Below are 57,671 nucleotides of genomic sequence, written 5' to 3' on the forward strand. Positions count from 1 at the left end.
CTCACTTTCGCCCTGATTTTGTTATTGCTTGGCACCTCATTAGCGCAACAATTTTTTGAAGGCTCAGTGCAGCGCTTGGTCCAATCTGCCACCATAGTGACATTATTAGTAGCGGTTTGGGGAGTTGACTCAAAAGACTTTGTACTGCGAAAAACCTTTATTTTCCCAATAGCTATATTGGTTTTTTCTGTTTTTGGTGCTTTGCTCGATAATAGCGGTTTTGATAAATTATATTTGCTACTGCTGTTGAGTTTTTTTATTTCTAGTGCGCTACGCACTGCAAAACAAGTGATGTTTACTGGTGATATTGATGGTAATAAAATTTTAGGTGCTATCTGTTTATATTTATTAATGGGCCTGATTTGGGCAGTACTATATACCCTAATACAACTGAGTTTTGCTAACTCTTTTACCAATATAAACAATAGTAATGAATGGTATACTTTGTTTCCTGATTTTATCTACTTCTCATTTGTCACTATTACTACTTTAGGTTTTGGTGATATTTCACCACTATTACCTATCTCACGATTTTTAGTCTATTTTGAAGCCATTGTTGGTCAGTTTTATTTAGCCATTTTAGTCGCTAGCCTAGTAGGTTCTCACATGAGTAATTTCGGGGCAAATCATACTCAATCTAAAAACATGTCATCTAAAAAATCCACTAAAAAAACATAATAATAAATAACTAACGTAAGGAAAACACCATGAAAAACCTACAAGAGTTAACCAGTGATCAGGCATTTAACCGCCGGATTATTGATATCACCATTAAACTGTCCGCCATGGCAATGATCATCCTATGGTGTTTTTCTATTATTAAGCCCTTTATCTTAATTACCATTTGGGCAGCTATTTTAGCGGTTGCTTTATATCCTTTGCATGAAAAACTCACCGCACTACTTAAAGGTAATAAAAAACTCGCATCAACCATTATTGCTCTTGTTGGGATATCTATTATTGCCATCCCATCAATTAACCTGTCTTCTTCTGCTATTGATTCTGCTCAACACGTTTATAATGGCATTGAAGATGGCACCTTAAAAATCCCAGCTGCTGACGAAAGCATTAAAGAATGGCCACTAGTCGGCGAAAAACTGTTTAACCTTTGGCTGGATGCTTCACAAGACATTCAAAAAGTTGCGGGGCAATATCCTGAACAATTAAAATCACTTTCCAGTACCTTATTATCAGCCGTTGCTGGTATTGGTGGTGGTATTTTGCAATTTATTGTCTCCTTAATTATTGCGGTAGTGTTTATGGCAAAATCAGCGTCATTGCATCAGGGTGTTAGTAAGTTAATGCGCCGCTTGATGAATGATTCTGGCGACAGAACAATTAGTACCACGATTGCCACTATTCGTAGTGTCGCTACTGGCGTACTTGGCGTTGCGGTTATTCAGTCACTATTATCTGGCGTTGGTTTAATGATTGCTGATATTCCTGGTGCTGGTATCTGGGCAATTGCCGTACTTATTTTAGCGATAGCACAATTGCCACCCATTTTAATTTTAGGCCCTGTTGCCGCCTATTACTTCTCTGTCGCAGATACTACACCGGCTATTGCCTTTTTAATTTTTAGTATCATTGTCAGTGCTAGTGATGCTTTTTTGAAGCCACTTTTCTTAGGTCGAGGCATGAGCATCCCAATGATAGTTATTTTACTTGGTGCTATTGGTGGCATGCTACTTTCAGGCATTATCGGGTTATTTGTTGGCGCTGTAGTATTGGCGTTAGGTTACGAATTAATGATGGATTGGTTAAGCCATACTCCAGACAGTAAAGAAAGTGATAGTGAAGTTCAACAGAGCTAATATGACTGATTAAGTTATATGCTTGTTCAGCTAATTATCAATCCGATGAGTTACTGAATTTCATTGCATAAGAAAATGGCATAACCCTTATTGGTTATGCCATTTTTATTTATCTTATTTTTGTTGATATATAAGCAGGCTAATTTTTCAAGGTGACAGGTAACGTCCCTAACGCCTTACTTTCATTAACAATAACCGCCATGCTGGCATTAAATCCAGGACTAATAGCTTGCTCACTAGCAGTAGAATAGATTCTATCGTCAAAATTTAACAATACCGCATCGGCAAGTTCACTGTATTCACTGATTAAAAATGGCGAACCTTTAGCAATAAGAATTGAAGGCGTTTTTAACTTAGCTGCTTGTATTAATTGCTGCTTTAATAACGTTGCGTAGGTTAATTTTTCTTGTTGCTGAGCGGCGCTACCATAACTTGGTGTTAAGTCATCCATACCGCCCAAATCAACTAAACTTGCGGTTTTAATATCAAGGGTAGCAATAACCACATCAGCTTTGCTTAACAGCGTATTAATATTGGTAGTAGACTCGACCTTATCAGCCACTAAGTGGCTAAAATTGATTTTTTCGACTTCACTTGCTGGCAAAATTTTTGCTAATACACGTTTTGTCGCATAAGTTAACGCGACCAATTCTTGTTGATTGGCCACGACAAAATGTAGCCGTTTTACGCCAACGACATTAAGCGGCAATACTTGCTTGTTTTTCAACAATGTTATAGCAGCACTGGCAAGGGCTTGTTCGGTAAGTAAATGCTCTTCATTGGCAATTACAACGTTAGCCAATTGCAGTTGTTGCGCTACAGACTCATTGGGTCGTGCAATATATTGCTTCTTATATCGGTTTATCCGAGCAATCGATTGTTCAAATTCAGCTAGCTGATAGTCACCTTGAACAATGCGTATTGTTAAGGCTTTAGCCACTTTTTTAATGAAGACGTAAAAATCAGTAATATCTTTTGGCGTTCTCACCTTAAACGGCATAACCGCCAGATCAGCACCGGCAACAAAGGTTTCAACAACCGCTTCAACATCAGTAAAAAAATGGGTAACGCCTGCCATATCGAGAGCATCGGTAGCAATAATGCCATCAAACTTCATCTCCTCTCTTAACAAGTCAGTTAAAATTTTACGAGACATGGTAGCTGGGCGAATAAGTTTATCACCACTTTTACTGACAAAAACACTGTCATCAAGTGCCGGATATTGAATATGAGCGGTCATGATCATGGCTGGCTGACTGTGCTTAATAGCCCAGGCAAAAGGAGCAAGATCAATTTTATCAATTGTCGCTCTATCATGATCAACTCGGGGTAAACCTAAGTGACTATCAACGTGCGTATCACCGTGACCAGGAAAATGCTTCAACGTTGCCATCACGCCTTCCGACTGAATGGCGTTAACTGCGCTAACGCCCAGCTCGGCGACCTGCACTGCTGACTCACCAAAAGATCGGGTATTAATCACTGGGTTATCCACATTGGTATTCACATCAACCACTGGAGCATAATTATTATTGATACCTAAGGCTTTTAACTCTTTAGCAATAATTGTATTAACTTGGGTGGCAAAGTCCGTTCCATTTTGAGCATAACTTGCACCAATAGCCATATTTCCAGCAAAGCCTGTCATTTTAGCAAAACGAGCGACTCGACCGCCCTCTTGATCCATCGAAATAATCAGGGGCTTAGCTTGTACCGATTTTATTGAGGCTTGTTGAATATCATCAGTTAGCTTAACGACTTGCGCGATCTCTTGCACATTTTCAGCAAACAATACGATGCCACCAACATTACTGGTGCTAATCATCTGGGCAAGCTCTTCGGGTAGCTCAGTAACCGCTTGTCGACAATGCTTTGATGATGGCACACTGGGCTTACCATTTATATCCGCACAAAAGTAACGTATATCGAGCGACATTTTTTCAGCAATTTGTTGCTCAAATTCAGTAAACACTGGGGTAATAGCAAGATTATTGGTCATATTTTTTTCTGTTGCCTGACTTTGACAAGCGCTAAGCGCAATGGAAACTATTATTATTAGCGCACTTGGCATTCGATTAATTCGCACTTTACTCGGTAAAGAGCTCGGTACATAGCTCGGTAAAGAGCTCAGTGAATAATTAACTAATGGCTTTGATAAATAGCGTAATAAAGAAGATGGGAAATTGCCGAGTAGATTATCCTTCACAGACAATACCTACTTACTAAGCGCAAGCACATATTTTACTAATTTATTGATACCTACTGCAGCCTCACTAATCGATTCAGCTAACATATAGGCTGGTGTAGTTACTATTTTATGTGCTTCATCAACCACTACATCAGTAACATCGCAATTAATATGCATTAAACCTTGAGCAGAAATTAATTTAGCCGTGGCATTATCTTTGCCAATAGTCCCTTTGACGCCAGCAGGATAAATCAGCGGTAATAATGCCGGTGCAATACACATAAAACCCGCTGGTTTTTCGACACTCGCAAAAGCTTTAGCAATCTTAAGTACCTGTTCATTTACACTATAATTATCATTATCTAAAGCGAAAGTACTCAAATTTTTGGCTGCACCAAAACCACCAACAAAAATGATGGCATCAAACTCTTTTTCATACAGTTCAGTTAAATCTTCTACATCACCACGACCAATACGGGCAGCCTCAACCAGTACATTTCGGCTTTCATCTTTACTCACTTCACCGGTAAGATGATTAATAACATGGTGTTGAGTTATATTTGGCGCAAAACAGCGATAAGTTGCACCCTGCTGGGCTATCGCTAACATTGTTAGTACGGCTTCTTGGATTTCACTACCGTCATAAACACCACAACCACTTAATATAACCGCTATATTTTTCATTATTTATCCTTAAATCTTTCATTATATTTTCATTTTAACCTGTTAATTGACCTTAACACGTTAAATTATGTCTTTGAATTTATTGTATTCAAATTACTCTTTATTGCGGAACCATACGAGTAACTGACAGCATAACACTACCAACACAGCGAAAAACATTAACAGGGCGAATGGCTTAGCACTGCCATCATAAAAGAACGCCAAAATAGGCCCAGCTAAAGCGCCGATGCCCCAACGAAGCGTGCCAATTACCGCCGTTACCGTACCTGAATGTTCAGGGAATTTAGTTAAAATTAATGCATCACTGTTCACTGCAATCATCGAAATACTACCCATTAATGGGAATATTGCAACCACAGTAAAAACTAACGGTAATTGTAAAATATTCACCAACATCAGTGACGTTGCAGCCAACGTCGCTAGCATTAGACCAAAACGTAACATTGTTCTTGACCCCTTACGCACGACCAAACGAGTATTGGTAAAATGCGCGATCATTAACGCGAATACATTTAATGCGAACAACAAACTAAAAGTGTACTCAGAGACAGTAAACACTTTTAAATACACATAAGGAATTGCCGTAATGTAGGCAAAAAAAGCTAGTGATATCATCATTGAAGTTAAAATATCTAACCTTGCTTCAGCATTGCTCAACACAATTTTATAGCGTTGAATAAAACTCAGTGTAACTTTTACCATAACAGGCGAATTTTCTCCTGTTGAATCAACTACTTTGGCTGCATCAGGCAAGTATTTCATCACTAACAACAACACAATAAAACTATAAGCCGCTAACGCATAAAATATCAGCTGCCAGCTATGAACAAGTAACAATACACTACCAATACTAGGCGCTATCATGGGTGCCAGCATCATGATCATACTGACATAAGAAAGTCCTTTCGCGGTATCTTTACCGTAATATTCACGGACTGCCCCAGGTACAACTACGGTTGCTGCACTACTGACAAAAGCTTGAAAGAATCTAACCGTAAGAAATTGCTCTATATTGCTAACAAAAGGTAACAGTAAACTGGCAATACAAAAACCACCTATGCCTATAAAAACAAGATTGCGACGGGAATATTTATCCGCCATGGGACCGAATAATATCAAGCCAAGTGCATAACCTAATAAATAGATACTTAAGCTATTTTGCACCATAGACATCGGCGTATTTAAGTACTCGGCCAAGGTTGGCATAGCAGATAAATACATGTCTACGGCTAAAGGGGATATAGCTAAAATAGAGGCTAGTAACGGTAATAGTAACTTCAAAGAGACCTTTAGCTGTTCGGGTTTATGTTCCCTATCTACTTGTTTGATTGATGAACCACTATTTTGTGCTTTCTCACGTGGCGTGTGATTACTTGCTTTATTACTGTTTGGATCTGTCATTGCTTTTCCATCAGTTGCGCTATTTTTTGTTTACTTGTGTATTCGTATACCAATTTACCTAAGACCTTAATTGCCGTTTCGATATTTGTGCCCCAGAGCACACCAAAGCTAACGCGCATATAGTTCTTATATCTACCTGAAGGTGAAAAAATCACGCCTGGCGCAAAACTAACCCCTTGCGCTAACGCTTGCTGAAAAAACTTACTGGTATTAACGTGCGACTGACAACGTAGCCACAGCACGCTGCCGCCTTGGGGTTTTGAAATACAGACTTCGGGGGGAAAATTATCGGCTATCAACGCCCGCATTCGCTCGCAATTATACTCGAGCTTCTTTCGTAACACACAAAGGTGTCGATCATAATCTCCACTAAGCAAGTACTCGTTTAATGTCCACTGCTGTAGCATAGGAGTAGAGCTTGATTGCGCCCGTTTTATTCGCTTGGCCTGCTCTTCAAATTTACCTGGCAATAGCCAACCAATACGATAGCCTGGTGCCGCTGTTTTGGAAAAGGAGGAACACGTCATTACCAAGCCCTTTTCAGAGTATAACTGTGCAGGTTTTGGTTTGTGATCGGTAAAGTAGATTTCGCTATACACCTCATCTTCAATGAGCGGAATATCGTGTTTCTCTAATAGCGTAACAATCGCTTGGCGTTGCTCATCAGTTTTCATTGATCCTAATGGATTGTTTATCGCTGTTGAAAACAAACAGGCGGTAATGTTATGTTGGTTAATAGCCTCAGCTAAATCTTCAACACAAACTCCATCTTCTGTGCAGGTATAAACTTCTAGCGCTTTCATGCCTAATGTTTCGATCAACTCAATAATGCCAAAAAAGCAGGGTGATTCAATCGCAATAACATCGCCACGTTTGGCAACACATTGTAGAGCAATGGACAGTGCTTCTTGTGCGCCATTAGTGATAACAATATCGTCTGGATTTATTTCAACACCCTGATCTTGATATCTAAATGCTAACTGCATGCGCAACTTAGCATCGCCAGTTACCGGACCATAGCTCACAGCCTTTTCTGATACTTTACTTAAAACAGAGCGCATTAATCTAGCAAGCGCTTTATCCGTTGGATGTGCCTGAATGGGGTTAGAGATACCTAAGGCGACGGTATCAGGTAAATGCACTGCTGCATGGACTTGTTCAATCATACTGCGACCTTGTACTTCGACAGGAGCACATTGCGCCCATTTCGCCGGTCGCGGTTTTAATGTTCTCGCTTGAACTGCTTTTAAGTAATAGCCAGATTGTGGCTTTGCGCAGACATGTCCTTGTCTTTCTAGCTCAATATATGCCTGCTTAACCGTTGGTACACTAATTTCAAATTGGCGACTTAATTTACGTAAGCTTGGTAACTTATCACCCGCCTGTAACGCACCTATCTTTTGTTGGTGTTCAATAAAGTCGATTACTTGCTGATATAAATAGGCTGAAGAGCTCTTATCTAATAATTTCATCTTTTTCTCACTTGGGTTCAAAGCATAAGTGCCTCAAGTACCAATCGAAACTGTATAGGTTACATTTTCAGTTTTTTGTACATGTTATTTAATCAAATTATCATTACAATGTCACCCTTATCTGGTTGGATCTGATTTATTGAGTGGTAAAGTTCATGAGTAATAGTTTTTTATATATAGTTACAGTCATTATTTGGGGTTCAACTTGGATTGCCATTAATTATCAATTAGGTGAAGTTGCTGCTGAAGTGTCTATTGTTTACCGCTTTGGTTTAGCTGCTTTATGTATGTTTGCCTACTGTCGCCTAAAAAAATTACCCCTGAAGTTTTCTGCTAAGCAGCATGTGCAACTCTTTGCCTTTGGTTTAACCTTATTCGGCTTTAATTATTATTTGCTTTATAACGCTCAAGCACATATTAACTCTGCTTTGACCAGTATTGCTTTTTCTACGTTAATGATGGTTAATATCATTAATGCTCGCCTTTGGTTTAAAACCCATATTTCTAGCCAAGTATATTATGGTGGTGCACTGGGTTTAATGGGTATTGTTACCTTGTTTTGGCCACAAATTAGTAATGTTCATTTTGGTGATAGTACGTTATTGGGCTTAGGTTTCTGCTTAATTGGTGTGTTGTTCGCTTCTACAGGTAATATGATTTCAATTAAAAATAAGCATAATAACATGCCAGTATTACCTGCTACCGCTTGGGGTATGCTCTATGGCAGTATATTTATGTTTGTGCTGGCTCTTGGTCAAGGTCAAACATTTAACTTTTCTTATACCTTTGAGTACATCAGCTCATTGTTATATTTATCAATATTCGGTTCAGTAATAGCCTTTGGTTGCTATTTAACCTTGCTTGATAGAATTGGCGCACATAAAGCGTCTTATGCGACCATTATGTTTCCCGCAGTCGCGGTAGTTATTTCAAGTTTCGTTGAAGGCTTTACTTGGGATAGCTTTACTTTCATTGGCTTAGGCTTAATGTTAGCAGGTAACTTGGTGGTGTTGGCTAAGCCTAGGAAACGTAAAAACATATCCTCTTTGGCCGAAGCGATTGAAACTTGATGTTAATCGTTCAGAGATATTAGATAACCTGAACTCTGGATAATGAGTGCTTGATATTTAAGCGAAGAGACTGATTTATCTTATAAAACAAAGGCATAACAAGGTCAAGGTTGCTATATCCACTATCAATGTTTCATTCTATTCTATTATCAAGGCAAAACGTTTATGAATAGCTGGCTATTTATCGACGTTTTAACGCTGAGAATGGGATAAAAGGGAATGTTGAGCAAGTGCTGCTTATCCAGAGTTCAGGTTAGATAGCTATTACGAGCTTAGATCCTAAGCTCGTAATAGCATGCAGTTAACATCCTCTAGCGGTTAGCCACCAATCGGTGAGCCTGGAGGCATTGATATTTTACTTGCTGGTGTAGCGCTTTTATTTTTCTCTAAGCTAAACTTAATTTGCTGCTCAAGTAAGATAAATTGCGCCGTTAATGCTGAATATCGACGACTATCATGATTATCATCCAGCCAATCACTTAATCCGGTTAAACTAGCAAGAACCTCACTACGCACCTCGGTGACTAAGTTTTTTTGATGCCATAATCCTAACAATTGTTCAACAACTTGCTGATTCACTCTTTGCTGGACTAACAAAGCTAATCCTGTTTCTGGGCTCTGCTTAATTGTGCTATTGAGTAATTGTGTTATCACTTGCTGTACTGAAAATATGGCATCAACTTGTTGACCACTGTTACCCTTTTTCTGATACCACGCCGCTTGTTGTTGCAAACGAGCTAAGCGTTCGTTGTTTAGTAAAAACGTTAAAGTATGTTTAGCACTTGCCTGTGCAGCACTAATAGGATCAAAGGTAAGTCCTGTCTGTGAAACGAAACTCTCTCTTGTGCGTGCATAACCATAAGCTTTAGGTGGAATAAGACTGATAATATCCTCTGACAAGGTTAAAAAATCACTATCTAAAGTTGATAAAAGTGCGGTTAATGCCTGTTGTTGCATTGCCGCTGAAACTGCTTGAACACGCTGTAGCTCTTCTTCAATATCACTGGCACCTTCATTTACGTCTTCATCATTATCAAGTTCATCTGCTCTATCATTAATTTTTACTGCATAGGCCTTTTTTACTTCATAAGCATAATCAACGCCGGCAATAAGCTTCGCCGTTGCTTCAACCTGATAACGATGAAAATTATAAATAGGTACTAACGCCTGCTCTAATTCTGATAGTGGCGTATTTGGCGCAATAGAGTTCAGGCCGAAGTTTTCTAAAGCTTTAGCGCGCACCGTCATGACTCGGCTTAATTCTTGGGCGGCATTACTGCCATTATCCCACAAATGACCGGTATTATGAGCGCCCGATGATGGACGAGCATCCGCATCTGACACATATAAAAAACCTTTAGCTTGTGTTTCTTTAACAAGCCTTGATAATTGTTGCTCTTCACTCGCACCCGCTGGTTTTGCATAATCGCCATATCCATAAGCGATAACATACTTATCCCACAGGCCAATATTTTCTTTATAGGCTTGTGACAAATCTATTTCGCCCTCTTCATCTAACGTAATATAGGGATGCGGATAATCCATTACCGAGGCACGGTCATTAACACTCGCGGCAAAGTTATGCGCAATCCCTAAAGTATGACCTACCTCATGTGCTGATAACTGTCGAATACGTGCTAATGCCATTGCTTTCATCGAACTAGTATCTGCCTTCTCCCCTGTATCATTTTCGGTAAAAGGTGAAGTCAAACCGAGCGCAATTAAGTAGTCTTGTCTAACCCGTAAAGACCCTAAAGTAACATGACCTTTGATTATCTCTCCTGTGCGGGGGTCGATGACAGAACTACCATAAGACCAGCCTCTGGTAGCCCTATGCACCCATTGAATAACGTTATAACGTACGTCCATTGGATCGGCATCTTCAGGTAATATTTTTACTTGAAAGGCATCTTGGTAACCAATATCACTAAAGGCTTGCTGCCACCACATAGCGCCATCAATTAGGGCAGTACGAATAGGCTCTGGCACACCCGCATCGAGATAATAAACAATGGGTTCAACGGCTACGCTGCTTAATGCTTTTGGATCTTGCTTGGTTAAGCGATGGCGGGGAATCAAACGTTTTATTAACGGCTCGTCGATAGCACTGGCATAATCAGCATAATCTATCGACCAATAACCACTGTAAGGATGAAACTGACGGGTTTGATAATTGCTATCGGGTAATTTTATTAATGAATGATGCAAGTTTACCGTGACAGCACTCGCATCAGGCGTTACCGCTTTTAAATACTTACCCGCATCTGTTCCTTTATAGGTTACCGTTGCTTCTAACTCGGTATTATCAGGAAAAGCTTTAGTGCGCTTATAATACAAACCACTGCGACTTTCATCTATTTTAAAGTTCCCTTGTTTACCCTTTTTTAAGGTCTGAGTAATATTATGAATGTCCGACAGTAAAAACGGTGTGTAATCAATTAAGACTTTACTCGCGCTCTTATCTTTCCTTTTATTACCCGCTTTACTGCTAGCAATAACTTTGAAGCCCCAAATAATTGAACTAGCAAAGGCCTCATTAACAGTCTCTTGCTCTAATGAGTTACTAGAATTTGCTCGGTAATAAGGATTCAACTGTCTTAAAAACACTTTATCCCCAACGCGTTCAAATTGCACTAAGCGGGTATCACCTAGTTGACCTCGGTCTAAACCAATATCATTAGAACCTATACCGTGGGGTAAACTTGACTGAAATAAAAACTGCTGATCGAACTGCTCTATTTGCAAATATACTTTGCCTTCGTCTTCATCATGATAAAAAGAAAAATAGCCCTGCTGTAAGGTTTTATCTTTTATAAAATCAGCAAAATTCGTCTTATTAAGATCAGCCGCGCTGGCGGTAAAAGCCAAGCAAATACATAAAAACATCAAGCAACGAACAAAATTCATATTATTTCCTTTAAATAGGGGGCAGTACAAAGTATCCGACAAATGATAACCTCGCTACATTTATCAATAAACACCAACGAAATAACGAGGAAACGCTACTAATATCAGCTATAAGCTTGCTATAATTATCGTGAATGTCATTTTGAATAGTTTCATGAAAACTTTCGGCCTTAATGATAAAACTATTATCGGCCATTATTATTGGCAAATTTTATAAAGTATACAATTAACTTTAAAGTAATTTAGGTAACCTAATGCAACGACTAGCACCAGCTTTACGTCAAGACAATGTACCTCTTGATTTAATTTCATTAATAAAAACAATTTTAGCTGCTACAAAAGAGATTTCATTTCGTGTTAGCCAAGGCCACTTAGGTGACGTGATGGGCTCAACCCTTGATGAAAACATTCAAGGCGAAGTTCAGAAACAATTAGATGTTGTTGCCAATGAATTATTCAAAGATATTTTACTTGAGTCTGGTTTTGTTAAAGCAATCTCATCAGAAGAAGAAGATCACTCCGTTGCTGGTGATGAAAACGGCAAATATATTGTTTCTTTTGATCCCCTTGATGGTAGCTCTAACATAGATATCAATTCCTTGATTGGTACTATCTTCTCGATTCATGAAGCACCTAAAGACATTGCTGCCGGTGATGATGACATGTTTAAACAAGCTGGTCACAAGCAAGTATGTGCTGGTTATGTGCTTTATGGTCCATCAACTATGTTAGTGATGACTACAGGTAGCGGCACGCACTTTTATGTATTAGATAGAACCCATGGTGGCTATTTATTAGTAGAGCGTAATGTACAAGTTCCTGCTGATACACAAGAATTTGCAGTTAATATGTCTAACCAACGTTTTTGGCAAGCGCCTATGCAAAATTACATTGATGATTTACTTGCCGGTGATACAGGCCCACGCGATAAAAACTTCAATATGCGTTGGATAGCTGCAATGGTAGGTGATATTCATCGTGTATTATGTCGCGGTGGTATTTTTACTTACCCGGCCGATAGCAAAAATCCTGAGCAACCATATAAACTACGGTTAATGTATGAAGCTAATCCAATGGCATTTTTACTTGAACAAGCTGGCGGTTTAGCCATGACGAGCCAAGGCCGTATTATGGATATAGAACCCGATAGTATCCATCAACGTGTTGAAGTTATTATGGGCTCTAAGAACGAAGTTGAGAAGTGTTTAAGCTATTACAAGTAAGCTTATAAAAATTTTTCTCAAAATAAGATTAACAAAAAAGGGGCTTATTGTTTAAAACAATAAGCCCCTTTTTTGTTCGTTAACTTATATCGGTTAAACTAATACCAATTTGATTAAATTTCTTCCCAACTCAGAGTTCTGCTCGATGTTCAATAACAAGGAAAATTTGTATCGGTTTAGTCATTCTAAATCAAATAAACTTAACGATGTTAGTGGACATCGAGAAAACTCCCAGAGGGCGAGTTTAAAAGGTTTACATGCTGCGTTATTGATTTTGACAAGGGAATAACCATTATCTTCAATCAATGCCTTGCCTCTAAGCCTTTTAATTCTCGCTGAGTGGGAAAGAACTTAATCAACTTGGTATAATACCAATAAGCCTTTTAAGGTTATAACTGAAACGCTTTACCATTAACGGTTAACTGGCTTTGTACATATTTAGCTTCAAAGCTAATTTTGTTATCTTGCTTGTTTAAGTAACCTTGTTCAACAAAGTTATCAACCATAGGTGCCACACCTAATTTAGTAAGAAATGCCATAGGCGCATTACCCTTAGCATCGGCCTCTAACGCCATAATCAAAGCCATTGTATTGACGTTGTTAACATCAAATAAATCTTTATTAATATTAAGAGTAAACTCACTAGCAATTTTACCTTCTTCAGTGATAACACTTAAATCCGTCACTTTCAAAACAGGGTCTTTAGCCAGCATTTTTTCAGCAACCACTGATAAAACTTTTAAAACTTCTGCAGAGTCATCTTCACCTGAATCATTCGAAGGCAAACTAGCTATAGCGGTGTTCAATTCTTGTAATGCATGGATATCAATATTGGCTAACACCACTTCTAAGTTCGGCTTTTCAAAACTTTGTCCTGAAGAGCTAACACCCTGAGCATGGTATTTTAACGTGAGTGCTAATAGGTCATTATCTAATGAAACAACCGTTGTTAACCCCGCATCATTTAGCGAAAAAACATGGTTACTCTGACTATACAAATCGATATTTGCTACATTGAAAGTAGCATCGCCAGTTAAAATTGCGGTGCCTTTTAAATAATCACCACTCACAACCTGCTGTTCTGTCGACATGGCAACGTTACCAATAATAAAACGCTCACCTAATTCTTCAAATTCAAGACCACCCCAAGTAAAACCGCCAATGATATATTCATTATTGATAAGGGTAAATTCTGCTGAAGCAGGAGCCGAGACAATAGACGTTTCTCCATCTTTATAGCGCATTTCATCTGTTTTAATAAAAGTGGTTACCTCTTTATTAAAACTAAGTAACGCACCTAGGTGAAGCTTTTCGTTGATCAGATCAATAATTTTTTCATCAACTTCAATCGCTGAAAGTTTAAACTTAATAGTTGAATAACCTAAAGCTAAATGCCAGCCTTGATCGGTAATAATTATCGGTCCGAATGAAAGATCTTCTTCTAACAATAATGTAATGTCAGCTAAGCCATCTTCTTCAAGCTCAATGGTTAATTCTGATGTCACATCTGCACCAAACCAACCACTGTTATATTGACTTGTGGTTAAGCTAATACCATCCGTTTCATTAAGCTCTGTTAGAACTTTTTCGCGTTCATCTTCAACCATAGCGCCTATGAATTTTGGCGCTATAAGTAAACTTGCGAGGATTAAAACCACAGCAACAGATAGATTTTTCATTAATAAACTTCCCTTTTTATAAATAATATTTTTAAAATCTTTACATTAAATTGAACGTTGACGTACCATTTCAAACAAACAAATACCCGTTGCCACTGATACATTTAAACTTGAAACAGTTCCGGCCATAGGAAGCTTCACTAGTTGATCACAATTTTCACGAGTTAATCGGCGCATGCCTTTTCCTTCGGCGCCCATCACAAGTGCCATAGGACCAGCGAGTTTCACATCATATAAACACGTGTCAGTCTCTCCTGCCGTACCAACAATCCATACACCTTGCTTTTGAAGTTGCTTCATCGTTCTTGATAAGTTAGTTACTTGCACTAAAGGCACACTTTCAACCGCTCCTACCGCAACTTTACGCACAGTAGGAGTAATTTGTGCCGCATTATCTTTTGGAACAATGATGGCTTGTACACCGGCTGCATCGGCGTTACGCAGGCAAGCACCTAAGTTATGAGGATCGGTGACACCGTCTAAAATAAGAAAGAATGGTGGAATACCTTTTTTTTCTGCGGCAAGAATAATGTCATCAATATCATTTTCTGTATAACTTTTACCAGGTCTTACACGGGCGATTACGCCTTGGTGTTGCTCACCTTCGCTTTTTTCATCAAGGGCTTTACGACTCGCCAATTGTGTACCGATACCGTATTTTCTTGATAAATTAATAATTGGCATTATGCGATCATCTTCACGACCTTTTAATAACCATATTTCAATAAAACGCTCAGGAGCTGCGTCCATTAAGGCATTAACTGCATGTATACCAAAAACTAACTCTTCATTTTTCGCCATGTTCTTTCTCTGTATTTAAATTATTTACTTGAGTGATAAACGCACTTGTCACTATTGTGTTGTGCCTTTACGCGCATTTTTTCCTGGGCGTTTTTTACGTGCACTGCGTTTTTTCGCTTTACTCTTTTCTTTTGGCTTCTCTTTAGAGCCTGCTTTAGACTTGCTTTTAGGCTTTTCTTTTTTGGCTGTAGCGGCTTGAGTACCACTCTTAACTTCTGACTTACTATCAGCTGACTTTGACGTTGAACGTCTAGTGCCTTTATCTTTAGATTTACTTTTAGATCTATCTTTGGAGTTTCCAGATTTTTCTTCTACCTCTGAGCCTTCCAATCGTAAATCTATTTTCTTTTCGTCAAGATTTACCGCAGCTACTTGAACTCGAATTTCATCACCTACACGGTACTTGTTACCACTATTTTCACCGGTCAGGCACATACGTACATCATCAAAATGATAGAAATCACGACCCAGCGAAGTGATATGAACTAAGCCTTCAATATGTAAATCTTGTAAACGAACAAACAGTCCAAAATTAGTAACGGTTGAAATAACACCAGTAAAGCTGTCACCAACATGGTCCTGCATAAATTCACATTTGAGCCAGTCAGAAACATCGCGAGTGGCTTCATCAGCACGTCGTTCTGTCATCGAACAATGCTCGCCCAATTCAATAACCTCCGGTAAAGCATAATCATAGCTACCTTCGTTAGCATCATTTTTAGCTTCTTTTTCTAGAATAGCTTTAATCACTCGATGCACCACTAAATCAGGATAGCGACGAATAGGTGAAGTAAAATGGCTGTAGGAAGGAAGCGCTAAACCAAAATGCCCTTCGTTGTCACTTTGATAGACAGCTTGGCGCATTGAGCGTAACAACATGGTTTGAATGAGTTCTTGATCAGGACGACCTGCTACTCGCGCTAAAATATCACCGTAATCTCGTGGCTCCGGTGCTTCTTTCGATGGTAGTGACAGACCAAGCTCATTTAAATAAGTAATAAAATTACGGTACTTATCTTCATTTGGCTTCTCATGGACGCGGAACAATCCTGGTTTTTCATGTTTTTCAATAAATTTGGCTGTAGCAACATTGGCCAAAATCATACATTCTTCAATGATTTTGTGGGCATCATTACGAATAAGCGCTTCGACACTGGCAATTTTTTTATCTTCATTAAAGATAAAGATAGACTCTTGTGTTTCAAACGCGATAGCACCACGCTTAAGGCGAGCATCTGTTAGCGTGTGATACATTTGCTCAAGATTTTTTAAATCAGGAACCAATGATTGGTATTCTTGGCAAAGCGCTTCATCACCCTCGAGGATGGCAGCCACTTTAGTGTAAGTAAAGCGAGCATGAGAACGCATCACTGCTGGATAAAATTTACTGCCGGTTAGTTTACCTGTCGCACTAACCGTCATTTCACAGACCATACATAAGCGATCTACATCAGGGTTTAGTGAACAAAGGCCGTTTGAAAGTTTCTCTGGCAGCATAGGGATAACTTGACTAGGAAAGTAGACAGAGTTACCACGTGATATAGCCTCATCATCTAAAGCTGTGCCGTGTTGAACATAATAACTCACATCAGCGATGGCAACCCATAAGCGCCAACCACCTGATTTTTTAGGTTCACAATAAACAGCATCATCAAAATCTCTCGCATCATCACCATCAATAGTAACAAGTGGTAGGTCGCGTAAATCTTTACGTGGTAACTTGGCTGACTCCTCGACTTCATCTGCAATACTAGCCACTTCAGCTTGCACCGTATGCGAAAACTGATGCGGTAAATCATGGGCACGCAGGGCTATTTCAATTTCCATGCCTGGCGCTAGGTGATCACCTAAGACTTCAATGACTTTACCAATGGCATGTGAACGTCGAGTGGGTCTTTGTACTAACTCAACCACGACCATTTGTCCGTGTCTAGCCCCCATTTTTGCTTGCGGGTCAATCAACACTTCTTGTTTAATTTTACTGTCTTCTGAAACCACAGAGCAAACATGATGATCAACATAAAATCGACCGACTATAGGTGCTTTTCTCGGTTCTATGACCTCAAGTATTTTGACTTCTTTACGACCTTTACGATCAGTACGGTCAACCAACATTGCTTGCACGATATCACCATGAAAAACGCGTTGCATTTCATGAGAAGAGATATAAAAATCTTTACCTCTTTTATCGGTAATCGATGCATCATCAGGAGAAAAGAAACCAAAACCGTCACGGTGGCCAATAACCTTGCCGGTCAGCAGGCTATTTTTTTCCGGCAGTGCATATTGCTTGAATTTATTGAAGAGCAACTGACCACTGTTTTCCATCGCACGTAAACGACGCTTCAAACCAATAAGTTGATATTCTTCGTCATACTTTAACGTTTTGACTAAGCTATTAAAACTTGGTGGTGGCGAGCATTTTTCGATGATTGATAGCAATAATTCGCGTGAGGCGACTGGCTTTTCATATTTTTTGGCTTCGCGTTTAGCGTGTGGATCGTTATAGGTCACTATAATGGGTCAATATTTAAGGATAACTACCTGCCAGTATACCATAAACTTTAAATGAACAGCTCTAACGCTTTTGCTTAATTTGTATAACTCGTTATTTTCGCTTGCTCTACGACTTTATTTGGCAACTTATTGGCTAGGGACGATAGTAAACCACTGATTTTTTTATGCAATACCTTATCATCTGTTATGGAGTGATGTAATTGAGAATATAATGCAGGGTAATCTAACGGACTGCCATAGCCTTGCTCGTATATTCCTGCCAGTCGCATTTGTGCCGCTAAGTTATCTAAACTTGCCGCTGTTTTTAAATAAATAATAGCGCGCTCAATATCGACCTGCATAAATTTTCCCTGATGATAATAACGCCCCAACTGCTCTAAGCCTTCAGCTAAACCCTGATCAGCGGCTAGATGCATGTAATGTAAGCCGAGGGGAATGTCTTTTTTGACACAAACACCATAAGCCAACATATCACCCCATAAATATTGGTACGAAGGCATATTGGCCTTATTCGCACGCGCTTCGATATCTTGTACTAACTGGCATTCATCTAATACCACTTGGCTCAAATGTTTGTTGTCTTTGATCAAATCGAGTAATTGATTATCGGTATAAATCTGCACTGCTTGCAAGTTTTTCTGCATGGCGAATGCTGAGGCACTCGCTAACAAAAACATAAGAAATAAAAGTAATATACGCATAAAAATCCTAACTAGGCTAAATCAGCTGACTTCCCTATATCGGCAAGCAAGCTAGATGTATGAAATTTATTTAAATAAAGTAACCATCATTAAAGCAATATTAACGCCAATATAACCGTTATCATTTAAAGTCCATTATTAATTTGAGCGACAAGTTTACTATAGTTACAATTATTTAGGTTATAGTGAAAACTAGCGTATAGTAAAAATGCTTACTAAAATCACCGACGTTACACATTATGTATTTTAATGAACTTTAAAATAAGAAATCCCTAATAATGGTCTTGAGCATGCTAACTGAAAAAGACATTTCTGAATTAACAATCGGCCATTATGTGGTAAAAATTATTCTGCAAGAGGGCAACTTTTCATTGACTGCGGCTGGACACATAAAAAGCAACGCTGTTATTAATCACCTTAAGAGTAAAAATGTTTACCGCGTTTTAATTGATAGTAGTAAAACACTTAAATCTAACAGCAAAAAAAGTTCTATTCCTCCTACAAAAACATCGATTATAAATAGCCAAAACCTTAAAGAAGCACAAGCAATATTTAATGAATCGAAAAATATACAAAAAAAATTATTTCATGATGCGCTAAGTGGCAGTACTTTAGATTTATCACCTGTTATTGAAGTTACCAATAAATCTATTGATGCAATATTTAATAGTCCCGACTCCTTAGCCTGTATGTTAAATATTCGAGAAAAAGATCTTTATTTGTTAGAGCACTCTGTTGCCGTTTCGGTTTACATTACCCTTTTCGCCCGTTATTTGGGTTTAGAAAGAGACATAATTGAGCAACTCTCTATCGGTGCATTCCTTCATGATATTGGTAAAATAAAAATACCTGATGAGATCCTTAATAAGCCAGGTAAATTAACTGATGATGAATTTACCATCATGAAAACCCATGCAAATCATTCCATCGATATAATTACCCAAACACCAGGCATTAGCGCGCTTAGTCTCGAAGTCGCAACGCTACACCATGAGAAGCTCAATGGTTGTGGCTACCCTTTCCAAGTAAAAGGTGAAGATATAAGTCGGTATGGTCGTATGATTTCCATTTGCGATATCTTTGATGCATTAACGGCTACACGGGTTTATAAAGAAGGCTTTACCCACAGTAAATCCTTTGCTATTTTACGAGAATTAGCGAAGCAAGATCAGCTTGACAGAACGTTAGTTGACCAATTTATTAAATGTGTCGGGATTTTTCCCGTTGGTTCGTTAGTGCAATTAGAATCAAACAAACTTGCCTTAGTGAAAGTGCGTAATGACACTGATCCTCTCAATCCACAAGTGCACTCTTTTTACCACGTTAAACAAAAACACTTTTTAGATAAACAAGAAATTGACTTATCTATTACCAAAGATTGTATTGTAAAAGGTGTTAGGGCGGAAGAGTTCAACCTTGATATGAAGCAAATCGTTGATATGTTATTGATGGAAGGCTAGACTTTTATCCAGCGATAAATGTCATATAACTCTTAAGTACAGATACAGAGAAAACTTAATTTCATTGTGCTAATGAATAGAGTTTAAAGAAATGACATGAGGTAGTATAAATAGAAATGCCGACTCACTGTCGGCATTTTTAGTGTTAGTAATAAACGCTCATAACAACAAAGCTTTGTGCGCGATATTGGAGTTAAGACGCTACCTAGTTAGCAGGCTAGATAGAAAAAGATGAACCACAACCACAAGTGCTACTAGCATTTGGGTTATTTACCACAAAACGACTACCTTCTAAACTTTCAAGGTAATCTACTTCACCATCAACAAGGTATTGTAAACTCATAGGGTCTATTACCATCATAACCCCTTGTTTCTCAATAGTCATATCACCATCATTCACTTTTTCATCAAAGGTAAAGCCATATTGAAAGCCTGAACAACCGCCACCAGTAACGTAGACACGTAGTTTAAGAGCCGGATTTTCTTCTTCTGTGATTAGCGAAAGGACTTTACTCGCGGCAGAGTCGGTAAATTTAATGGGTAATTCTAGGTCTGACATGGTGCTCTACTTAGTACAAAAAAGTACGAAAAAATACGCTATAAAGTGGGATGGATAACAACAAGGCTAATTATCTTAAACCTGACTATTTTAGTCAAGTATTATTCGTTGCCATATATACCCGTTCCACTTGAAGATGCTCGTTTCAACATATTCAAGTGGAACGGGTATATTAACGCTATTGGCTGACTTGCCATGACACGGTTTTGTCTTTCTTGGCATACTTTTGCCATCGAGACTTAGTCAAAATGGCTGATACTAAAACATTTTCAGGGGTAAAATTATCCGGTAGAGTGAATTCACCATTAATTATCTGAAAATATTGAAAGCTAAATTGTAAATCTTTTTTGTTTAAATCCGCTACTTCTTTCAGCTCAAGCTTTACTGTTTTATTACCTGAGCGACCTTCAAAGACTAATTCAATATAACCTTTACTATAACGACGCTTTAATTGTTGTTGCACCAAAGTGACTTGGAAGTGGTATTTATTTGGGGTTTTACTTGCTTGAATTTTGATATTTTCGACCAATAAACCTTCTGTTTGTTTTTCTGGTGCCATAACCTTTTCATAAAAGGCTAGCTGTTTTTTTACTTCAAACTGTTGTTCCGCTGCCGACTTAAGTAGGTCTTGCGCTTGCTGATTAGCCAATTGCTCTACCGCTAATTCAACTTCTAAAGTATGAATACGCGCTATATTATCTTCTTGTTGCTGATAAAGCTGGTCCAATCTAAGTTTTTGTAGTTCAAGATTAGTCACCTGAAAATGGTGATAATAGTTGCCTAAACGATAGCCGGTAAAAAGACAAAGGCTGATAACTGTTAATAAAAACAAAGCCGATTTAAAAGTACCTAAGCGCTCAATAACAACACCAAGATTTATTTTTGCTAACCATTTCATTTGTAAAGTATTATAATCCTGTAATGATGATATCAATCGCCGCAATAAGAAAACACTTAGCTTTGCCAAATACCACTTGGCAAATTTGCTTACTTGCCATTATTGGAGGCTGCGCTTCAGCGTTGTTAGTTGTGCTGTTTACCCTCACTATTGAAGGAATTCAGCAGTTATACCTAATCAAGCGCGATAACTATAACAGTTTAGACGAAGTAAGTCGTTTTGATTTACCCATCATCGGCGCACTTATCATTCTCTTAATTGCTTGGCTTACTGGTTATAAATATTTACGTACTGGCATTCCTTTTGTTCTTCACCGTTTGAAAGTAGCGCATGGTGTCATTCCCCTTAAAAATACCTTAAACCAATTCTGGGGGAGCGCAGTAGCGCTCGCTTCTGGTTTTTCTGTTGGTCGTGAAGGGCCAGCGGTACATCTTGGCGCCGCATGCAGCAGTTATTTAGGCAGCGTACTAAAGCTACCTTATAACAGTGTGCGTACTTTATGTGCTTGTGGTATAGCCGCAGGTATTGCCGCAACATTTAATACCCCAATAGCCGCCGTGATTTTTGTTATGGAAGTGATCATGCGCGAATACAAGGTTCATATTTTTGTCCCTGTGATGCTCGCTTCAATTGTAGGGTCTTTAATTACTCGTGGTGTTTTTGGTACCAGCCATAATTTTCAATACTTTCACACCATCGCCCTTGAGCAACACCATTACCTCTCCTTAATACTATTAGCGATAGTGTTAGGAGTTTTGGCCGCAGCATTTAATAAATACTTAGTACTCATCATTAAGCAAAGTGTGAAATACCACATAGTGCCGCGCTTATTACTTGCCGCGTTTATTACCGGCACGTTAGGTTATTTAGTTCCTGGTGCTATGGGCACAGGCACCAGTGCTATTGATATTTCATTAACGAGCAATGCGCAATTAGGTTTTTTGTTTAGCTTACTTGTTGCTAAATTATTAATGACAATGTTTGCGCTTGGCTTAGGTATACCTGGCGGTATTATTGGGCCTACACTCGGTATTGGTGCTATTGCAGGTGCTTGTGCTGGCGCTATTGTTATACAAGTATTGCCCGGAGAGCATTTAGGCAGCGATTTTATTTTAATGGGTATGGCTGGCTTTATGGCTGCCAGCTTAAATGCCCCGCTTGCAGCCCTGCTTGCGGTTGTTGAGCTATCAGGTCAATTAGAGTTAGTTGTTCCAGCCATGATCGTCATCACCATTGCAAGTATAGTGTCCCGGCAGCTTTGTAAAAATGAATCTATCTTTACTATGCAGTTAGATGCGCAAAACTTGCTCTATCGCAAACCTCCCATTGAAGAATCATTGCAAAATATTGGAGCCTTAGCGGTGATGAAAGATAACTTGTTGATTTTAGAGCAAGCAAGTACTCGTACTATTATTGGCGAACTCATTAATAGCCATGAGTCGCAATTAATCATTAACAAAGAAGCAGCGATCGGATCCAATAAGGTAGATAATTATTATTGGGCACAATTAGATGCTGATGTCGCTGACGATGACGATGACGCTGAGGATATTGAACATAACCTCGAGAAGAAATTAATACTGCACAAACTCATTCCTCTGAATCATCAGGCAACCTTGGCAGAGGCATATTTAGCCCTAGTAGAACAGCGTTCAGGCGCAGTATATATTTACCATAAAGATATTAATGACTGCATTGGGTTAGTCACTTTTGAACAACTTAGAATTTATTTAGTAGAAGGAAAACTCAATTAATGAGCTCGTTTTTAATCAACAATATTCTCTGGCTTAAAGCCTTTCATGTTATTTTTATGGTCGCTTGGTTTGCTGGTATTTTTTATTTACCACGTTTGTTTGTTAATCACGCAGAAACTGATTCAACTGCAGTGGCAGAGCAACTTAAAGGCATGGAAAAACGCTTACTGTATTTTGTCACGCCCTTTGCTATTTTTACGTTACTGCTGGGTTTAGCAATAATTTATGCTTATGGTCTAGACTGGTTTATTGCCGCTAAATGGCTACATATCAAATTAAGCTTAGTCACAGTGATCTATATTTATCATGGCTATTGCTTTAAATTAGTTAAAACCTTCGCCCTCGATAAAAATAACCGTTCAGGACGTTTCTATCGTATTTTCAATGAGGTCCCTGTGCTGATCTTATTTGCTATTATTATTTTAGCTTATGTAAAACCTATGTAATTTTCCTTTAGCATTAAATAATAAGGTTATTCATGCTGTATTTATACTTAGGCTATGTCGTCATTCAACTTTATGCAATTGTCGGTGTATTTTCTAAAAATACTGTTGCCGCAAGTGCTGTGTTTTTCTCCTTCGTTGTTTTTGTGATTTGGTCATTTATTCCTATTTTAGGTTACGCTTTTGCTAAAGCCATCGGTGCACGTGGTCATAGTAATAAGGTTACTTTACTAGTTTCAGGTATCCTTATTGCTTTAATCGAAAATGCTTTAACGTACTTTAATTTATTAACTCATAAACAATATAATATTGGCACCATCATAGTTTTTTTATTATTTTTCCTAGTCGCCTATTTACCGCGATACAAAGAAAAAACCTCAAGTGTGTTATCAAATCATGACAAAATTACATGAAGCTTCATTTTTCTAACATTGGGGTTATAATCAATACAAGATAACTCGCCAAAATGTTAATTACTCTAATTAAGAGTATTAGGGAATATTTTAATGAAGTACTTTTTATGCGCGATTTTAGCGTGCTCACTACTCTTACCATCAGCAAATGCAACTAACCAATCTAGCTTACTTTTAACAAAACCTAAAATTGTTGGTGGCGAGCTTGCTGCCCAAGGCGATTGGCCCTGGATGTCTGCATTGGTTTTTACTCAAAATGTAGTGAATACCTCGTTAGAGGTTGCTGGCATTCAATACGACAGTGAACATTTTTCAAATGGTGTATCAGGTCAAGCCAGTGCCACTATGGCCGATTGTGGTATCGGTGATGCTCTATGCACATTAGCTGAAAACAAAATATGCTTAATTGCCCGTGGTGAAATAGACTTTTCGGTAAAAGTTGATAATTGTCAAGCTAGCGGTGGCATTGGAGCAATTATCTTTAACAATACTTCAGGCGTTATCAGCGGCACCTTAGGCGAGGACTTTGTGGGTACTATTCCTGTAGTCGCTATCAGTAAAAGTGACGGAGTTATTTTACTTAACAAACTCGATAGCATTGCCATAATTGATATATCTGACCAACAAGCCCTTAGCCAAAGCGCAACTTGTGGCGCTAGCTTTATTGGCGAAAAGTGGGTATTAACAGCCTCTCATTGTGTAGAGAATGCCAATATTGAGTTTTTAAAAGTTAATATTGGTGAATATGACTTAAGTAATGGTGCCAGCAATGCTAAAGCCATTAAGCGTATATTTATGCACCCTGAGTATGATGAGGGCAGTTCTTTAAATAACGATATAGCTTTGATTGAGCTAGTAGAAACGGTTGACAGCCCTGCTTTAACGCTACTCGATTACGATACCAGCAAACAATTAGCCCTTGCCAACGGTTCTGCTACGGTTATAGGCTGGGGTAACATAAATGCTTATGGCCCAAATGATGAGTCCCCGCCAAATAGTCAACCTGATAAATTACGTCAAGTTGAGTTATCTCTATTAAGTAATGAGCAATGCAAAGATAAATTAGCGCAAGCCTATACTGACTTAGACGGCATTAACTATTCCCCAAATCAGGTTGGAATTACCGACAGCATGATCTGTGCTGAATTTTTAGGTGGCGGCAAAGGTTCATGCCAGGGTGATAGTGGCGGACCATTATTAGTCAATACGAACCAAGGCTGGCAACAAATAGGCGTAGTCAGCTATGGCGTCGGTTGTGCTGATGCTGCATTTCCAGATGTTTATGCTCGCGTAGGTAATTTTACCAGTTGGATCAAAAGTATCACTCAAGGCATAGCCGTTGAACCTAACTATGATTTCGCTATTACGGGGCAAAACATAGCACAAACAAAACAACTCACAGTGACCAATAATAGTGATATGACCGCAAACTTAACTTTCATGCTAGTAGCGGACAAAATTGGCAGTGCCGGTTTTAGTTTGAATGCCGATGATTGCAGTACCTTGGTAGCAAAGCAAAGCTGCAATATTCAAATTAGTTTCGATGCCAAGACTATTGGCCAGCATAAAATGCTGATTGTCATTAATAGTAATGATGAAAATATCCCGACAAGTCAGAGTTATATAAGTGCTGAAGCCATTGCTGAAAATAGTGCCATCAATACTCAGCTGTCAAATGGTACCTCAGAATCACTCTGGTTTAGTGGTGGTGACCGACCGTGGCTGATCGATAATACTCAAGCGGCAATAATGAGTGGTGATATTGGCGATAATCAACAAAGTGCTGTTTTACTGACTTTTTCTGGTGCTGGCTCCTTATCATTTGATTGGTCGGTTTCTTCTGAAGAGAACACAGATAACCCTGATAAACCTTTTGATGCCTTATACCTATTTATTGACGGTGAACAAATTAATTTTATTTCCGGTGAAGTTGCTTATACCAAGATAACCATAGATGATTTAACGACGGGGGAACATCAAATAACTTGGCTGTATAAGAAAGATGGTGGTACCAGTGAAGGAGAAGATAAGGGGTATTTAAAAAATGTTATTTTTACACCTATTGCTATTTCAATTCCACCAGAGCAAACGACTAGAAAGTCGAGTGGTGGCAGTGCCTATTTACTCTTGCTCATACTCACTTTGTTAACCCTTAATCGTCGACTAATTTAATAGCTAGTGACTAAATATAAAAAGGCAGTATTATCTGTCTTTTTTTATTTTTATCTTACTTTCTTAGACTGTTAATATCCTGTTTAACATTCACAAAGTGACGGTTTTATGCTATATTCTTGCAAATTTTCTCCCTTTCAATGTAACAAATCAAGATGATGAAATTCCAAGGCAACCATATTCTGTCGGTCTCACAATTTGACCGTGAAGCTATCGCTAATATTTTGCAAATTTCTGCGCAAATGGCGCCTTATGCGTCAAGACAAAAACGTTGTCATGTGCTCGATGGTGCAATATTAAGTAACTTATTTTTTGAACCGAGTACACGTACCCGTGTTAGTTTTGGTACCGCGTTTAATTTACTGGGTGGTTTTGTCCGTGAAACCGTTGGTCAAGAAAACTCATCGTTAAGTAAAGGTGAATCTTTATTTGATACTGCTCAAGTTATCAGTGGCTACTCCGATGTTATTGCCATGCGTCATCCACAAATGCATTCAGTGGAGCAATTTGCACAAGGCAGTTCAGTCCCTGTTATTAATGGTGGCGATGGTGCTAATGAACATCCAACTCAGGCTTTACTTGACCTCTTTACTATTCAGTCTGAAATGATGCACTTTAATAAAGGCTTAGATGATTTAAATATTGTGTTGATGGGCGACTTAAAACACGGCAGGACAGTGCATTCATTGTCAAAATTACTGAGCCTCTATGACAATGTCAAAGTAACCATGGTAGCACCAAAAGCCTTACAAATGCCTGACAGTGTTATCTCAACATTAAGTGATGCCGGCCATGAAGTCATTTTGACCGAAACTATGGCTGGTAACTTGTCTGCTGATGTAATCTATCAAACAAGAATTCAACAAGAACGTTTTGCCAGTAAAGATGAAGCAGAGTTATATCGTGGACATTTCAGTTTAAACAAGAGTGTTTATCAAAAATATTGCCGAGAAAACACGGTAATTATGCACCCATTACCACGTGACTCTCGTCCAGAAGCCAACGAACTTGATACCGATTTAAATGATTTGGATAACCTAGCCATTTTTAGACAAGCACAGAATGGTGTTTTAGTACGTATGGCTTTATTTGCCTTAACGTTAGGTGTTGAAGATCAATTAACCCATTACGAAAAACCGGTAAACTGGTTCACAAATAAAAATATTTAAGTAACATTATGGAGTTAGCCTACATATGGGCTCTTTCCTCGTATTAACCTTAGGTGTTGAAGATCAATTAACCCATTACGAAAAACCGGTAAACTGGTTCACAAATAAAAATATTTAATTAACATTATGGAGTTAGCCTGCATATGGGCTCTTTCCTCGTATTAACCTTAGGTGTTGAAGATCAATTAACCCATTACGAAAAACCGGTAAACTGGTTCACAAATAAAAACGCCTAATGGCAACACTCCTTATTAGTAACGATTTTAGAAGAAACAATTATGAATAAATCTGAACAGTTATTTGAACAAGCTCAAAAAATAATTCCCGGTGGCGTTAACTCTCCAGTACGTGCTTTTAATGGCGTTGGTGGTACTCCTTGTTTTATAAAACGTGCTCAAGGCGCTTATATCTATGATGCCGATGATAACGCCTATATTGATTATGTTGGTTCATGGGGACCGATGATCTTAGGACATAATCACCCCGCTATTCTTGAAGCTGTTATTAGTACCGCTAAAAATGGTTTAAGTTTTGGTGCGCCAACCGAACTTGAAATTACCATGGCTGAAAAGGTACGTGAGTTAGTACCATCAATGGAATCTTTACGCATGGTTAGCTCTGGTACAGAAGCGACTATGAGTGCTATCCGTTTAGCTCGAGGCTATACTGGCCGCGATAAGATATTAAAGTTTGAAGGTTGTTATCACGGTCATGCCGACGCTTTGTTAGTAAAAGCAGGCTCTGGTGCGCTAACAATGGGCGTACCAAATTCACCCGGTATTCCGGCAGATTTTGCTAAACATACCCTGACGGTTAGCTATAACAACATCGATGAAGTGAAAGAAATTTTCGCTAAATATGCTGATGAGATAGCCTGTATTATCGTGGAACCCGTTGCCGGTAATATGAACTGTATTCCTCCTGTAGAAGGTTTCCTTGAAGGTTTACGTGAGGTTTGTGATCAATACAGTAGCGTATTAATTTTTGATGAAGTGATGACTGGTTTTCGTGTTGCATTAGGTGGTGCTCAAGCACTCTATAACATTAAACCTGATTTAACTACCTTAGGTAAAGTTATTGGTGGCGGTATGCCTGTTGGCGCATTCGGTGGCAAACAAGAGATAATGGATTATATCGCGCCAGTTGGTCCCGTTTATCAGGCCGGTACCTTATCAGGTAATCCAATTGCCATGGCTGCAGGTTTAGCTTCACTAACTGAATTAGCCCAAGGTAACAAACATGAACAGCTTACTGCTGCTACAGAGAAGCTAGCGATGGGTTTAAAAGCCGCAGCTGAGCGCAATGGTGTGAGTTTAAGTGTTAATTATGTGGGTGCTATGTTTGGATTTTTCTTCACTGAAGATAATAATCCTATTACTACATATGAACAAGCCACCCAATGTGACGGAGAACTGTTTAAACGCTTCTTCCACCTGATGTTAGCTGAAGGGGTTTACTTAGCGCCGTCTGCTTATGAAACAGGCTTTTTATCAACGGCGCACAGCGATGACATTATTGAAAAGACGCTAGTTGCTGCCGATAAGTGTTTCGCTCAGCTATAACAAAATAACGATTAGCTATTAATTGATCATAAAAAACGCTGCCCGTAGAAATACTGGCAGCGTTTTTTATCGCTATTTTTAACTCATAGCAAAAAATTAGTTATTTGGTTTGTCACTATTGAGCTCATTTTGCAACCAATCTAAGCCATCCTGCCAACCTAAATTTAAGCCATCAAATACTTTCAAGTTCCAACCATCAAATTTACGTATCGCAGCAACTTTGTCTACCGATTTTTTGCTTTCATCATCATAAGTAACGACAGCAATCGCCGTTAAATTTTCATGTGACGCCATGCTTAGTTTAGCTTCAAATGAAAAATCATATTGATTAATTTTGTTCACCAAGATAGCAAAATTATTTGAAAATGCTTGAGTCATAAAATCATCATACTCTTCAGACATTTCTAAAGATATATTTACATTTTCACTAACAATAACTTCTGCAACATTATCATTTAATAGGTTAATTTTAGCAAAGCTGAGTTGGTGTGTAATCATAAAGTTCTACCCATTTTTTATTATATTTTAGAACAACTGTACTACATATGTTTTTTAATATAGCAGAGGTCTTTAAATTTCACTCAATACATTTATAGGAAATGATCAAATAGTTGCACGGTTACTTTTTCTCCTGCCGCTACTTTGCCCTGCTCACTTGGTAGAATAATAAAACAGTTAGCTCTCGCTAAGCTTGATAAGATACCTGAGCCTTGTGACCCTGTAGAAGTAACCACATTTTCACCTACGTCGTTAACAGCAAGTACACCGCGTTGAAAGTCCATCCTTCCCGGAGATTTACGCAATTCAGTACTACATTTCACCGTTAAATGCGTACGTTTTAAAGGCTGTGCATTTTGCATTTTAGTTAATGCAACTAACGCTAATTGGTGGAAAGTCACTAAGGCTGAAACGGGATTACCCGGCAAGCCAAAAAAAACGCTCTTAGGTAATTTGCCAAAAGCAAAGGGTTTACCTGGTTTCATCGCTATTTTCCAAAAGCCAATTTCGCCTAATTCATCTAACACTGTTTTAGTATAGTCCGCATCGCCTACCGAAACACCACCAGACGAAATAACCGCATCAGCCTGCTCATCGGCACTAACAAAGGCCGCTTTAATCGCTTCAAAGTCGTCGCTAATAATGCCAAAATCAATCACGTCAACATGTAGCGTGTTAAGCATAGCGGCTAAAACAAAACTGTTAGACTCATAGATATCACCTACTCGCAAAGCTTGCCCTGGTAATTTAAGTTCATCACCAGTGGCAATTAGCGCCACTTTTAATTTTCTATAAACAATAACCTCTGCTACGCCCAATGAAGCGAGTACACCAATATCAACCGCCGTTAATTTATGACCAGAATGCAGCACTTGCTGATCAAGCTGAATATCTTCGCCAGCATTCCTTACATGAGAGCCAAAAATCTTCTCCTGTAAGAAAGTAATTTGTTCGCCATCCGCGGTAACATTTTCTTGCATCTCAACAGAATCACAACAATCGGGCATTTTAGCGCCCGTCATAATTCGAATACACTCACCCGGCTGACATTCTCCTTGAAAAGGTGCTCCCGCCATAGAGCGTCCAACTAAGGTTAACGTTTTATTCACCAGCAAACTTTCTATAGCAAAAGCATAACCATCCATCGCCGAATTATCATGAGGAGGGACATTTAATGGGCTGGCAATATCTTGCGCTAAAACATAATACAATGCTTGCTCAATGGGCAAGGTTAGCGTTTCAGTGATAGGTGACACTTTCGATAACATATTAGCTAAAGCTTGTTCAAAAGGTAAAAGCCCTGGCGCTGAGCAACAATCAGACATAAAAAACTCACTTAAATACATAGTACAATTACTTGATACGATAAATTTCACGCTAGATTAGCGAAATTTTCAATAGTGCTTAGAGACATAATGACCAAATCAATATTGGTACCAATTACACTAACTAAGTTAGCATTTTCAAATGGCTTAAACATCCAAATGGTATGATAAATTCATTAACGTTAGTATCGCTTAAGTACCGATAAAATTAATAGTCATTTAACCGCACTTTTATTGATTGTGATCAACAATAAGGTTGGAAAAAAGCATTACCCTCTCGCGATAAGAACAGTATATACCTCAGCCTTATGAAAATGCAGCATTGGATATTGAAGTGTCGCGGGTATATACTAATTATTGAACAGAATTTTATTTATAACACCGAGCTATCACAGCTAACATTGCTTCATTTTTTGGCTAGTTCAAGCCAGTTTATTGCCAGTAATCATGTTGTGACACGCCGTAGCTAAGCCCATGGTTATCATGGTTTTTAGTTGCCAGGGTTAACAAGGAAACGCGTTAGCCTCCCTACATTTGGAAAGGTGACATGCTAACAGACAACTTTGGCCGTAGGTTCTCATACCTGCGCCTCTCGATTACTGACGTTTGCAATTTTAGTTGCAACTACTGCTTGCCTGATGGTTATCAGTGCGATCAACCACGTGATTTTTTATCACTATGTGAAATCAAACGTATAACAAAAGCTTTCGCCGAATTGGGAACTGAAAAGATCCGAATTACCGGTGGTGAGCCAGCATTGCGTAAAGACTTACCTGAAATCATTCGTATTTGTAAAGAAACACCTGGCATCAAAACAGTTGCCATTACAAGTAATGGTTTTAAATTACCAGAGCACCTCCCGCAATGGTTAGATGCTGGCATTGATGCAATCAATATCAGTATAGATAGCTTAGATCCGCGTCAATTTCACGCGATAACCGGCCACGATAAACTCAAAACCATCCTCACGGGTATTGATATGGCTTTGGCTGATGGTAGAGCGTCGGTTAAAGTTAATACAGTGCTAATGCGTGACCACAGCGGTAGAGAGATCCAAAGCTACCTTAACTGGCTAAAAGACACCCCTATTACTTTGCGTTTTATTGAGTTGATGCAAACAGGTGATAATCAAGAGTTTTTTGATGCGCAACATGTACAAGGCTCTCGTATTAAGCAAAACTTAATTCTCGATGGCTGGCTTCCTGTTCTTCAAAATAAATCAGCAGGTCCTGCACAAGAGTTTTACCACCTTGATTATCAAGGTAAAGTTGGCTTGATCATGCCTTACTCTAAAGATTTTTGCAGTAGCTGTAATCGCTTACGAATTAGCTCCAGTGGTAAGTTACATTTATGCTTATTTGGTGAAGAAGGTTTGTCATTACGTGAAGAATTACAAAGTGATGATATTGAGCCTTTACAAGCAAAAATTTTAGCGTTACTTGGTGATAAAAAAGCGACTCACTACTTGCATGAAAAACTAACCGGTGCGACTAAACACCTCGCTATGCTGGGAGGTTAATCATGACTCTTCAAGCAATAGATTGTTTAGGTGTAGTACTCGCTGGCGGTTTATCATCTCGCATGGGAGAAGATAAATCCCAGCTTATCCATCAAAAGCTCAGTCGTCAAAAACTTAGTCATCAAAATAAGTCAGTAAACTCATCAGTTAGATCAGAAATGTCCATGCTGGATTTTTCTAAGCAACTTTTATCTGATGCAGGTATAAAAAATATTGTTATTAGTGGTGATAACCATGAAATTCCAGACTGTGTGACACAAGCAGGACCTGTTGGCGGAATTTATAGTGTTTTAGCTCATTACCTTGCACATAGCCCTGAACACTTGCAACCCAAAGCCTTATTAATATTACCGGTTGATTTACCCTTAATGACTGCCTCAGCTTTAGCCCAATTGCGACTAAAAGGCGAACTTAGTAACAAAGCCACTTTTTTCAGCGATAGCCAAAATCAAAGGCACCATATCCCTTTATATTTGCCAAACAATGCCTTTTTGAGCATGTTTTTAACACAAGCATTTTGTGGTAAAAAAACACATACTAGTAGTAAAAATAGTAGTAAACATAGTAGTAAGAATGGCCCTTCCATTAGGAGCATGCTAGAAAACGTTCCTCATCAGGTGATTTCTAGTCAGAACAGTAAAATACTCATGAATACCAATACGCCTCAGCAGTGGCAACAAGCGCAGAAACAGTTTTAAGCCACACGTATGAAATACCAATACGCACAGATAACAGTGGCAATTAACGCAACAACAATTTTAATCTAAAGATTTAGTAAAGGATAAACCTATGTCAGCACATGGCGGCAAAACTTTCGTTCCCTTAAATATCGCCGTTTTAACGGTATCTGATACACGCTCTGAAGAAAACGACACCTCTGGTCAAGCACTAGTTGAACGTTTAACACAAGCAGGCCACAACTTAGCCGATAAAGCGATTGTCATTGATGATGTATATCAACTACGCGCCCAAGTATCAAAATGGATAGCAGATGACGCTATCCATGCCATTATTTCTACGGGGGGTACTGGTTTTACTGAGCGTGATAATACGCCCGAAGCCTTAACACCATTATTTGATAAAGCGGTTGAAGGTTTTGGCGAAGTATTTCGTCATGTCTCATTACTGGAAATTGGCACTTCTACTATACAATCACGCGCTTTTGGCGGCATTGCTAACAAAACGGTCGTACTGTGTGTACCAGGCTCAACCAACGCTTGTAAAACAGCATGGGATAAAGTGATTAAAGAGCAGTTAGATGCCAGTCATCGTCCGTGTAACTTTGTACCACACTTAAATATCAGTGCTGAGTCTTCAACCATTGAAATGTGTGAGACCCGCGGCTAATGACAACATATACTGATGATGCACCGGAACTAAGCCACCTAAACCAACAAGGTGAAGCGAATATGGTCGATGTCACCGAAAAGGCTATGACATCACGTACCGCTACAGCGCAAGGTTTTATCAAAATGAACCGAGCAACCTTTGAGTTAATCACCACAGGCAAACATAAAAAAGGTGATGTGTTTGCAGTTGCGAGAATTGCAGGTATCCAAGCGGCGAAAAAGTGTAGCGATTTAATTCCTTTATGCCATCCTCTAATGCTCAGCAAGGTTCAAGTAGATTTCACTCTTGATAGCGAAAACAGTCAAGTGCAAGTGAATAGTTTGTGTCGTTTAACAGGACAAACAGGCGTTGAGATGGAGGCATTGACAGCGGTTTCTATTGCTTGTTTAACCTTGTTTGATATGTGTAAAGCGGCAGACCCTGCGATGATAATCCACGGTATTGAAGTACTAACCAAAGAAGGCGGTAAGTCTGGTCATTGGCAAAGCCCTTCTGCTTAACTTAGCTAAAAGTAACTTAGCTTAACTAAACTAAACTAAACAAATTCTAAGAGAAAACCTTATGATTAAAATTGTTTTTTTTGCTGCGCTCAGAGAGCAACTTAACTGTGCTGAATTATCGCTAGCCGCTGATGATGCTAAAACAGTCAATGATATTAAACAGTTATTAAGTGATAAAAATGAACAATGGCAACAAACGTTCAGTAATACGTCACTATTATCTGCGGTAAATCATGACATGGTTGATGGTAGTCACTTAGTAAAGTCAGGTGATGAAGTCGCTTTCTTCCCTCCGGTTACTGGGGGATAAGGCATGTCCAATCAAAGTCATTTAAACGAAATAGCGATTCAGAAAGAAGACTTTAGCTTAGCTGAGGAAGTTTTTTTACTTGAAAAAGATAACGTAACCGATGGTGCAGTTGTTACTTTTACCGGCAGAGTTAGAAATAACAACAATGGTAATTCAGTCACCACGTTAACGCTTGAGCATTACCCAGGTATGACAGAGAAGTCACTCGCTAAGATTATTATACAAGCGAAAGAACGTTGGAATATTGGTCGGGTAAAAGTTATTCATCGGATTGGCGAACTCAGCATAGGTGATCAAATTGTCTTTGTTGGCGTAACCAGTAAACATCGACAAGATGCCTTTGCTGCCAATGAGTTCATCATGGACTATTTGAAAGTGAAAGCACCCTTTTGGAAAAAAGAAAAAATTAACGGCGCAGGAAAAACCTCAGAAAATTGGTTAGCTGCTAAAAATAGTGATACTAACAAAGCTGAGCTTTGGAGCTAGCGTGTTACGTCTGCTTTTAGTCTTGGCTTTGGTTATCTGTTTGCTCGGCATAAGCAGTAGCCAAGCGCAACAAAGTAACTTCACCGACAGTGCTATAGATGGTAACAGCAAACCACTACGTATTGCTGTTGCCGCTAATTTCACCCCGGTATTAAAAGCATTACTTAAAGACTTCATCCAACAAACAGGAATAAAAAGTCAAATAATCAGCGGTGCAAGTGGTGCCATTTTTTTGCAAATTAAACACGGCGCTCCCTTTGATATTTTTCTCAGTGCCGACAGCCGTCGTCCAAAAGAACTTGAGCAAGCAGGCTATGCCGTAAAAGATAGTCGTAAAACCTATGCTATCGGCCAGTTAGCATTATATTCGTCATCAATGAGTGTTGAGGGAAACGCCCTTGATCAGGTATCCATTGAACAGCTCTCTATTGAGTTATTAGCTCTTAATCAACTAGGGCAGCCACCCGCACGTTTTGCTATTGCCAATCCAGATATCGCTCCGTACGGAAAAGCCGCTAAAGAAGCACTGATCCATCTAGGATTGTGGCAAAGTTATCAGTCTCGATTGATCAAAGGTATTAATATCGGGCAAACATTTGCGCAATTGCGTAGTAAAGCAGTGACCACAGGTATAGTTGCTAATAGCCAATTAGTGTTAAACAACTTAACTGGGGTAATTATCCCCAGCAGCTATCATCAGCCCATTGAGCAACAGTTAATTATAATACGCACCAGTAAGGAGCAAGTTAACGCTCAAAAGTTAAGTGATTTTTTACTTTCGCCTCAGAGCCAAAAAAAAATTGTCAGCTATGGCTACGCGCAAGCCGAGCAAGTTAACAATGTAAATAACAAATTAAGCGAGTTAGCGGCTAGATGATAAATTCAGACTTACAAGCGCTCATAACCACCTTAGAAATGGCGGCATTAACCACCATAATATTATTGATCATTGGTACGCCACTCGCGTGGTATCTGGCCAAAATGACCAATCGCTTTAAGGTGATCATTGAAGCGATAGTGGCATTACCACTAGTTTTACCGCCAACCGTACTCGGCTTTTATTTGCTTATCGCTTTTTCACCCGAATATTTACCCGGTCAACTATGGCAACAAGCGACAGGCAAGCAGCTCGCTTTTAGTTTTTCAGCCATTGTTATTGGCTCTGTTTTATATTCACTACCCTTTGTCGTTCAGCCGTTACAAAAGGCTTTTGAACAATTGGGTGACTCTTTATTAGAAGCTGGTTCACTGCTTGGTGCTGGCCCTATCGACCGATTTTTTTCTATTGTACTGCCGCTAACAAAGGCGAGTTTTATTACGGCGGCAAGCTTAGGTTTTGCTCATACAGTAGGTGAATTTGGTATTATTTTGATGATTGGCGGTAATATTCCCGGTGAAACACGGGTACTTTCTATTGCCTTATTTGATCACGTTGAAGCCTTTGATTATGCTAGAGCGCACCTACTCGCCATCAGTTTGTTAATTGGCTCCATGATATTATTAGCAGCTATCTATTGGCTAAATTTACCGAAAAAAAACCGTCGACAACGGTTAGTTGTTAACACTGAACAAGTGGAGCCTAATAGTTATGAGTAATGTTCTTTTAGATAATACTCCGTTAACTAAAGATGCTGTGCATAAATCAGCGGTACATAAGTTAGCGCAACTCGACATAAATATTAGCGTCAGCTATCAGCAATTCAATTTAGATATAAAGCTGCCAATACCATTAAATGGTATCACAGGTATTTTTGGCCATTCAGCTTCAGGTAAATCAACCTTGCTTCGTGCCATTGCAGGTTTGGAAAAAAACCTTGTTGGTGAGATAAAATTAGCCAATGCTAACGTTGCTGATAAAGTTTTAGTTAACACAGAGAAAGGCAATTACCTTAAACCGGAAGAACGTCAAATAGGTTTAGTTTTTCAAAACAGTCGCTTGTTTGAACATTTATCGGTATTAGGCAACCTAGAATATGCTGTTAAGCGTTGTAAAAACAGACAACTAGACTTGAATAAAGTCATAGAACTGACCGAGTTAACAAGCTTGCTTGAGCACCAAGTAAATGAATTATCAGGCGGCCAACAACAAAGAGTTGCTTTAGCAAGAGCGATTCTGGCCGAGCCCAAATTATTACTACTCGATGAGCCATTAAGCGCGCTTGATCAACACAGTAAAACTCAACTATTAAAGATGATACTTACCATCCAAAAGAAGCTTGATTTACCTATGCTATATGTCAGTCACTCTTTAGATGAGTTACAACAAGTGTGCGATACCTTATTAGTACTAGCACAAGGTAAGGTCGTTAATTTTGGTAACATCCACAGAGTCATTCATCAGTTAAATAACTTTGGTGAAAATCCCCTTATTCATCAGCAAACCAGCTTGTCATTACCTATCAGGCAATTTAATAATGGTCATGGTTTAGCGGTATTAGCGTTAAACGCACAGCAAGACATTTACCTAACCAGTAATAAAGCCTTCGAAAATCAAACTCAGTTACGTTGTTTTATTTTGGCCAGTGACATTAGTATCGTCCTAACAGAGCCAAGTAATAGTTCTATTGTTAATCACCTCTTTGGCACCATAAAACAAATAAGTAATAAACAAAACAAGGTACTATTGACTATTAGTTGTGGCACTCAAGATTTTTTTGTCACTATCAGTGCTTTCTCTCAGCAAAAGTTATCACTAACTAGCAAACAACAAGTCTATTTACAGTTCAAAGCCAGTGCCGTGCGCACTTTTATTCATTAAATTAGCTAAAATAAACTAGGAATAACCGTGTTAAGCAATCAAGAGCAACTTAAATACTCCCGTCAAATCATGTTAGATAAAATTGGTACTCAAGGACAATTGGCATTGGGTAACGCTAAAATACTCATTTTAGGCGTTGGCGGTTTAGGTAATCCTGCAAGTTTATACTTAGCTGCTGCTGGCGTGGGTACACTCTATATCGCTGATGGTGATTTCATTGAGCTCAGTAACTTACCCAGACAAATTTTATTTAGTGAAAACAATATTAATGAAAATAAAGCGGATGCCGCGGCAGAAAAGTTGCAGCAACAATTTCCCGATGTGACTATTGAAGCTATCGATGAAATGCTCGATGAAGAGTTATGTAATTATTATCTTCCGCAAGTCGACTTAGTACTCGATTGCTCTGACAACATTCAAACTCGCTACTTGATCAATCAAGCATGTGTGCAACATAAAGTACCCCTGATAGTAGGTGCTGCGACTGGCTTTGATGGCCAACAACTGACTATAGACCCTCGTGATGAAACCAGTGCTTGTTATCATTGTCTTTTTCCTGCCAGTGAAAAAGCACCGACCAATAACTGTCAAACTATCGGAATTATTGGTCCGGTATTAGCCATGATTGCTGGTATGCAATGTTTGCAAGCAATCAAATTGTTAACGGGTAATAACGTACAAATTAACCAACTGAATTTACTTGATGGTTTAGCCAATCAATGGCAACAATTTACTATGAAAAAACAAAAAAGCTGCACTGTCTGTGGTGAAAATTAAGGCTTGTTCTCGCTAATGAACCTTAAAGCTTATTTAGCAACCATCTAAAAACATCTAAAATCGTCCTAAACTAAATTGACATTCGGCACTTGAAATTAACAATTCAGTGCCCGTATCCGTATCCATTTCCTGCGCTATATCGACCCATTGGTAATAGACATTACGATGTACTTTCGCCAGTAAGTTTCTGCGAACAGTCACATACAAGTCACCACTTTGTGTAACCATTAATGGATGTTCTGCATTGAGAATAAATTCATCATCCAAATTAGTGCTTACCTGCATTATTGTTTCTTCTTCATCTAGCCAACGCCACTGAGTCAGTACAAACGGCGCGTCATCCACTTTAATCTTCACTTTCTCAACGGGTGTCACTAAAAAGTACTCGATTACAGCACTGTTTATTTCTTTAATAAGCACAGAGGCAAATAATTTGACCAAAGGTAAACGCTTAAAGATACTGCCGTCGTAGAACCAATCACCATTCGCTTTTATCTGTATGTCAATCTCACCACAATAAGGCGGATTCCATGATTCCACTGGTGGTAATGATTTTTTATTGCCTGCTAGCTGAGAAGAAATTTTATCTAATGACATTGTTATAAAACCTAAAAGTAGCCCTGATGGCTGAAAAGCGACAAGTTAACACTATTAAGCGATAAGAGAATTTGATTATAACTATTATCATGCTAACTTAGTGCTCGAAACATTTTTTTAACATTTGTTGTGTTTTTCTGTATTCAAAGCATATCAATTTATAGTAAATATCATAAATTATTTAACAAGGAAAAGGACTTCTATGTCTCTAATTCTCTCAAAAACTAAGCTAAGCTTAATTGTCTCATCTGTCCTGCTTATTGCAGCATGCAGTAACCAACAAAATGAAGCAACTAATACTATGGCCGATTTAACAGCCCCTATCGCTAAAAAAGTTCCACATAAAATGGTTATTCATAACCATACCCGTGTCGATGATTATTACTGGATGCGCGATGATACTCGTACCAATCCAGAGATATTAGCGCATTTAGACGCAGAAAATAACTATACAACGGCACAACTAAAACATACCGAAGCGATGCAAGAGCAGATCTTCCAAGAAATCAAAGATCGCATTGAAAAAGACGATAATTCGGTACCGGTCAAATCAGGTGATTTCTATTATTCCAGCCAAATGCAGGGGGAAAATGAATACCCCATCCATGTTAGATCATCAGATTTTACTGGCAGTAACCTAGAAGTTTTACTCGATATTAATGAGTTAGCTAAGGCTCATGACTACTACCAAGTCAGTGGCTTGAACGCCAGCCCAAATGGTAAGTTATTAGCTTATGGTGAAGATACTGTTAGCCGTCGTATTTATACCATTCTATTTAAAGATATTTCTGGAAATACTCTTCTAGATGACAAACTTGAAGGCACAAATGGTCGTGTCGTTTGGGGTAATGACAACAAGACTGTTTATTACATTAAAAAAGACCCACAAACCCTACTAGGTTACCAAGTATTCCGTCATACATTAGGTTCAGCACAAGCTAATGATGAAATGGTCTATGAAGAAAATAATAAAGCTTATTATACTAGTATTAGTAAATCAAAAGATGACAGCAGTGTATTTATTTGGCATGGCAGTACTGAGGCTAAAGGTGTATCGGTGATTGATGCTAATAACGCTAAAGCACTACCTAAAAAGTTTATTGAGCGTGAGGAAGGTCATGAATATTCAATATCTAAAGCAAATGATTGGTATTATATAAAAACCAACTGGAAAGCCAATAACTTCCGTTTGATGAAAGTACATAAAAAGCATTTTGGTGATAAAACACAATGGCAAGATGTTATTGCTGCAAATGATGCAGTTAAACTTGAGAATTATGAATTGTTTACCGACCACCTTGTTTATCAGCAGCGTGAAAATGGTATTAGCCGCGTAACTATTCAACAACTATCGACAGGTAAAAAGCAGCAGCTTAGTTTTAATGACACCGCGTACAGCTTGAATATGTATGGTAATAATGAATTAGACACTCCATCTTTACGTCTTTATTACGCCAGTTTTACTACGCCAGGTACACATTACGATGTTGATTTAACTAGCTTCAAAAAAACACAATTAAAGCAAACTAAAGTATTGGGTGACTTTAACAGCAACAATTATGCCTCTGAGCGTATTTTTGTAAAAGCCCGTGATGGTAAAAAAGTACCGGTATCTTTGGTTTATCGTAAAGACAAGTTCAAAAAAGATGGTACTAACCCATTATATCAATATGCTTACGGCTCTTATGGTTCAACGATAGACCCTTACTTTTCGGTCAGTCGTTTAAGTCTTTTAGACCGAGGTTTCGTCTATGCCATTGCTCATATCCGTGGTTCAGAAATGCTAGGCCGTCCTTGGTATGAAGACGGTAAAAAATTAACAAAAATGAATACCTTCACTGACTTTATTGATGTCACTAAAAATTTAACCGCGCAAGGTTATGGTGATAAAAACAAAGTATTCGCTGCAGGTGGTAGTGCTGGTGGCTTATTAATGGGCGCGGTTGTTAATATGGCACCTGAACTCTACAAAGGCATTGCTGCAGCAGTACCATTTGTTGATGTAGTAACCACTATGCTTGATGAAAGCATTCCACTGACCACTAATGAGTTTAAAGAATGGGGTAACCCAAAAGAAAAAGCCTATTATGACTATATGTTGTCCTATTCGCCTTATGATCAAGTTAAAGTGCAAAACTACCCTAGCATCCTAGTTACTACGGGATTGCATGACTCGCAAGTACAATACTTTGAGCCAATGAAATGGGTTGCTAAATTGCGTGATTATAAAACAGATGACAATGTATTATTGTTTAAAACCGATATGGAAGCGGGACATGGCGGTGCATCTGGACGCTTTAAGCGCATTCATGAAACAGCGCTTGAATATAGCTTCTTCATTGACTTGCTTAATAAGAGTTAATTAGTACAAATTAATTACTTCCGTTAGATTATCTTCACCTTAGCCGCATCTGGGTGAAGATAGTTTCAGTCATATATGATTAATTTCTTAATAATTACAGCAGTTCCAATTGTTCTATATTTCGAAAAACCAAACACAATATTAAGTGAACATTAATAAAATTTTCTCGTCTTATTTTATTTAATTAATCCGCCATGTAAACTTTTGTAAAACTGGTATCCCCACGAAGCATCTTTGATTACACTACTGGCAAGAGTTATTTTTAACATGAGTTAATCGCTTTATGACACGTCGATTCCGACAACTACTCCCCCTGTTTTTAAGCCTATTTCTATTGGCTTGTAGCAGCACTTCACAAGTAGATGAAAAACTAAAAGACTTGCCACTTCCTCAAAACTGGCAAGACAGCAAACAAGCCTTAGCTGTTGAGCATAACTGGTTATCTCAACTTGATAACCCACAAGTTCAACAGTTAGTGATAAAAGCTTTAGCGGCTAACCACCAATTTGCCATACAAGCTTACTCATTAGAAATTGCAGAGCAGCAACTCATTGTTTCAGGTAGCCAGCTTTGGCCTGAGCTAGATTTGGCATTTCGCAGTGGTCGTAATAAAGACAATCAAACAGACAGTTATGCCAACAGTAATTCAGTTAACTTAAATCTAAGTTATGAAGTAGATATTTGGGGTAAGTTATCTGACGCTGATCGCATGAGTAATTATAACTATCTTGCGCAAAAAGCAACGTTTGAGCAATACAAACAACTGCTCGTTGTCAACGTACTCACCACCTGGTTTCGCGTGATTGAAGCCGAAAAATTACTCTCGCTTTATCGCAGTAGAGTGGTCAATTCTCAACAGAATTTAGCTATTATTGAAGCGGGTTATAACTCAGGATTAACCGCCGCCCTTGATGTCTATTTAACACGTAATGATTTAAATAATGAGTTAACCCGAGTCTCTGAACAAGAAACTCAAAAGACCAAATTAATACGACAGCTTGAACGCCTTATTGGTGAATATCCTAAAGGCGAATTACTCGTTAACGCTAACTTACCACTACTTACCAATGACATTCCTGTTGGTTTACCGTCAGAATTAATCAGCCGAAAGCCCGAATTAAAAGCCAGTTGGTATCAATTATTGTCGCAAGACTCTGGTTTAGCTTATGCACACAAACAACGTTTTCCTAGCATTGTATTGTCAGGCTCTGTAGGTGATTCTACCGCAGACATTGGTGACTTACTTTCAGGTTCTTCGCTAGCATGGTCATTACTAGGTAGTATTTCAGCCCCTATTTTTAATGCCGGACGTCTTAAAGCGAATGAAGAAAAAGCCCGTATCGAGCTTAAACAAGGTGAACAGTTATATCTTGATACTTTATACAATGCATTTAGCGACGTTGAGAATGCTATCACCACGGAAAAGAATTTAAAGAACAGTTATTACACCATGTTGGCTGCGCAAGAAAATGCAAAAATCGCCGCCACGTTATCTTTCGAACAATACCAAAGTGGTTTAGTTACCTACACCACGGTGCTTGATGCGCAAAACCGTTCTTTTGATGCACAAACAACGTTAATAAAAATTAAAAATCAGCTGATTGCCAATAGAATCAATTTACATCTTTCCTTGGGTGGCGACTTCACCACACCGTCACTTGCGCCATCACCTAAACCAAAGGCCAAATAACCATGTCTAAAAATCTCACCTCGCCTAACTATAAAAAAATGTTCTTGCCGGTCATTATTATCATTGCCACTATCGCGTTAATGATGGTTATTTTCAAAAACCCACCAACCGGTAATCGAGCTAAACCTTCAAAAGCACCACAAATGACGGTAGTAACAACCACGCTGACTCCTCAAACCTATCAGGTGATGGTACGCAGTTTTGGCACGGTTAAACCAAGAACTCAAAGCGTACTTTTTGCTCAAGTGTCAGGGCAAATCAATTATGTCAGTAAGCAATTTAGAGCCGGTGGATTTTTCGAGCAAGGCGATATTTTAATTCAACTTGATGATAGAGATCACCGCGCTGAAGTTAAAATTGCCCAAGCAAGTTTAATGTCAACCAAGCAGAGTCTGCAAGAAGAAGACGCACGAGTAAAACAAGCCAAAGCTGACTGGAAAAGGCTTGGTAATGGTAATGCGCCCAATGCATTAGTCTTACGTCAACCACAATATGAAGCAGCAAAAGCGCAAGTACTGTCCGCAGAAGCGCAACTCGATAAAATGAAATTATCACTCGAGCGAACAAAAATTGTCGCGCCTTACGCTGGCCGTATCTTAAAGAAAAATGTTGATATTGGTCAGGTGATTTCAAGTAATACTCAGTTAGCCGATATTTTTGCTGTAGATTATGTAGAGATCCGCCTACCGATTAAAAACAAAGATTTACCACTCATGAAATTGCCTGAAGAATATCGCAATGCCCATGAGAAATCTGAATCCAGTGATATTAATAACGACGATGCCAGCGACAACTCACTGATCAGTAATGTGGTGATTTCATCTGACCTGATGGGTGACCAAGTATGGCAAGGCAAGATCGTTCGTACCGAAAGTGCTATCGATACAATATCGCAACAACTGTATGTCGTGGCGCAAATTATTCGCCCTTACGATGGTGAATATAATCAAGGTGCCCAAATAAAAATGGGCCAATATGTTACCGCACAAATTACCGGACGAGAAGTTGAAAACGCCTTAGTGATTCCAAGTAGTGCAATTTATCAAGGCAGCTACGTTTATATCGTTGAAAATGGCCTATTGATGCGTAAAGAGATCACCTTAGGTTGGCAAAATGGTACTGAATCTATTGTCACGCAAGGCTTAATCGCTGGTGATGAATTGGTATTAACCTCATTAGGGCAAGTAAGCTCCGGCACACCGGTTGCTATTGCAGGTCAAACCCCTAGCAAAAATAAGTCAAACAGCCCTAAAGAGCCCCGACAAAAACCAGGGCAAGTAGCTAAACAAGCGAATACAACACCTATTGCTAAGGTGAATAACTAATGATTGCTTGGTTTGCACGAAATCATGTTGCCGCCAACTTACTATTAATTACTATTTTAATAGCGGGTTTATTTAGTTTATCTAATCGTATTCCCCTCGAAGTATTCCCCTCTTTTGCCACTGACCGTATTAACGTTAACGTGTCATTACGCGGCGCGACCCCAGAAGATGTAGAAAAGAGTATCTCTATTCGCATTGAAGAAGCCGTACAAGATTTGGAAGGCGTTAAGCAAATTGCCAGCCGTTCATCTGAAGGCTCTTCTGCTGTCAATATTGAAGTTGAGTCAGGCTATGATCCGCGCGAGATGCTCGCTGATATAAAAAGCCGCGTAGATGAAATAAATACTTTTCCTGCTGATGCAGAAAAACCCGTAGTCTCTTTAGCAACACGTAAACGGGAAGTCATCGCCGTAACTATTGCCAGTATTTATAGCGAAAAAGAAACGCGTGAATTCGCTGAGAAAGTCAGAGATGATTTATTAAAAATTCCCGCCATTACTCAAGTTGAACTTAGCGGTGTGCGTGACTATGAAGTGTCTATTGAAGTGCCCCAAGACAAATTGCGCCAATATGATTTAACCATAGCGAAAATATCATCAGCCATTTCAGACTCCAGTACTGATATTTCTGCCGGTAATTTAAAAACCAAAGGGGGTGACATATTATTACGTTCAAAAGGCCAAGCCTATCGCAAAAATGAGTTTGAAAAAATAGCGATAAAAACTAATGTAGATGGATCTATCATTCGTTTGAGTGATATAGCACTCATCAAAGATGACTTCGAAGAAACCCCTGTACGCACTCGATTTAATGGTAAACAAGCCGCTTTTATTGACGTTTATCGAATCGGACAACAAAGCGCAATTGACGTTGCCGATGCGGTGAGAACTTACATTGATGACCAACAAAGCAGCTTACCTGTTGGCGTTGAATTAAGTTTTTGGGATGACGATTCTCAAATTGTTAAAAACCGTATTTCCACGCTAACCACCAGTGCCTTACAAGGTGGCATATTAGTGTTGGCGTTATTAACCTTATTCCTCAGACCCTCCATTGCCTTTTGGGTATTTATTGGTATTCCCATTTCTTTTATGGGCGCCTTTATTATGATGCCGGTCTTTGGTGTTACGTTAAATATCATGAGCTTATTTGGCTTTATCTTAGTGCTGGGTATCGTGGTAGACGATGCCATTGTCACCGGTGAGAATATTTACACGCACCTAAAAACAGCTGAATCAGGTGAAATGGCCGCCATTCGTGGCACCCAAGAAGTAGCCACACCAGTGACCTTTGGTGTGCTCACAACCGTCGCAGCATTTCTGCCACTTGCCTTTATTGACGGCGCACGTGGCGCTTTATTCGCCCAAATTCCAGTCATCGTTATTCCGGTACTGATATTTTCTTTAATAGAATCAAAGTTCGTATTACCCTCTCACTTAAAACATTTGAAACTACGTTCAGAAAAAGAAAAACAATCAAAATTTAGTAAACTGCAACAAGGGTTTGCTGATGGTTTTGAGCGAGCAATAATCCGATTTTATCAACCACTATTAAAACGTGCCATTATAAATAAGACCGCAACTTTAGTCGGTTTTGTTGGTGTTTTCTTAGTTATTCTTGCCCTCATCATGAGCGGCTGGACAAAGTTTATTTTCTTCCCACGGATCCCAAGTGAAACAGTAAGAGCTTCGCTAACCTTACCCGCAGGTACGCCTTTTGAAGTGACCAATAAATATGTCCTTAAAATGGCTGAAAAGGCCGATGAACTGAAACAAAAGTATATTGAGCCATCAACCAATGGCAGTGTCATTATCAATATATTAGCGACTACAGGTAGTCGCGGTGGTGCTTCAAATCAAGGCAGTGTACGTTTTGAAATTACCCCGCCTGAATCACGCGAACTAGCAATTACCTCAAGCGAGCTGGTACGTGAGTGGCGTAAATTAATTGGCCCTATTCCTGGTGCTGAAAGTATTACCTTTAGAGCAGAAATAGGTCGTTCATCAGACCCTATTCATGTGCAATTCAAAGCAAGTTCACTAGAGACGTTAAAGGAAGTGACCGATAAAGTTAAAGTACGATTAGCCACCTACCCGACAGTATTTGATATTGCTGATAGCTTGTCTAATGGTAAAGAAGAGCTGCAAATTGAATTAACAGAACAAGGCAAAGCCTTAGGATTAACCCGTGTCAGTATTTCAAACCAAGTAAGACGTTCTTTCTTTGGTTCACAAGTACAACGTATTCAACGCGGTAGAGATGATGTGCGAGTAATGGTACGTCTACCATTAGATGAACGCCGAACTATGGCTGACTTAGAAGACATTCTTGTTGTCACTCCTTCTGGTGGCGCAGTACCACTGTCTCATGTGGCTAAGCTTATCCCTGGGAAAAGCCCATCAACTATCTCGAGAATTGATCGCTACCGTACGGCCAATGTTAGTGCTGATGTTGAGAAATCAAATACCAATATGACAGTGCTACAAGCTGATCTAAAAGCGTATTTAGATGAGTTAATTATGCAATATCCTGGGGTAAGTCACTCGCTAGAAGGTGAAGCAAAAGAACAGCGTGAGTCTTTTGGCTCACTTGGTTGGGCGCTTGTATTTGTCTTTTTTATTATTTACGCGCTATTGGCCATCCCCTTTAAATCTTATATTCAACCGATCATAGTGATGAGTATTATCCCTTTTGGCATGATTGGCGCCGTTATTGGTCACTGGATAATGGGCATGGAATTGACCATCATGAGCTTACTCGGCATGTTGGCGTTAATTGGTGTAGTGGTAAATGACTCACTAGTGCTGGTCGATTTTATCAATAAAAAGCGCAGTGAAGGCGGCGAGTTGATGGAAGCCGTGTTAACCGCAGGTGCTGCGCGATTCAGACCAGTAATGCTAACCAGTTTAACCACGTTTATTGGTTTAATGCCGTTATTGTTTGAACAATCTACTCAAGCGCAGTTTTTAATTCCTATGGCGGTATCATTAGGTTTTGGTATTTTATTCGCCACCTTTATTACCTTGATATTAGTGCCGGTAAATTATTTAATTGTTGAGCGTTTAAAAGACTTATTTTCATCACAGTCATCTAGTGACCAACAAAACTTAGCGGCTCAAACTTAGCTGACTTTACCTGCTCTGCAATTATTGTTGAGCAGTATTAAGCAAACGTTGCTAAGTAAACACGCTAAAATTGTGCGTTCGTTAGGCAATTTATGATTTTGGAAAATATTTATTAATAAAATAGCATAAAAAGCATTTTTTTCTTGTCAACTAGAGGTGAAATGCAATACAATCGCCGCGCTGTTAAGTAGCAGCATACATATTTCTATAATATGTATCAGTACACCTCAGTGGTGGCTATAGCTCAGTTGGTAGAGCCCCGGATTGTGATTCCGGTTGTCGAGGGTTCAAGTCCCTTTAGCCACCCCATTTTTCTTACCCCATAAGTTAAAATGTAAAACTACGAAAAAATAATCGGTGATTAGCGCAGCTTGGTAGCGCACTTGGTTTGGGTCCAAGGGGTCGCAAGTTCGAATCTTGCATCACCGACCACTTTTGAGTTAACTCCCCCGTAAATATTCATAAGAAAAACACACAACAAATTACCAACTCATAAACTACTCCGGTGCATACCCTGTACTCATGTAAATCTATAACGATTTTATTTGATTTAGAATGACTAAACCGAAACAAATTTGCCTTGTTATTGAACAACGAGCAGAGCTCTGAGTTGGGAAGAAATTTAATCAAATTGGTATTATACCAATTACATTAATTAAGTGACCTATTTTATACGTAGGAAAAAGTGATAAGTTCAAGGCATTTATTTAACTAACTAGTTGTTCTAATTATTAAATAAATAACGCAGTAATTATTACTTTTAACAAGTAGAAATGATCACTTAGTTTGTGTGATTGGTATTACTACCAACTATTGCACAAAAGCAGCGTATTTCATTAGCATAGCTTGGCTGATTAAACACTACCAATTTGAATTGCTATTGTCTGACTACAATACTGTTTGTCCGTTTTCGTCTGGTAGGCGATTACTTATGCATTCATTTAGATAGCTGTTGTTAGCAATATAGGAGTTAATCAAAAAGTATTTTTGGTTAACTTTATTTATCGTGGATACATTAAGATTAAAGTTTTTGATATGTTTCTGATGAATTGTTCGTACATGTTAGGGTTTCCCTATGGGTCTATTATGTAGAGTTCCTGCAGTCATTATGGGCGCTTGGCTATAGTGTAAATGCTAAGTGGGCTTGGTAAAGTCGTTTATACTAAATAACTTATGCCATAAAAAATCAACGCTACGCCTAATATTTTACTTAGCCTTTCCCCATTAGGTGCTAGCTTTTCAACTAAAACGACCAAGGTTAAAATTAAAATCCAGGTTAGATTCATTACCCCTGCAATGAAAAGTAGTGCCATTAAAAACCAGCAACAACCTAAGCAATAACTACCATGTTTTATACCTAAAGAAAGCGCACCTAAAATACCTTCACGCCATTCACTAGCAATGAGTGATAGAGGTGAACGACATAAATGTAAACAATGCTGCTTATATGATGAAAATTGATAGCTGCCCGCGATAATGAGTAAACTAGCACTGAAGATATTATTGTTACTTATCATCATCTGATTAAGTAATTCAAGATGGTGTAAGGCGAACTGTAAAAGAGCAATGATTAAACTATAAAAACACCAAGTGATTAAGTAACCAAGAGCAAAAAACAACGTTGGTGTATAACTAAATCCATTGGCTTGGCGTTTCTTATTAATACTTTCTACTAGCATAATAATTGGGAGCGCTGATGGTAACATCATACCTGCCATCATAATGGCCCACATAATAATAAGTAGCGATATATCAGATGTTGACCAAGTAGCTACAGGAGCCATATTCATGGTCATATCAAAGAGCATATAATACCAGCTAGCAAATATTACCAGTAATATGGTGCCAGAAATGGCTGCGCGTTCTATGCGAGCAGTAAAACGAGTGCCTGCTCGGGAATTTTTTGGCGTTTTATCAGGCATTAGGCCAGTTTGATATAGCTTTGGCTGCAAAAGTATCTTGATAATCAAAAGCCAAGCTACCTCTGTTAATTTTCAACGCCGAGGTTTTTCCAATAAAACCATCATTCCACATAAATCCACCTTCAGGGTAGCTGATATGAACGCGGTTTTCTTCACCCGTTACAGGGTTAATCAAGGGAGCTTGTCCCATCTCTAAGATTCCGGCAATAGAAACAGTTGAAGTGTGATCTTGTGGATCCATCTCTATATCACACAAGATAGGCCCTTCAAATTCTGTAAACGTTGCTGCTATGGCTTCAACAGGCATGCCCCCTGCTTGTCCAGACATTATGGTAGCGAGTGCAGTTACTTGAGCTTCATTTGCCGCATTGTCTATAAACAAGGCGCCCTTACCATTACCTTGGTGAATCGCTTTTGGCCACATGGCGACAAAAACCATTTTTAAACCAGTAAGATCTAAATCTTGATAATGACCTTTAATTATCTTAAAGCCGAGAATAGCTTCACAACTGCCATCTTTGCTATCAGGAAAGCCCGAAAATTGACAACCACACCCGTGACTACAATTGCAGCTTTCTATCTGATGCATTGACAAAGCCCAAGGATATTCATTAGACATGATCTGCTCCTCATTTTTAAAAATAACGATGAACTAAGTATAGTTGAAGGCTAGGGCGTTAATATTAGTCTGTTATAATTTTTACTGATAAGCCCTGCTTAATAATTTGATGATAGCTATATCTACAAAATAGAAATGCTCTGCATGAAAGGGTTGACCGTAGGGTCTGAATATACCTGGAGCTTTATCATTTGAGGTTGTAGCCCATTGATACAAACAGTTCTTATGTAGCAGTTTTTGAGTTATGACGAAATGTCCGCCCTTTACCCAGCCTGTAGAACCATCTCCCCTTCTCTCGCGCCTAACATAATTTCAAGCACAGATTAAATTATTAGAAACCACTAAGGAATTAATTATGCCTTAACGGAAGCTGCTTATTGGTCATATAAAGAGATGGCACACGGTTAGTTACACGGTACAAATTTCATTGCGGAATAAATTTAGCGGCAACTTATTGCCCGGTAAATTTACATTTCTATTAGACCATTTCCATGACTAAAAATTGTATCCTAGCCTTATATAGTAAGTCCCGCCCGCATTTCCCATCGGGCTATTTTCAGGATACTTTGCTCCCGTCAAACCGCTATAAGGATTAGTATCAGGAAAGTTATTAAACAAGTTTTCAGCGCCTACCACAAAACTATATTGGTCATTATGACCAAAGCTGTAGGCAATTTCTGCATCCAAGGTCAGTTCCGCGGAAGGTTCAAGTGTCAGATTACTATCGCCAACGTGAGCCAGCCAATAATCACTAAAGTAGTTGCCCCGTAATAATACTCGCCACGAACCCTGTATATGACGCCATGAAAGGTTGCCACGTTGGTTTGGCATACTGTCTTCTATCTGACGAATACGTACATCATCGAGGGTCACAGGATTAAAGTAAGTCACTTCAGTGGTATTATAGTTATAGATCAAACTCAGTTCGCTTTGGCCTCCCGCCATTGAGAATGGATAGCTAGCAACAATATCAACACCTTGGGTAGTCGTATTGAAATCATTCACATAAAAGCGGAATGAGCGCAATCCAGAGGCTCCACTAAAACCTGAATCCTCAAGCGCTTGAGCTTGCTGAGCAGTAAGTTGAATATCTGCCGACTGGGTAATTCTATCTTCAAAATCTATTTGGTAGGCATCAATGAATAATTGCAAACGATCCATTGTTATAACTGCACCAACATTGTAATTTTTAGATTTTTCAGGTGTAAGTGCTTCGCCACCGTAGAGCATAGCAATCGCGTTGGTAGGCGGAATGGTACCTCGGTCTATCAATATGCCATTGTCCAGTAACGTTGTAATGTTGCTGATGTTCGATTGACCGGGTGTTGGTGCGCGAAACCCCGTTGAGTGAGTGGCTCGCAGAGCAACAACTTCATTTATTTTCCAACCGGCAGATAATTTATAATTGGTGGTAGCGCTAAAGGTATCGTAATTTTCCCAACGTATAGCAGCCCCTAATAATAGTTCATTGGTGACTTGCGCTTCATAATCAGCATAGAGTGAAATGTTAGACTGATCCCACTTACCTGTAACATTAGGACTGAAGCCAGAAAAACCGTTAGAGCCAATACTAAAACCTTGATCAACGAATACCCCTGGTTGCCAAGAAGCGTCCTCACCAGCTTGTACCTCAAATTGTTCTTTGTGCCACTCAAAGCCAGCAGCTATGTGCTGTTCAATATCGGTGTTGAGCATGTAAGTGAAGTCAGCGTTAATATTCTGCTCTTGTTGAATATAGGTTCCCGGCCGAAATTTTGTTGGACTATCGGGGCCCATCGATGCATTAACGGTGTTATTAATATAAAAATCTGCCTCATTGCGACCAAAGCCAACACTCACATCCCAAGTCATATCATTACCCAATATTCCGCGAATACCGGTTACCAGTGAAGAATCGTTGAGATCACTCCCGAACAGAGGTGTAAAACCACCGGGGAACATATCGTTATAAACAAAACAATTTGTATCTGCAATAACTGTAGCAAGTCCTTCGGTATCATAAATATCGACTCCGCCATTATTGTTGACATCTGTTTGCGGGCAATTTCCTGATGTACCATCAGGGGTTACATCTGCGACAAGGCGGTCGTAACGTTGTATCCATCCTTGCTCATCTAAGTCAGTCCGAATAAAACCATTATCATCAACTATTTGCTCTCTAGTTATGGTGTTGTTATCAATATCAACTAGAAATGGAATTGAATTACCATTGGCATCAACGTCTGCCCCCGCTAAATTCAACGCAGAGCCAAATACACCCCCTCTTGTGTTTGGGTTACGAAAGCTAAAGCCTGTTTCCACTTTACGTTCAGCATAATTGCCAAAGGCATACCATTCTTTGTTGTTCTTTAGATCAAGGCCCATGTTAATAAATGTTTTAACGTCATTAAGCACATCGGCGGATCCCCACGTTTGAGCCGGATTTGCAACGGCGTTGTTACCATTGGCGATTAATTCAGCGGCATCATCTTTCTGTACTGAACGACTAAAGGGTTGTACTTGGCGGTATTCAAGACTGGTATTGATAAAACCATTCGCAGTTAAAGGCATTCCTATGTTACCGGCAAGCTGATAAAAATCACCATCCCCTTCAAACGTTTTACCCAATTTGACATCAAAAGAGCCTCCGTCAGGGGCCTGTTTAAGCATAAAATTCATTACCCCTGCAACCGCATCAGCACCATATTGCGCAGATGCACCGTCTCGTAGAATATCGAGTCGTTTGATTGCAATAGCAGGAATTACCGAGATATCGGGCCCCTGTGAACCATCTGAAACACCTCCACCAATGAAGGATATAACGGATGAACGATGTCGACGCTTGCCATTTACTAGAACCAAAGTAGCATCTGAGGGTAAACCCCGAAGACTTACCGGCCTTACCAGACTGGCTGCATCACCGGTAGCCCTTACATTATAAGAGGGGACAATTTTGCTGATCAAATCTGACATATCACTACCCGCTTGCTCTACTACATCGACAGCAGAAATAATATCAACAGGCCCCAGTGAATCAGTGACTGAGCGACCGGATATGCGAGTACCAATAATAATAATTTTTTCTAGCTCTGCATCTGTAGCCGCTTTAACATGCACATCATTATCGTCATCAGCTTGTGCATGTACCTCTGACAAACTCAAATTATTGAATATTGTTATAATAAACAGCAATAATATCTTTTTTTTCAAAATATATATTCTCTTAGTAAACGTTATTAATGCCGCCTCAGATAAATTTTATTGCTAATATAAACAATAATTAATCAGAAGATACGCTGTAGGCTACACTATAGTCGTGTTATCAATAAATTGCGTCGAACAACTAATAAGCACTATTTTCAGTTTACTAATGGATAGTCATGATTTAAAAAGTTAGAGTTTACGTATTGATGACCTATTTATAGATATTTAATCCCCCTTTCGATTGGCAAGAGATTAAAAACTTTGATATACCGGAGATTTTTGTGAAAGCATATTTGGCGCTACTAGCATTATTATATTTACCTTCATCTTATTGCTCCGCCGTTGAAAGTAATATTCCATTATTAGCCATTGAAGGGGTTAACTGGACGCGCGAAGAAGTTGCCTATATTAAAGCGATGAATCAAAAGGGCAGTATTACCATTGCGACAAAAATTAGTACCGCAGTATATGTCCCCCATGAAGATGGTTCACATTCGGGTTTTCATTATAACGTACTTGAAGAATTTGCAAATCTTGTAGGGATAAAAATTGAAAGTAAAATAGTGACTTGGAACGATTATTTTTATAAACAAGGTGAAGATTTAGCAAGAGTTAAGGTAGATTCCAATTACGCTTATGTGCCTGCGCTCATCGAAGAAGTTGATCTTTATATCGATGGCATAACCGCGCTAGCTTGGCGTGAAAAAATGTTTGATATTGTTAAATATGTCCCTTCTCGTCAAATGCTTATTGCTAGAGTTGATAATAAACCTGAGCAGATTTCAGCGTTGAATAATAAGTCTTGTGTGATGGTAAGTAATACCTCGATGGAGCGGAATCTTGAAAAGATTAAAAAACGGAATAATATCGATTTCAACTGCATTACCACAGATAACTTTGACCGAATGGATAAAATGGTTTCACAAGGCCAAGTAGATTTTACGGTATATGATAGTGATAGAGCCTTTGCTGCTTTGAAAAATTTCAACAACTTAACCATTTTATGGCCAATCAGTGACGTGCAATTTATGGGCTGGGCAATCAACAAGAAAAATAAAATACTTAAAGGCATTCTAGAAAAATATATTAAATATGCACAAGAAAACGCTATCCTAGATAAATATTGGCAACTTTCTTATGGCGTAACATTCGTCGAATATATGAAGGTATTAAATTTGGGAGTCTCAAAAAATTAAATTTAAAAACAAACTGATTTTTTTAATCATTCCTTTAATTGTGGTGCCTACAACATTAATGATGGCAGCACATTTTTTAATAACAGCAGATAAAATCTATGATTTGGAACATGAATTATTAAGCAATAATGTCAATAACATTATCTTAAATAGTGATTCTGCCTATAAAACAATCAGTGCATTAGGCATGGAGAATGTTGCGTTTTATAGAGATGCCACCAAAAAAGGCGTAATACAAAATATTGAAAAAAACCAGACTCCTGGTACATCCGTAGTAATTTTTGATTCAAAATTAAATAAAATTGTATCTTTGGTTGGCAATAAAGAATTGGGACGGTTGATGACCGTTGAGCATATCAATAATATTACAGCACTAAAAAATGATTCATCTGAACACGATTTTGAATTATTGTCGGGCGAAATAATCAGCACCTTGGTGGCGTTTGGAGAATATGCTAACTGGGACTGGGTCATTGTCAGTTTTGTAGATAAAGAACAACTGTTAAGGTATTCCAATGAGGCGATAGCGTTATCATTTGTCATGGTAGGGATATTGTTAATCGTTATATTTTTTATTGTTTACAACTTATCCAACAGAGTGAGTCGGGCAATTATTACATTGGAAGATGGTGCTCATCAGCTTTCAACCCATAATGAGGATGTAAAAATTGAGATATCAGGTAATGATGAATTTACTAGTCTAGCTTCTAGCTTTAATCTTATGTCTACCGCAATAAAAAGTACAGAAACTAAGCTTCGCCAAGCTATCTCTGACGAGAAAAACACTAACCTATCCCTGCTTGATAGTCGAAAACAATATCATGATTTAATTGAAGGCATGCCGGATATCATCACGAGAGTGGGTGTTGATGGATCTTTATTATTTGTGAATAAAGCCGCTACCATTATGTTTGGACTATCGGCTAAAGCTTGTATTGGTAAGTCGGCTTTTGATTTTATACACCCCGATGATAAATTGGTAACACAACAATTTTTTTCTCTTTGGTTAGAAAATAAAAAGAAGGTGTTATTACATGAAAATCGTCAAGTCAGTAGCGATGGTCAAATATTCTATGTGTCTTGGTCACTTCGTCGAGAGCATGACGAATTTGATAATTTAATAGGGTTTGTAAGTACCGGACGTGATATCACTGAGCATAAAAAAAACCTTGAGGAAAAGGCTAAACTTGAAAGTCAACTCATGCAAGCTCAGAAAATGGAAGCCGTGGGTCTGTTAGCCGGTGGCATTGCCCATGACTTTAATAATATGCTAGGTGTTATTATTGGTCATGCCGAACTTGCCCTGCTTAAATCAGAGGGTTCAAGCTCACTCAATTCAAATCTTCAAAGTATAATTGTTGCTGGCCATCGTTCTGCCGATTTAACAAAACAGCTATTAACCTATGCCCGCAAGCAAAGCATAGAACCCAAAATTATCAATCTAAATGATTCAATAGCTTCGATGCTAACAATGCTACGCAGACTTATCGATAAGAATATTGAACTCATCTTTGAACAAGGTACTAATCTAGGATTAATTAAGATAGATCCCTCTCAAATGGATCAGATGCTTGCTAACTTCTGCATTAATGCGTCCGATGCAATAGACAATATTGGTAAAATAATCATAAAAACTGAGAATTTCAGTATCAGTGCCAATTCAAGAAGTAATGAGTTACCTAAAAATAACCTAGTCCTTCCCGCAGGAAACTATGTAAAGTTATCCGTGTCTGATAATGGCTCAGGAATAGACAAAGAGGTTATAAAACATGTCTTTGAGCCATTTTACACTACGAAAAAAGTAGGTGAAGGAACGGGGTTAGGCTTATCAAGCATTTTGGGAGCGGTCAAACAAAACAAAGGCTACATCGAAGTAATAAGCGAATTAAATATAGGAACGACGTTCAACCTATATTTTCGCAGTGAAGAGAAGATGTTAACAGACAAGAATGAAACTAAGCCTGAAATAGACTATTTTGGTAAAGGCACAGTGTTAGTCGTAGAAGACGATGAGATGTTATTAGACATACAAACGATCACACTTGAAAAATATGGCTATAAAGTATTGTCCGCCAATACAAGCAGCCTTGCTGAAGCACTAGCTCGTGAGAACGTTGGGCAGATTGATCTACTCTTGACTGATGTCATTATGCCGGTGATGAATGGCAAGGAACTCGCTGATAAATTAAGTACTTTTTGTCCTCAAATGAAAATTTTATACATGTCAGGATATACAGCAGATATTATCGCCAATAAAGGTGTTATTTATGATAATACAAATTTTATTCAAAAACCTTTTGGCAGTGAAACACTAGCAGCTAAAGTTAAAGAGGTTTTGATGAGACTGTCAACTTAGCTATTATAGCTAGATTGATCTAAGTAAAAGTGCTTTACCCTCATAATTATCAACACAGTGATCCATGATTATCCCTTAAAGGAAGAGTATCGTAAAATCGAAACTGTTTTTCTTTTAGCCAATGAATGTGATGTCTTAGTTAGATGATATCCCTATCGAGTATTGTGTCGAAACTCGCGACAGAAAATGGAATCACATCCATTTACGACTATACTATTTAATAAAGGTATGATTTAAATATACGCATAGCTAACATTTAATAGGAACAAGTAATTGAATACTTTTAACTCAAAGTTAATTATACCTCAATCAATAGTCTATTTATTAGATGATGAACCTCAAGTAATTGAAATTTTAGGACAAGTAGTTGAATTAACAGGTCTAAAGCCTCTCGGTTTTACCCGAGCAAACCAGTTCTTCGAGCAAATTTCTACCTTTGAACAAACGTCAATTTTAGTGCTTGATTTGAATATGCCTGAAATGGATGGCATAGAAGTTATGCGACGCTTATCTTCTATGGATTCACCACCCGCTCTAATATTAATGAGTGGCCATGATACTAGTGTACTTCGTGCAGCAGAAAAATTGGGCCATGCTCATAATTTAGAAATTATTGCTTCGTTAAGTAAACCTATATCACTTGATAAATTTCAGGAAATTATTGAGCATAATATACCTAAGATTAAAAAATATGAGCAACGTGAAACTGCGCGTATTGATAACGACATTAGTAGTGTTGAACTTCAACAAGCGATAAAAAACAATAACATGGTACTTCATTACCAACCTCAAATTGACATCAAATCAGGGGAGCTTTTGGGAGTTGAAGCTCTCGTTCGTTGGCTTCACCCACAACATGGCTTGATAAGTCCTGATCGCTTTATTG

General features: G+C 38.7%; 45 protein-coding genes, 2 tRNA genes and 1 riboswitch (2 of these 48 only partly in view). Of the genes, 30 read left to right on the forward strand and 17 right to left on the reverse strand.

All coding sequences use genetic code 11. The features are described 5' to 3' along the window. On the forward strand, positions 1-678 hold the 3' portion of the coding sequence (locus CXF71_RS21095; RefSeq protein WP_101234876.1) for a potassium channel family protein. It extends 27 nt beyond the left edge of the window; the window shows 678 of its 705 coding nt (coding positions 28-705); its start codon lies off the left edge, out of view; its stop codon occupies positions 676-678. A gap of 29 nt (positions 679-707) precedes the next feature. Next, on the forward strand, positions 708-1,814 hold the full coding sequence (locus CXF71_RS21100; RefSeq protein ID WP_101234877.1) for an AI-2E family transporter: 1,107 nt from the start codon (positions 708-710) through the stop codon (positions 1,812-1,814). 139 nt (positions 1,815-1,953) lie between these two features. Here CXF71_RS21100 and CXF71_RS21105 read toward each other — a convergent pair whose 3' ends face one another. From CXF71_RS21105 to CXF71_RS21120, 4 genes are all read right to left on the reverse strand, one after another. Further along, entirely contained in the window at positions 1,954-4,020 is a 2,067-nt protein-coding gene (locus CXF71_RS21105) for a glycoside hydrolase family 3 protein (protein ID WP_232771569.1), read from the reverse strand. A gap of 9 nt (positions 4,021-4,029) precedes the next feature. Beyond that, a complete protein-coding gene (gene elbB, locus CXF71_RS21110) occupies positions 4,030-4,686 on the reverse strand; it encodes an isoprenoid biosynthesis glyoxalase ElbB (RefSeq protein WP_101234878.1) in 657 nt (218 codons plus the stop codon). A 93-nt stretch (positions 4,687-4,779) separates the two neighbouring features. Continuing rightward, complete coding sequence (locus CXF71_RS21115) at positions 4,780-6,087, reverse strand: multidrug effflux MFS transporter (RefSeq protein WP_101234879.1); 1,308 nt, start codon at positions 6,085-6,087, stop codon at positions 4,780-4,782. Continuing rightward, on the reverse strand, positions 6,084-7,559 hold the full coding sequence (locus CXF71_RS21120; RefSeq protein WP_101234880.1) for an aminotransferase-like domain-containing protein: 1,476 nt from the start codon (positions 7,557-7,559) through the stop codon (positions 6,084-6,086). Before CXF71_RS21120 ends, CXF71_RS21115 begins: the two co-directional genes overlap by 4 nt. Positions 7,560-7,714: 155 nt before the next feature. On the opposite strand from CXF71_RS21120, the gene CXF71_RS21125 reads away from it, so the two are divergent. Further along, positions 7,715-8,629: a DMT family transporter gene (locus CXF71_RS21125; RefSeq protein WP_101234881.1), complete on the forward strand. Its 915-nt coding sequence runs from the start codon at positions 7,715-7,717 to the stop codon at positions 8,627-8,629. Positions 8,630-8,947: 318 nt separating this feature from the next. Here the strand turns inward: CXF71_RS21125 and CXF71_RS21130 are convergent, their stop codons facing one another. After that, complete coding sequence (locus tag CXF71_RS21130; protein WP_101234882.1) at positions 8,948-11,536, reverse strand: zinc-dependent metalloprotease; 2,589 nt, start codon at positions 11,534-11,536, stop codon at positions 8,948-8,950. 254 nt (positions 11,537-11,790) lie between these two features. Here CXF71_RS21130 and CXF71_RS21135 point away from each other — a divergent pair, with 254 nt between their 5' ends. Beyond that, the gene (locus tag CXF71_RS21135) at positions 11,791-12,759 is read left to right on the forward strand and encodes a class 1 fructose-bisphosphatase (protein WP_101234883.1); all 969 of its coding nucleotides are present in this window, start codon (positions 11,791-11,793) and stop codon (positions 12,757-12,759) included. Between the two features lie 389 nt (positions 12,760-13,148). On the opposite strand, the gene CXF71_RS21140 is transcribed toward CXF71_RS21135, so the two are convergent. The 4 genes from CXF71_RS21140 to CXF71_RS21155 form a co-directional block, all read right to left on the reverse strand. Continuing rightward, positions 13,149-14,438: a YdgA family protein gene (locus CXF71_RS21140; protein ID WP_101234884.1), complete on the reverse strand. Its 1,290-nt coding sequence runs from the start codon at positions 14,436-14,438 to the stop codon at positions 13,149-13,151. 45 nt (positions 14,439-14,483) lie between these two features. Next, positions 14,484-15,239, reverse strand: a complete 756-nt coding sequence (rlmB, locus tag CXF71_RS21145; protein ID WP_101234885.1) for a 23S rRNA (guanosine(2251)-2'-O)-methyltransferase RlmB — start codon at positions 15,237-15,239, stop codon at positions 14,484-14,486. A 51-nt stretch (positions 15,240-15,290) separates the two neighbouring features. Further along, positions 15,291-17,753, reverse strand: coding sequence for a ribonuclease R (gene rnr / locus CXF71_RS21150; RefSeq protein WP_101234886.1), 2,463 nt, complete (start codon positions 17,751-17,753; stop codon positions 15,291-15,293). A 77-nt stretch (positions 17,754-17,830) separates the two neighbouring features. Then, on the reverse strand, positions 17,831-18,457 hold the full coding sequence (locus tag CXF71_RS21155; RefSeq protein ID WP_101234887.1) for a tetratricopeptide repeat protein: 627 nt from the start codon (positions 18,455-18,457) through the stop codon (positions 17,831-17,833). A gap of 290 nt (positions 18,458-18,747) precedes the next feature. On the opposite strand from CXF71_RS21155, the gene CXF71_RS21160 reads away from it, so the two are divergent. Beyond that, complete coding sequence (locus CXF71_RS21160) at positions 18,748-19,917, forward strand: HD-GYP domain-containing protein (protein ID WP_101234971.1); 1,170 nt, start codon at positions 18,748-18,750, stop codon at positions 19,915-19,917. A 217-nt stretch (positions 19,918-20,134) separates the two neighbouring features. Here CXF71_RS21160 and erpA read toward each other — a convergent pair whose 3' ends face one another. Together erpA and CXF71_RS21170 are read right to left on the reverse strand one after the other, a co-directional pair. Beyond that, on the reverse strand, positions 20,135-20,476 hold the full coding sequence (gene erpA, locus CXF71_RS21165) for an iron-sulfur cluster insertion protein ErpA (protein ID WP_101227668.1): 342 nt from the start codon (positions 20,474-20,476) through the stop codon (positions 20,135-20,137). 178 nt (positions 20,477-20,654) lie between these two features. Continuing rightward, positions 20,655-21,374: a DUF6776 family protein gene (locus CXF71_RS21170; RefSeq protein WP_101234972.1), complete on the reverse strand. Its 720-nt coding sequence runs from the start codon at positions 21,372-21,374 to the stop codon at positions 20,655-20,657. Between the two features lie 23 nt (positions 21,375-21,397). Here CXF71_RS21170 and CXF71_RS21175 point away from each other — a divergent pair, with 23 nt between their 5' ends. The 6 genes from CXF71_RS21175 (at position 21,398) to hemL (ending at position 28,887) form a co-directional block, all read left to right on the forward strand. After that, complete coding sequence (locus CXF71_RS21175; RefSeq protein ID WP_101234888.1) at positions 21,398-23,128, forward strand: chloride channel protein; 1,731 nt, start codon at positions 21,398-21,400, stop codon at positions 23,126-23,128. Next, positions 23,128-23,574 carry a CopD family protein gene (locus tag CXF71_RS21180; RefSeq protein ID WP_198559927.1) on the forward strand — a complete coding sequence of 149 codons (447 nt, stop codon included), beginning with the start codon at positions 23,128-23,130 and terminating at the stop codon, positions 23,572-23,574. The genes CXF71_RS21175 and CXF71_RS21180 overlap by 1 nt, the downstream gene beginning before the upstream one ends. 32 nt (positions 23,575-23,606) lie before the next feature. After that, positions 23,607-23,984 carry a hypothetical protein gene (locus tag CXF71_RS21185; protein WP_101234889.1) on the forward strand — a complete coding sequence of 126 codons (378 nt, stop codon included), beginning with the start codon at positions 23,607-23,609 and terminating at the stop codon, positions 23,982-23,984. A gap of 93 nt (positions 23,985-24,077) precedes the next feature. After that, on the forward strand, positions 24,078-26,156 hold the full coding sequence (locus CXF71_RS21190) for a trypsin-like serine protease (RefSeq protein WP_101234890.1): 2,079 nt from the start codon (positions 24,078-24,080) through the stop codon (positions 26,154-26,156). A gap of 155 nt (positions 26,157-26,311) precedes the next feature. Next, on the forward strand, positions 26,312-27,325 hold the full coding sequence (locus tag CXF71_RS21195) for an aspartate carbamoyltransferase (protein ID WP_198559928.1): 1,014 nt from the start codon (positions 26,312-26,314) through the stop codon (positions 27,323-27,325). Positions 27,326-27,603: 278 nt separating this feature from the next. Beyond that, the gene (gene hemL, locus CXF71_RS21200; protein WP_101234891.1) at positions 27,604-28,887 is read left to right on the forward strand and encodes a glutamate-1-semialdehyde 2,1-aminomutase; all 1,284 of its coding nucleotides are present in this window, start codon (positions 27,604-27,606) and stop codon (positions 28,885-28,887) included. Positions 28,888-28,983: 96 nt separating this feature from the next. On the opposite strand, the gene CXF71_RS21205 is transcribed toward hemL, so the two are convergent. Both CXF71_RS21205 and moeA read right to left on the reverse strand, forming a co-directional pair. After that, positions 28,984-29,385: a hypothetical protein gene (locus CXF71_RS21205; RefSeq protein WP_101234892.1), complete on the reverse strand. Its 402-nt coding sequence runs from the start codon at positions 29,383-29,385 to the stop codon at positions 28,984-28,986. Positions 29,386-29,477: 92 nt separating this feature from the next. Continuing rightward, on the reverse strand, positions 29,478-30,710 hold the full coding sequence (moeA, locus tag CXF71_RS21210) for a molybdopterin molybdotransferase MoeA (RefSeq protein WP_101234975.1): 1,233 nt from the start codon (positions 30,708-30,710) through the stop codon (positions 29,478-29,480). A 367-nt stretch (positions 30,711-31,077) separates the two neighbouring features. Continuing rightward, positions 31,078-31,271, forward strand: a riboswitch (molybdenum cofactor riboswitch). Between moeA and moaA the strand changes: the two genes are divergently transcribed. From moaA to CXF71_RS21260, 10 genes are all read left to right on the forward strand, one after another. Then, positions 31,258-32,229 (forward strand): GTP 3',8-cyclase MoaA, encoded by a 972-nt coding sequence (moaA, locus tag CXF71_RS21215; RefSeq protein ID WP_101234893.1) that lies wholly within the window; start codon positions 31,258-31,260, stop codon positions 32,227-32,229. Its footprint overlaps the riboswitch before it by 14 nt. 2 nt (positions 32,230-32,231) lie before the next feature. After that, positions 32,232-32,927 (forward strand): molybdenum cofactor guanylyltransferase, encoded by a 696-nt coding sequence (mobA, locus tag CXF71_RS21220; protein WP_101234894.1) that lies wholly within the window; start codon positions 32,232-32,234, stop codon positions 32,925-32,927. Positions 32,928-33,018: 91 nt separating this feature from the next. Continuing rightward, positions 33,019-33,576 (forward strand): molybdenum cofactor biosynthesis protein B, encoded by a 558-nt coding sequence (moaB, locus tag CXF71_RS21225; protein ID WP_101234895.1) that lies wholly within the window; start codon positions 33,019-33,021, stop codon positions 33,574-33,576. Next, positions 33,576-34,079, forward strand: a complete 504-nt coding sequence (moaC, locus tag CXF71_RS21230; protein WP_101234896.1) for a cyclic pyranopterin monophosphate synthase MoaC — start codon at positions 33,576-33,578, stop codon at positions 34,077-34,079. The genes moaB and moaC overlap by 1 nt, the downstream gene beginning before the upstream one ends. 61 nt (positions 34,080-34,140) lie before the next feature. Continuing rightward, positions 34,141-34,389, forward strand: coding sequence for a molybdopterin converting factor subunit 1 (moaD, locus tag CXF71_RS21235; protein ID WP_101234897.1), 249 nt, complete (start codon positions 34,141-34,143; stop codon positions 34,387-34,389). A gap of 3 nt (positions 34,390-34,392) precedes the next feature. Next, entirely contained in the window at positions 34,393-34,875 is a 483-nt protein-coding gene (moaE, locus tag CXF71_RS21240; protein WP_101234898.1) for a molybdopterin synthase catalytic subunit MoaE, read from the forward strand. 1 nt (position 34,876) lies between these two features. Next, positions 34,877-35,752 carry a molybdate ABC transporter substrate-binding protein gene (gene modA, locus CXF71_RS21245; protein ID WP_232771570.1) on the forward strand — a complete coding sequence of 292 codons (876 nt, stop codon included), beginning with the start codon at positions 34,877-34,879 and terminating at the stop codon, positions 35,750-35,752. Beyond that, positions 35,749-36,471, forward strand: a complete 723-nt coding sequence (gene modB / locus CXF71_RS21250; RefSeq protein ID WP_101234899.1) for a molybdate ABC transporter permease subunit — start codon at positions 35,749-35,751, stop codon at positions 36,469-36,471. Before modA ends, modB begins: the two co-directional genes overlap by 4 nt. Then, positions 36,464-37,633, forward strand: a complete 1,170-nt coding sequence (modC, locus tag CXF71_RS21255; protein ID WP_101234900.1) for a molybdenum ABC transporter ATP-binding protein — start codon at positions 36,464-36,466, stop codon at positions 37,631-37,633. The genes modB and modC overlap by 8 nt, the downstream gene beginning before the upstream one ends. Positions 37,634-37,660: 27 nt before the next feature. Next, a complete protein-coding gene (locus CXF71_RS21260; protein WP_101234901.1) occupies positions 37,661-38,410 on the forward strand; it encodes a HesA/MoeB/ThiF family protein in 750 nt (249 codons plus the stop codon). A gap of 54 nt (positions 38,411-38,464) precedes the next feature. Here the strand turns inward: CXF71_RS21260 and CXF71_RS21265 are convergent, their stop codons facing one another. Further along, positions 38,465-39,007, reverse strand: a complete 543-nt coding sequence (locus CXF71_RS21265) for a DUF1285 domain-containing protein (RefSeq protein WP_101234902.1) — start codon at positions 39,005-39,007, stop codon at positions 38,465-38,467. A gap of 202 nt (positions 39,008-39,209) precedes the next feature. Between CXF71_RS21265 and CXF71_RS21270 the strand changes: the two genes are divergently transcribed. The 6 genes from CXF71_RS21270 to CXF71_RS21295 all read left to right on the forward strand — a co-directional run bounded on the left by CXF71_RS21270 (position 39,210) and on the right by CXF71_RS21295 (position 47,941). Next, positions 39,210-41,369 (forward strand): S9 family peptidase, encoded by a 2,160-nt coding sequence (locus CXF71_RS21270; protein WP_101234903.1) that lies wholly within the window; start codon positions 39,210-39,212, stop codon positions 41,367-41,369. Positions 41,370-41,652: 283 nt separating this feature from the next. Further along, positions 41,653-43,059 carry a TolC family protein gene (locus CXF71_RS21275; protein WP_101234904.1) on the forward strand — a complete coding sequence of 469 codons (1,407 nt, stop codon included), beginning with the start codon at positions 41,653-41,655 and terminating at the stop codon, positions 43,057-43,059. Between the two features lie 2 nt (positions 43,060-43,061). After that, entirely contained in the window at positions 43,062-44,384 is a 1,323-nt protein-coding gene (locus tag CXF71_RS21280) for an efflux RND transporter periplasmic adaptor subunit (RefSeq protein ID WP_101234905.1), read from the forward strand. Next, on the forward strand, positions 44,384-47,509 hold the full coding sequence (locus tag CXF71_RS21285) for an efflux RND transporter permease subunit (protein WP_101234906.1): 3,126 nt from the start codon (positions 44,384-44,386) through the stop codon (positions 47,507-47,509). Before CXF71_RS21280 ends, CXF71_RS21285 begins: the two co-directional genes overlap by 1 nt. Positions 47,510-47,742: 233 nt before the next feature. After that, a tRNA-His gene (locus CXF71_RS21290) sits at positions 47,743-47,818 on the forward strand. A 46-nt stretch (positions 47,819-47,864) separates the two neighbouring features. Further along, positions 47,865-47,941, forward strand: a tRNA-Pro gene (locus tag CXF71_RS21295). Positions 47,942-48,666: 725 nt separating this feature from the next. On the opposite strand, the gene CXF71_RS21300 is transcribed toward CXF71_RS21295, so the two are convergent. The 3 genes from CXF71_RS21300 to CXF71_RS21310 form a co-directional block, all read right to left on the reverse strand. Continuing rightward, positions 48,667-49,431: a DUF2182 domain-containing protein gene (locus CXF71_RS21300; RefSeq protein ID WP_198559929.1), complete on the reverse strand. Its 765-nt coding sequence runs from the start codon at positions 49,429-49,431 to the stop codon at positions 48,667-48,669. Beyond that, complete coding sequence (locus CXF71_RS21305; RefSeq protein ID WP_101234907.1) at positions 49,424-50,050, reverse strand: DUF1326 domain-containing protein; 627 nt, start codon at positions 50,048-50,050, stop codon at positions 49,424-49,426. Before CXF71_RS21305 ends, CXF71_RS21300 begins: the two co-directional genes overlap by 8 nt. 495 nt (positions 50,051-50,545) lie before the next feature. Then, positions 50,546-53,239 carry a TonB-dependent receptor plug domain-containing protein gene (locus CXF71_RS21310; RefSeq protein ID WP_101234908.1) on the reverse strand — a complete coding sequence of 898 codons (2,694 nt, stop codon included), beginning with the start codon at positions 53,237-53,239 and terminating at the stop codon, positions 50,546-50,548. Positions 53,240-53,514: 275 nt separating this feature from the next. Between CXF71_RS21310 and CXF71_RS21315 the strand changes: the two genes are divergently transcribed. The 3 genes from CXF71_RS21315 to CXF71_RS21325 all read left to right on the forward strand — a co-directional run. After that, positions 53,515-54,429, forward strand: coding sequence for a transporter substrate-binding domain-containing protein (locus CXF71_RS21315; protein ID WP_101234909.1), 915 nt, complete (start codon positions 53,515-53,517; stop codon positions 54,427-54,429). Between the two features lie 58 nt (positions 54,430-54,487). Continuing rightward, positions 54,488-56,785 carry a hybrid sensor histidine kinase/response regulator gene (locus CXF71_RS21320; protein ID WP_101234910.1) on the forward strand — a complete coding sequence of 766 codons (2,298 nt, stop codon included), beginning with the start codon at positions 54,488-54,490 and terminating at the stop codon, positions 56,783-56,785. Between the two features lie 273 nt (positions 56,786-57,058). Further along, on the forward strand, positions 57,059-57,671 hold the 5' portion of the coding sequence (locus CXF71_RS21325) for a GGDEF/EAL domain-containing response regulator (protein WP_101234911.1). It continues 590 nt past the right edge of the window; only the first 613 of its 1,203 coding nucleotides appear in the window; it begins with the start codon at positions 57,059-57,061; the stop codon falls past the right edge of the window.

Origin of the sequence: Colwellia sp. 12G3 (genome assembly GCF_002836775.1) — a bacterium.
Classification (GTDB): Bacteria; Pseudomonadota; Gammaproteobacteria; order Enterobacterales; family Alteromonadaceae; genus Colwellia.

Excerpts from the sequence above, each read along its gene's own strand:
- elbB (WP_101234878.1), bottom strand. The coding sequence starts at position 4,686 with ATGAAAAATATAGCGGTTATATTAAGTGGTTGTGGTGTTTATGACGGT.
- CXF71_RS21180 (WP_198559927.1), top strand. The coding sequence starts at position 23,128 with ATGAGCTCGTTTTTAATCAACAATATTCTCTGGCTTAAAGCCTTTCAT.
- CXF71_RS21160 (WP_101234971.1), top strand. The coding sequence starts at position 18,748 with ATGCTAACTGAAAAAGACATTTCTGAATTAACAATCGGCCATTATGTG.
- moaE (WP_101234898.1), top strand. The coding sequence starts at position 34,393 with ATGTCCAATCAAAGTCATTTAAACGAAATAGCGATTCAGAAAGAAGAC.
- CXF71_RS21185 (WP_101234889.1), top strand. The coding sequence starts at position 23,607 with ATGCTGTATTTATACTTAGGCTATGTCGTCATTCAACTTTATGCAATT.
- CXF71_RS21195 (WP_198559928.1), top strand. The coding sequence starts at position 26,312 with ATGATGAAATTCCAAGGCAACCATATTCTGTCGGTCTCACAATTTGAC.
- CXF71_RS21115 (WP_101234879.1), bottom strand. The coding sequence starts at position 6,087 with ATGACAGATCCAAACAGTAATAAAGCAAGTAATCACACGCCACGTGAG.
- moaC (WP_101234896.1), top strand. The coding sequence starts at position 33,576 with ATGACAACATATACTGATGATGCACCGGAACTAAGCCACCTAAACCAA.
- CXF71_RS21190 (WP_101234890.1), top strand. The coding sequence starts at position 24,078 with ATGAAGTACTTTTTATGCGCGATTTTAGCGTGCTCACTACTCTTACCA.
- CXF71_RS21100 (WP_101234877.1), top strand. The coding sequence starts at position 708 with ATGAAAAACCTACAAGAGTTAACCAGTGATCAGGCATTTAACCGCCGG.
- moaA (WP_101234893.1), top strand. The coding sequence starts at position 31,258 with ATGCTAACAGACAACTTTGGCCGTAGGTTCTCATACCTGCGCCTCTCG.
- CXF71_RS21300 (WP_198559929.1), bottom strand. The coding sequence starts at position 49,431 with ATGCCTGATAAAACGCCAAAAAATTCCCGAGCAGGCACTCGTTTTACT.
- moaD (WP_101234897.1), top strand. The coding sequence starts at position 34,141 with ATGATTAAAATTGTTTTTTTTGCTGCGCTCAGAGAGCAACTTAACTGT.
- CXF71_RS21205 (WP_101234892.1), bottom strand. The coding sequence starts at position 29,385 with ATGATTACACACCAACTCAGCTTTGCTAAAATTAACCTATTAAATGAT.
- CXF71_RS21135 (WP_101234883.1), top strand. The coding sequence starts at position 11,791 with ATGCAACGACTAGCACCAGCTTTACGTCAAGACAATGTACCTCTTGAT.
- CXF71_RS21305 (WP_101234907.1), bottom strand. The coding sequence starts at position 50,050 with ATGTCTAATGAATATCCTTGGGCTTTGTCAATGCATCAGATAGAAAGC.
- CXF71_RS21280 (WP_101234905.1), top strand. The coding sequence starts at position 43,062 with ATGTCTAAAAATCTCACCTCGCCTAACTATAAAAAAATGTTCTTGCCG.
- CXF71_RS21170 (WP_101234972.1), bottom strand. The coding sequence starts at position 21,374 with ATGAAATGGTTAGCAAAAATAAATCTTGGTGTTGTTATTGAGCGCTTA.
- CXF71_RS21140 (WP_101234884.1), bottom strand. The coding sequence starts at position 14,438 with ATGAAAAATCTATCTGTTGCTGTGGTTTTAATCCTCGCAAGTTTACTT.
- CXF71_RS21275 (WP_101234904.1), top strand. The coding sequence starts at position 41,653 with ATGACACGTCGATTCCGACAACTACTCCCCCTGTTTTTAAGCCTATTT.
- CXF71_RS21320 (WP_101234910.1), top strand. The coding sequence starts at position 54,488 with ATGATGGCAGCACATTTTTTAATAACAGCAGATAAAATCTATGATTTG.
- modB (WP_101234899.1), top strand. The coding sequence starts at position 35,749 with ATGATAAATTCAGACTTACAAGCGCTCATAACCACCTTAGAAATGGCG.
- modC (WP_101234900.1), top strand. The coding sequence starts at position 36,464 with ATGAGTAATGTTCTTTTAGATAATACTCCGTTAACTAAAGATGCTGTG.
- CXF71_RS21130 (WP_101234882.1), bottom strand. The coding sequence starts at position 11,536 with ATGAATTTTGTTCGTTGCTTGATGTTTTTATGTATTTGCTTGGCTTTT.
- CXF71_RS21270 (WP_101234903.1), top strand. The coding sequence starts at position 39,210 with ATGTCTCTAATTCTCTCAAAAACTAAGCTAAGCTTAATTGTCTCATCT.
- erpA (WP_101227668.1), bottom strand. The coding sequence starts at position 20,476 with ATGTCAGACCTAGAATTACCCATTAAATTTACCGACTCTGCCGCGAGT.
- CXF71_RS21175 (WP_101234888.1), top strand. The coding sequence starts at position 21,398 with ATGATGATATCAATCGCCGCAATAAGAAAACACTTAGCTTTGCCAAAT.
- CXF71_RS21265 (WP_101234902.1), bottom strand. The coding sequence starts at position 39,007 with ATGTCATTAGATAAAATTTCTTCTCAGCTAGCAGGCAATAAAAAATCA.
- CXF71_RS21155 (WP_101234887.1), bottom strand. The coding sequence starts at position 18,457 with ATGCGTATATTACTTTTATTTCTTATGTTTTTGTTAGCGAGTGCCTCA.
- hemL (WP_101234891.1), top strand. The coding sequence starts at position 27,604 with ATGAATAAATCTGAACAGTTATTTGAACAAGCTCAAAAAATAATTCCC.
- rlmB (WP_101234885.1), bottom strand. The coding sequence starts at position 15,239 with ATGGCGAAAAATGAAGAGTTAGTTTTTGGTATACATGCAGTTAATGCC.
- moaB (WP_101234895.1), top strand. The coding sequence starts at position 33,019 with ATGTCAGCACATGGCGGCAAAACTTTCGTTCCCTTAAATATCGCCGTT.
- moeA (WP_101234975.1), bottom strand. The coding sequence starts at position 30,710 with ATGTCTGATTGTTGCTCAGCGCCAGGGCTTTTACCTTTTGAACAAGCT.
- mobA (WP_101234894.1), top strand. The coding sequence starts at position 32,232 with ATGACTCTTCAAGCAATAGATTGTTTAGGTGTAGTACTCGCTGGCGGT.
- CXF71_RS21120 (WP_101234880.1), bottom strand. The coding sequence starts at position 7,559 with ATGAAATTATTAGATAAGAGCTCTTCAGCCTATTTATATCAGCAAGTA.
- CXF71_RS21285 (WP_101234906.1), top strand. The coding sequence starts at position 44,384 with ATGATTGCTTGGTTTGCACGAAATCATGTTGCCGCCAACTTACTATTA.
- CXF71_RS21125 (WP_101234881.1), top strand. The coding sequence starts at position 7,715 with ATGAGTAATAGTTTTTTATATATAGTTACAGTCATTATTTGGGGTTCA.